We start from the raw sequence: 57,671 nt of genomic DNA, 5'->3' as shown, positions 1-57,671 counted from the left end.
CACGCACGCGCTATCGATCTTTGGTGACCACAGCGACGTGATGAGTGTTCGAAGCACAGGTTTCGCGCTGCTGTCCTCCGCTTCGGTTCAAGAAGCACACGATTTTGCGATGATTTCGCAATCCGCCACCCTGCGGGCTCGCGTGCCTTTTTTGCACTTTTTCGATGGTTTTCGAACCTCGCACGAAGTCAACAAAATCGAGCCGCTTTCGGATGACGACATCCGCAGCTTGCTCGACATGGAATCCGTTTGGGCTCATCGAAACCGTAGCCTTGATCCCGATCGCCCGGTGCTTCGCGGAACCGCTCAAAACCCGGACGTCTTTTTCCAAGCACGCGAAGCCGCCAATCCGTTCTACGATGCCGCCTGCGATATCGTCCAACAAGAAATGGATCGCTTCGCGGAGCGAACCGGTCGGCAGTACAAATTGTTCGAGTATGTCGGTGCTCCGGATGCGGATCGTGTCATCGTGATGATGGGATCGGGCATTGGTGCGGCCGAAGAAGCCGTTGAGGCAATGAACCAAGCAGGCGAAAAAGTAGGGCTGTTAAAAGTCCGCTTGTTCCGCCCGTTTGATGTTACTCGCTTTCTCGCTGAATTTCCAAAGACGACCCGCCGTGTCGTCGTGCTTGACCGCACCAAAGAACCCGGTGCGATCGGCGAGCCGTTGTATCAAGATGTGATTACGGCTATCGCCGAAGGTTGGGATCCACAAGCCGAACGGACCCCGTTGGTTACCGGTGGTCGTTATGGATTGGGGTCCAAGGAGTTCACGCCCGCAATGGTGATCGCGGTGCTCGATCATTTGGCTACCGACAATCCCAAACGTCACTTTACGATTGGGATTCACGACGACGTCTCGCTGACAAGTTTGCCGTGGGACGAAGAACGGTTTAACGAACCGGACGATGTCACGCGAGCGGTCTTTTACGGGCTTGGCAGTGATGGCACGGTCGGTGCCAATAAGAACTCCGTCAAAATCGTAGGTGAGAACACTCCGCTTTATGCTCAAGGCTACTTCGTTTACGACTCTCGAAAAGCAGGTTCGACCACCGTTTCCCATCTGCGATTCAGCCCTCGTCCGATCAATTCGACCTATTTGATCCGCAAGGCCAGTTTCGTGGCGTGCCATCAATTCGAACTGCTGCGGCGAATGGATGTGCTCGAAACCGCCGAACCGAATGGGACGTTCTTGCTCAACAGCCCGTTCAGTGCCGATGAGGTTTGGGATCATTTGCCAGTGGAAATGCAAAAGCAAATCCTCGACAAGAATCTCGATTTCTATGTCATTGACGCTGCTAAAATCGCTCGTGACGTGAACATGGCGGGTCGCATCAATGTCGTCATGCAAACATGCTTCTTTGCATTAGCGAAAGTGTTGCCGATCGATGAAGCGATTGAGCAAATCAAAACCGCGATCGAGAAAACCTATGGTAAACGAGGACCTGCGGTCGTTGAAAAGAATCTTAATGCGGTTTCCGCTTCGGTCGCTGCACTGCAACAGGTCACCGTCCCGGCATCGACCGAGGGTGACCAACACATGCTACAGCCCGTTCCCGATTTTGCGCCGGACTTTGTCAAACGGGTAACCGGAATGATCATCTCCGGGAAAGGCGATTTGTTGCCCGTCAGTGCATTTCCGGTTGATGGGACTTTCCCGACCGGAACAGCGACCTATGAGAAACGCAATATCGCCGACATGATCCCCGTTTGGGACCCCGATATTTGCATTGAATGCGGGCTTTGCGCGCTTGTTTGCCCCCATGCTGCGATTCGAACGAAACGATTTGATGCCGCGGAGCTAGCCAACGCACCCGAGAACTTCTTGGCGCGGTTGTCGAAACCAAATAGTGAACCACAAACCGCTTTGACCGTCCAAGTGACTCCCGAAGATTGTACCGGTTGTGGTGTTTGTGTGAATGTTTGCCCGGCCAAGAGCAAAGAAGTGGTCAAGCACAAGTCGATCGACATGATGCCCAAAGCGGATCACTTCGATGTCGAAAAAGAACGCTACGAATTCTTCGCCACAATCCCCGATGTTGATCGCTCAACGGTCAAGTCGAATACGGTCAAGGGTTCACAGTTGATGTTACCGCTGTTCGAATTCTCGGGTGCGTGTGCGGGTTGCGGTGAGACACCTTACTTGAAATTGTTGTCGCAATTGTTCGGCGACCGAATGGTGGTTGCCAACGCGACGGGATGCTCTTCGATTTACGGAGGCAATTTGCCGACCACCCCATGGTCGACCAACGCGGAAGGACGCGGTCCGGCGTGGTCGAATTCGTTGTTCGAAGACAACGCCGAATTCGGCTTGGGTATCCGCTTGGCGATCGATGGAAAGCGAGATCGCGCGAATCATTTGTTGAGCGAACTGTCCGAAGAAATCGGATTGGAGCTGGCAACCGAATTCCTGTATGCGACACAGAACAATGAACAAGATATTCTCAGCCAACGGGGCCGAATCGCTCGATTGAAGGAAGTGCTTCGCTCGGTCGATGATCCCGATGCACGCGAATTGGAACGGATCGCCGATTCGCTGGTTGATCGAAGCATGTGGATCATTGGCGGTGACGGATGGGCCTACGATATCGACTTCGGAGGCGTCGACCATGTTTTGTCGACCGGGCGGAACGTGAATTTGCTTGTGCTCGACACTGGCGTTTACTCGAACACCGGCGGACAAGCATCGAAAGCGACTCCGCGAGCAGCGACAGCCAAGTTTGCGGCGTTTGGCCGCGAAGCTCACCGGAAAGATATGGGCCAAATGGCGATCGCTTACGGTAGTGTCTATGTGGCGCAAATTGCGATGGGAGCCAATCCGGCGCAAGCGATCAAGGCGTTCCACGAAGCCGAATCGTTCCCCGGTCCATCGTTGATCTTGGCGTACAGCCACTGTATCGCACACGGGATCGACATGACATCGGCGATGAGCCACCAAAAGGATTTGGTCAAGAGCGGGTTCTGGCCTCTGTATCGATACGACCCCAGAAATGCTCGCAAGGGCGAACATCCGTTCCGGTTGGACAGCAAGAAGCCGTCGATTCCGTTTAAAGAAGTTGCGATGAAGGAAGCGCGATTCGCAATGTTGGCCCGATCGAAACCCGATCGTGCTCGCGAACTGATGAAGCTCGCCCAACGTGACATTGACGAAACATATAGTTATTATTCGCAACTTGCGGATGTTGACCGCGAGTTCACCGATTTGACGCCCTAAAATGATGCTATCGACGATGGTTGGTGTCCTGACTGTTTCCGTTAAGCGGAGCAGCCATCGAGACGCCATAACATTTGGTCGATGGACACCATCACGAAGCCAGAAACCCAGACGTATTAATCCGATTTCTAGGTATAGGAAACACAATGAGCATTGACCTGTCGACTACTTACTTAGGCTTGAAGCTCGATAGTCCGCTAATCGCATCGGCGAGTCCGTTAACGGGCGACGTCGACTCGGTGCGTAAATTAGAACAAGCCGGTGCTTCCGCAGTCGTGTTGCCATCCCTATTTGAAGAACAGATCGATCATGAGCGCCGCGAAGTCGAACGGTTGCACGAATTTCAAGCTGACTCGATGGCCGAATCGCTCAGCTTCTTTCCTGAAATGGAGTACAACCTCGGCCCCGATGAATATTTGAAAACACTTGCCGAGGCGATCAGTTCCGTGAAGATTCCTGTGATCGCCAGCCTGAATGGGGCGACCAGAGGTGGCTGGGTTCACCATGCACAATTGATGGAACAAGCCGGTGCGAGCGCAGTGGAATTGAACATCTACTTTATTCCAACCGAACGGAATGCCAACGGTAACGATGTCGAGAACCAGTACTGCGAATTGATCGCCGCCGTCAGCGAAACGGTTCATATTCCCGTCGGTGTGAAAGTCGGTCCCTACTTCACATCGCTACCGGACGTTGTTCGCCGTTTCGTCCAAGCGGGGGCCGATGGCTTGGTTCTGTTCAATCGCTATTTGGCTCCGGATATTGATTTGGATTCATTGACCTTCGAACCGGCATTGAAACTAAGTACACCCGACGAGTTGCGAGTGGCACTTCGTTGGATCGCGATCCTGCGGGATCAAATTGATGCATCGATCGCGGCAACGGGTGGCGTTCACAATGTCGAAGATGTTGTTAAATCGTTGTTGGTTGGCGCTGATGCGGTGATGATGGCGACGATTCTGCTGCAAAAAGGACGCGATTACCTTGGCGAACTGCGTACTGGCTTGACTCGTTGGCTCGAAGAACACGAGTACGAATCGGTTGAGCAGATCAAAGGAAGTATGAGTATTAACCGCTGTGCGAACCCCGAAGGTTTGAACCGAGCCAACTACATGAAGGCGTTAACGTCTTACACGACTCCCGAGTAACGTGCTCGGTTTGTCACGTTTTCTCTCTCGCCATTGGGATTTCATCCGTGGCGTAACGCATTTGGTGTGCGTTTTAGGGCTAAGCCGGTATGTTCGGGCTGGCCAAATTGCTCTCAATCGCCCGGCAAAGCGTCTGGCAAAACGCCCGTCAAAACGCCCGTCAAAACGTCTGGCAAAGCGTCTGGCAAAACGTCTGGCAATGCGCCCGGTCGGTTGAAACTGCCCGCCGAGAGTAAAAGCTTGACTTTGCGTTGCCTATCTTGTATCAATGTGTTGATACAAGGGTTCAAGATGCAGATACACATTTCTAACGATGGGCCGCCGATCTACCAGCAGATCGTCGATCAGGTTCGGTTCCGAATCGTTTCGGGCGTTCTTCACTGTGGTGACGAGTTGCCGACGATCCGTGGACTGGCCGAGCATTTGAGGGTGAATCCCAATACGATTGCCCGGGCCTATCGTGAATTGGAGCATGAGGGGCTCGTCGAAAAACGAAGGACGACAGGGACGTTTGTCGCCGAATCGGTCCAGCAGCGTACCGCCGCGCAGCGTCGTCAGATGATGGGCCCGCATTTGGACAAGCTTCTGATTCTATCGCGGCAACTTGGCTTCGACACCGAAGAGCTCATCGCACTGCTTCGCAAACACGATCAACGTTTTCCTCCTTTGGATGGTCCTTCATGAATGAGCATACCGATGGTTTGGCCGTCAATGTTAACGGCTTGAGTCGTTCGTTTCGTGGCAAAGTCGCTTTGGATCATGTCGACTTGCACATTCCCCGTGGATCGATCTTTGGACTTGTTGGGCTCAACGGTGCGGGCAAGACGACATTGATTCGCCATTTGATTGGTTCCTTCCGATCCCAAACCGGAACGGTGCGAGTGTTAGGGATGGACCCGGTGGTGGATTGCGTGAACGTGTTGAAACGAGTTGGCTATTTGACCGAAGAAGATTCGCTACCAACGTGGATGCGAGTGGGCGAGCTGATCGATTTTGCTCGTGGTGTCTACCAAGATTGGGATGATGTCTATGCCACAAAACTTCTCGATCTATTTGGTCTATCGCGGACTGATCGGTTACGGTCGCTGTCGAAGGGGTTACGTGCGCGCGCTGGGTTGTTGGTGGCCATCGCGCATCGGCCCGAGCTATTGATCTTGGATGAACCGAGCAGCGGGCTCGATCCATTGGCTCGCCATGATATTCTTGAGGCGATCATTCGGGCCGTCAGTGACGAAGGGAGGACGGTTTTGTTTTCGAGTCACTTGCTTGACGAAGTGGACCGCGTTTGCGATACGCTTGCACTGATGCGTGTCGGTCGCATCATTGAAACGATTTCTGTCGACGCGATGCACGAGCAATATCACGAGATCACGTGTCGCAGCGATTCAACAGCGGCGCCCGAAGTTTCGGGTGTGTTCGGTTGGCGAGGCGAGGGGCACGAATGGACAGGAGTGGTCGATAGCGCGCAAACAGATAGTAACAAGTTGGAATTACCGTCGAGCGTGACGTTAATTTCGCAGCATTCAATCACTCTGGAGCGATGGTTTGCAGCGAAAGCGGGACACGAACGTGACAATCAAAATATCGAACGTTCCAACGTGCCTACGGAGGTGGCTGATGTCAGATAACTTGGCGCTGCTGCGTTTTGCTTGGACCCGACATCGACTGCCGATTGTCGTCTTTGCAGTCATGTTGGCGATCACAGAGTGTTTTGTTCTTTCACTGCCAATTCGCTCTCGCGAACCAAGCACTTTTGCGAGCTTTCTGCTGCTCATCACGTTTCTCCCTGCGTTTTTATGGGGAGTGATTGCATTTGATTTTGTTCATATGAACGATCTTGCTTCGTCCGAAACGGGCTACAGTCACTTCTTATTGCGGATGCCGATTGCGGAATGGAAATTGGCAGCGATTCCGATTGTGATGAAGACGCTCTGGGTAGGGTTGCTTTGGTGGTTGGTTTGCTTGATCGCTTGGAAGCATGATGGTTTGATCATGCCGATGTCGATTCTTTTCGTCAGTATTGTCGCCACGGGGGTTTGGGTTTCAGCGATTGCGTGGCGTCCGTTTCGTGCCGGGTGGCATCGTTTCGTTGCTTTCGCCGTTCTCGCTCCAATTGCCAGTTTGGCGGTCGCGGGCACTGGGATTCACTCGGCGACTTCACCGCTTACGACTTTCCTTATTCTATTGATCATCGTTGGTGAGATTCTTTTTCTCGTTATCGGAATTGTCTTTGCCGTTCGGGCGATTCATGTCGCGCGATCGAATGTGGTTGGCAAAATACCTTCCACCTCGTTTCCGATCGGAAAGCGGTTTTGGCAATGGCTTGATCAAGATTTCGATGACCAGTGCTCTCGTCATGAACATAGGACGGCGACCAACGCATTGCGTTGGCACGACTTGAAACGTTCTCGCGGGAATCGTGTGCGAGTTTTGTTTTTTCTCGTGGTGCCTACGATTCTACTGTTTTCGATGCTCGATTCACCTCCTGGGGTTTCGCTGTTCCTCGGGTGCTTCATGTTGTTTGTTTTTGCCAACAGCGGTATTTATATGTTGATTGAACCGACCTCGCACACCGAAACGACAACGTTGCCGCCCTATTTGGCTGCCAGTCCGTTGTCGTCCGAAGAAATCGCATCGACACGGCTGGGTGAGACGCTTTCGATCTCGCTGCGTTTCATGCTGATGTCGTTCCTGTATTTTGTGATTTGGCTCGGTTTCGAGACGCACCGCGAGGCATGGCATCGCTGGGCGACGGACTTGTCGACGATGCCGACGGTGGATGGACTACCACTGGCTTCGGGAATTCGAGTTACCGTGGTGGCGATGGTAGCGCTCGTGACGTTTTTTCTCGGCCGCAATTTGGCCCATTTGTGGGTGACACTTGCGGGGCGGACTTGGATCGCGATCGGTGTCATCGGGACCCTGTTGGCATGCATGTTTGCAGCCACGTTCGCCGTTTCGACGTGGTTCTTCAAGCAACGTGAGTGGGAAGAAACTTTGGAAGCCTTCTACTTCGGGGTCTCTTACATTCCGTCCATCATTGGATTGCTAATGGGAGTGAAAGCGATTGGATTAACGACATCGTTGGGGCTGGCGTACCGCAGTAACACCACTTCGATTCAATGGATCCAACGCACGTTGCTTACATGGCTGGTTGGTTGCGTCGTCATTGGGGTTGTGTTGTTTGCGTTGATTCCTGACTCACGAGCGACGTTGCCGATGTGTTTGGCTTTCCCCGTCTTGGTATTGCCCGTCGCGCGGTTACTAGTGCTCCCGATCGCGGTGGATCAAAACCGTCACCGATAAATGCTGCATAACTAAAGTTTGAAATCGAAGTCGCAGTTCGATCGATGCGACTAGGGGAGGTCACTAAGCGGTTGACGGTTTATCCGACGTCGGTTGGTCGCGATCACAACCATCCCCATTGCCAAGCAGAAAAAGGTCGCTGGTTCCGGTACAGCGGTGACGAAGATGCCTTCGGCACCTAGCACGTACCCGTCGGCGTTCATAATAGACTCGATCTCGCTCATGTAGGCACCTGCGAAGGTGTTGAAGCTGTAGACTTTGCCTGTGTCCGTATCGGTGCCTACTCCCATATTAGCGCCGACGACTTCGTAACGCCCACCGAAATCGATCAGAGACGATCCGCCGGAGTCGCCGCCGACGAGTCGAAGTTCATCGGATGGTAGGATTGTTCCTTCTTCATCAAAGCCATAAATGACTGAAGCGGTGATCGCACCGGTATTGAGTTCAACGATCTCCGCAATGTCGATCGTATCCTTGCCGGCTCGAACGTTTTTATCAAACACAAATAACTCCTCTCCCACCATCGAAGATAGAGTCCCTGTGTAGATCGGTAACGTGTCGATTCCGTCTGCGGTCGGAATTGGCGCGGCGAGTCGGACAATCGCAATGTCGCTGGCGTGTGTCGTTCCGGCCAACAATACGGTGCCGTTTGATTTCGTAAAATCGGCTGTCAAGGTTGTACCCAAAACGGTTCGCGAGCCTGGCGTCAAATCGCGAGCGAAATTATGAAGTGCCCCATCGGAGCCAAGGAATGTTGGATTGAATGCCGAGATGTGCGCCGCAGTTAAATAGTGCTGAGGCGAAATCAATGCGGCACGTTGACCAACCGCGTCGACTCCCGAAATCAATGAATGATCCATCAGAAACGTTGGATTCGTAATCACTCCCGATGAGAAACGATCATGCCGCGCCGGCAGGTAATTGGCAAAAGTGGCTGCATTAGCCAGCGAGGATCCCAATAGGCCGGCATTAGCCAGCATGAAAAGGAAACGCATTGATGTTTCACGCAAGTGGTATCTGGTAATGAAACGGAGAAACATATACGGGGCCAATAGAGAAACGAGAAAAGTTTGCCACGGAGCCGCGGCGCTTAGGCACATTGTAGAGGCAGCCTTGGCGAAAAACCACTAATTTTGCAATGTCTCGAAGGATTGCAGCGGTTTGCCGGGGGGCCTCAACCCAATGTATTGTTGGGGGAATTGGGATGAAAAGGCTCTATCACCAACTCATATTCCGTCAAAGTGCAATTTTCTTGGCTGCGGAGTAAAGATATGCGGGTTGTTTGGCCGATGAGGGTTGTGAGGACAGTTGCTGCACTGGTTTTGCAGCGATGTTCTGACCGTTTCGACACCTCCAATGACAAACGCTGGCATTAACAAACGCCGGAAATTCACGAAGGCATCAACGATGAGCCAAAAGTCGACGAAACAACGCATGACTCGCCTAGCTGTTGCTACGGTTCTAACGGGAATTTGTGTGATTTCCAGCACGGGATGCCAAGTTTCTCTCAATGGACAAACCCTGCCGAGCCCGTACTACTTGCAGGACGACATTCAATACTTCCCAGCCGGGCCCGAATTCAAGTTGCCGCGTGAAGCGGCTGCATTGAAAGCGGCCAAGGCTGAAGAAAAAATGAATCGCCGCTAAACGCGGTTTGACGACGATTCATCTCATCTGTCTTTTCGAGCGAGTGTGCTGTTCAGGGCGAGTGTGGTATCCAATCGCCCAACCTATGGCGACGGGAACTACTCGTCCGATGCTCGCATGAATGACGTCATAGGCGAATTGAAATCGCAAAATTCCGAGTCGCCGAAGTAGAGTTTCAACTCTCGCGCGGCCGCTTCTTCGCCATCGCTGGCGTGAACCAGATTCATTTGACGGCTACTGCTAAAATCGCCGCGAATCGTTCCAGCGGCAGCCTTTAGACCGCTAGTTGCTCCCAACATCTCGCGGACCACGCGGATCACTTCCAATCCGTCGATCGCCATTGCGATCACGGGGGCCGACGTAATGAAGGCCTCAAGCCCTCCGTAGAACGGCTTCTCGACGTGCTCGGCATAGTGCTGCTTCGCAAGTTCAGGGGTAATTTGGATCATCTTCATCGCGACAATCTCGAGCCCTTTGGCTTCGAACCGCGAGATCACTTCGCCCATCAAACGTCGTTGGACACAATCAGGCTTCAAAAGAACAAGAGTACGTTGCATCAAAAACAATTCTCCACGCCATTGCGACGCGTTAGCTAAACGTCACAAAGCGAATCAAGTAGCAGAAACAGGTGAAAACGGTAGGAGCGTTAGTATCGACATGTTTTCGGCCTGCGCGAAGCGGTTGCGATCACAATCGTCGATTGCGTCGCGAATTTAGGGCAAACACCCCAAAAACTGATTTTCGGGGCAATGCCGAGTCCAGCGTGGCAATCTAAGGTTGAGGGTGGCTATGCCTAAGAATGCCAATGCCTTAGAAGTTAAGAAGTTAAGTTTGAACAAAGGCATGCGGCGTGTCGTGTCGCCATTTGAATAGGCGAACCAAGTCCTTCAAGTGATCGTTCGCATTGCCTCAATGAAGTCTCGCATGAACTGGTAGCGGTTGGCAGGTCGCTTTTGAATCGCTTTCATCACCACATCATCAGCCGCTTGGGAAATTTTCCGGTCTGGCGATCGTTCGCTTGGCGGAGGGATTTCCTTGTTTTGAATATTGTCAAAGGTCTCGTTGATATCGGCGCCCCGAAAGGGCTCGCGAAGCGCTAGTGCTTCGTACAACGTCACACCTGCGCTGAAAATATCGGACCGTTCGTCGATGCCTCGGTTTCCGTTGACTTGTTCAGGTGACATGTACAGTGGAGTACCAGGTCGTTGGCCGCCACCGGTGAGCGTTTTTAGTTGTTGAGTTTCCGTTTCTTCGGTCGTTAGCACGCTTCGGTTGAGTGGTTCGTTGTCGTCTGCTTGCCCCCATACCTTTGCGACGCCCCAATCCAACAGGATGACTTCCCCGAAGTTGCCCACCCAAATGTTCTCGGGTTTAACGTCGCGGTGGATTACCCCTCGAGCGTGGGAATAGGCGAGTGCTTGGCAAGCATTGATGAGGATCTCAACTCGCCGTTGGGCTGGGAACACGTCGATAGTGTCCTGTTCCCCGCGCGCGATTCGTTTAAGGATCTCAAAAAAATTCTCGCCCGAAATCCGCTTCATCACAAAGTAGATCCCTTCAACCTTGTCGTTACCGATGTCATAGACCGGAACGGTATTGGGATGTTGCAATTGGGCGGTTACGCGTGCTTCGCGGAGGATTCGGCGTTGCTCGCGGCGGTCGTGTCTGGTTTCGGGAAGCAAGCATTTGATCGCTACGGTCCGACCGGTGATGCAATCGAAGCCTGCTCTCAATATTGCGCTACCGCCACGAGCCATTTCACGCAAATTGCTATAGCGGGCCAATCCAGGTGGCACGTTCTGCGGCAAATCGGGGTCGGTTCCCGAAAGAATGATGGTCGGTTCGTTGATCATGGCAATTATTCTAAGCCATCTCCGATTCGACCGCGAACCCGTTTGGTAGCGTTTGGGTCCATATTTTTATCTGAAAAACACTTTCAGAAACTTGTCAGGCTCTTGCCGGGTGAGGATAATGAAAGTACCGGGCCGTGATAACGCGTCACGGCAAAGACCTTTCCGTACGATTTGCCACTCGAATCTGGTTGGCACCTGAGTGGGAATCGTCAAACCAATTACGTAAAGGAGGTGATCAAGTGGAATATTGCTGTACTAGCCAACGGGGTGGTAACCCGTAGTTTAAGTCGGCGGGCTGATGCTTCGGCGCAGCCACCCCACTCGCGATCATCTATTGGTTAGAGATTCTGCGAGAACATGCCCGTTTGTCGAGATTCACCTGAGTCTTGGCAAGCGGGTTTTTTTGTTACGGTTTGCTGTCTGCGCCGGCCTGATGCGGCGTTCTTTCAAGATGGGAAAGCGGTGATGCGAAAGCAAACGATGGGAGCCACTAGTCGAACGCACGCTCCGCAGGCATCGCTTGGGAATCGAGATCTTCGAAGCTGACGCGACCGATTGGTTCGCCATCACCGAATTCCAACGCATCCACTTCGCCCGTTGAAGGTATGGTTTCGGCCTTGGCGGGCTTTGGCATTTCCTCTCTTGCCACGATGGAATCCTTTTCAGGTGCGGGTAGTGTCTTGGTTGTCGTCGCTTCCCCATTTATTTTTGTGGAATTACCGCCAAACAGGCCACCAATTGCTGAACCAATTCCACTGAAAACCGAGCTGCCAGAGCTCTTGCCCTGGGCCGTTTTGTTGTCCCGCTTCGCTTCGCTATTACCCGATGTTTGAGCAATTTTTGCATCCTTTGCGGCTTTCGCTTTGGCCATCGCAAGTGCTTGCGGATCGACCGTCAATGTATACAAACGATTGTTGCGGACCAGTTGCAGCTTCAGCGGCTGGTCACGATACCAACTGTCGATCTGATTTTGGAATGCATCACCACCCACGGTAAAGGTATCGCCGACCGAAATCACTCGGTCACCTACTTTCAGTCCTAATAATTCGGCTGTTGACTGCGATTTGATTTGCGTTACTACTGCGCCTCGTTCGTTTGGCGAGTCGGTCACTGCGACACCGAAATCGGCGATACCCGAGTCGGTTGCGATTTGGGAACGCATCTGTTTTTGCGAAGAGGGAAAATCAGGCTTGGCGTAGGCGATCTGTCGTTCGGCTGCCTCATCAATGAGTGGCAAGGTCAAATTGGCAACGCGTCTGCCTCGGTAGACTCTCGCGACGATCGAGTCACCGACTTTCTTCGATGACAAAATCTCTCGAACCGACTCGACATTTGGTGTCGCTTGGCCGTCTAGCATCACAATCACATCGCCTTCCTCTAGTCCTGATTGGCGGACTTTCGATACGTCGCGAACCCGCCGAACTTCGATCCCCGGTATTCTGGGCAATCCGGGAGTGGTCGACTTATCGGTTGGTTGGACATCGATGCCTAGAGTTGCCGGAGAGGTCGCATTGTTCTTATTCGCTTTCTTTTCATCGTTAGGCACTAATATCGAAGGGCCTGAATCGTCAGGTTTTGCCGCAGCCCTGTTCTTGTCAGAATTAGTGGTACCTGACTTGTCGTTGGGGGAAACAGGTCGAGCTCGTTGAAGTTCGGGACCGTCGGGCGAATTCATTTGTTGCGGCCTAGCCGAACGATAACTCGATGTAGGTGGCCGGTAGTTTTGCTGAGGTGGGCGTTGATACTGCGGTTGGCTTTGACCACGCAACCGCGCACGCAACCGAGGAAACAACTGTGCTTCCGCCGAATCGATGGTAACCAATTGGGAAAAGCATACCGCTGAGGCGATCGCAAATAAGCTAAAAAGAAGTTGGTTGGGCTTTCGGCGAGACATTATCGTTATCATCCTCAGTTCATTTTTTCTTGGTCAGACCAACTCGCATGGTAGGTCCTCCGTGCGTTTTGATCAAGCGAATGGGGGGTGCTTGCCGGATGGACTAAACTGTTCTGCGGAACTGTTCCGCAGAAAAAAACCGGCAGCTACCATTAGAAAGCGAAAATTGCCAAAAATTGCGTCATGCGAATTACAGATTGGCAAATTCATAGGAATCCGTTGATGAAAGCATATTACGACTGTATCGTGATCGGTGGCGGCCCAGCGGGCGGGGCGGCGGCGGCGATTCTCGCCCAATCCGAACTTGACACGCTATTGATTGAACGTGAACCGATGCCTCGATTTCACGTTGGCGAGTCACTAATGCCCGAAACCTACTGGGCACTCGATCGACTCGGGGTGAACGAGAGGGTTCGCCAAGCTGGGTTTCAATCGAAAAAGAGCGTTCAGTTCGTCACGCACAAAGGAACCGAATCGGAACCATTTTTCTTTCGCGATCACGACTCGCGCCAATGCAGTAGCACGTGGCAAGTCGAACGCAGTGAATTCGACAAAATGTTGTTCGACCGTGCAGGCGAACTGGGAGCCGAGTGTTGCGATTCGACACGGCTTGTCGACGTTCATTTTGACTCCGATGGCCGCGCAACAGGAGTGGTGCTGCGCGATGCCGACGGCAAACAGCACGAGATTGGATGCCGCGTCGTGATCGATGCAACGGGCCAACAATCGTTTATTGCGAACAAACTTGGGCTCAAGCAAATCGATCCGCGATTGAAGAAGGTTGCGATTTGGACCTACTATCGTGACGCGGTTCGCGGCGAAGGAGACAACGAGGGCGCGACGATCATTCTTAATACGGAAACCAAGGACGCTTGGTTTTGGTTCATCCCGCTGTCGCGCGGCATGACCAGCATCGGATGCGTTGGCGATACCGACTATTTGTTGAAAAGTGGTAAGAAACCTGAAGACGTATTCATTGAACAACTGCGTATGTGTCCCGGTTTGCAACGTCGTTTGGAACCAGCCACGCGATTAGGCGAGATTCGTACGGCGAAAGAGTTTTCGTACTCGACGAAACAACATGCCGGCGATGGATGGGTGTTGATTGGTGATGCTTTTGGATTTATCGATCCGGTTTATTCGTCAGGTGTCTACTTCGCGCTCGAAATGGGCATCCGGGCTGCCGACGCAGTCGTCGAAGGGTTTGCCAACAACGATCTCAGTGCCGCACAACTCAATACATGGACCGAGGAGTTCAAAGAGGGGGCCCAGTGGGTACGCAAGCTGGTCGACGCGTTCTACTCGAAAGAGTTCAGCATCGGCCGTTTCATGAAAATGCATCCCGAGCATCGGGGCCGTGTTACGGATCTTCTGATTGGGCGAATCTTTGAAGATAGCGCCGAACAATTGTTTGCGGACATGGAATCGTCAATGCAAATGCCGGGGACGTGATGGCGTCGAGGCGTAGGCTGATTCGGGCCTTGCATTGTTGGGCTTCGGATTGCCTAGCTGCTCGAAAGGACCTCGATCACACGGCGAATGTCGTCCGGCAGCGGTGCTTCGAATGTCATCGACTTGCCACTTTGGGGATGGGTCAGCGTCAAACGTTTGGCGTGCAGGGCTTGGCGTTCCAGTACCACACGTTTGCCCGTTTCGTCGCGAACTCCCGTCAACATCGCAACGGTCACTTCGGCATGCCCAGCGTACAGACGGTCGCACAGGACTGGGGCCCCGGCGTGGCTTAGATGGACTCGGATTTGATGCGTTCGACCGGTCTTGGGCAATACCCGCACTTGCGTGAATCGACCATGCCGCGAGATGACTTCATAGAAAGTCGATGCGGTTTTGCTCGTCGTGTGGTTTTCACGAATCGCCATTTTGTCCCGCTGGTACGGATGTCGTCCGATCGGGGCATCAATGATATCTCGGTCTCGATCGAGTTTGCCTGCCGCGATCGCGAAGTATTCTTTTTCGACTGTTCGGTTGGCGAACTGATCCGCCAAATTCATGTGGACGGCGTTCGTTTTGGCAACCACAATCACGCCACTCGTGTCGCGGTCGAGTCGGTGGACGATGCCCGGACGTGTGGGGCCGCCGACATCCGATAGAGCTTGAAAACGAAATGCGAGGGCACTGGTGAGCGTCCCGGTCCAATTGCCGCGAGCCGGATGGACGACCATGCCCGGTGGTTTGTTTACCACCACAAATCCGTCGTCTTCATAAAGAATATCGAGCGGGATATTTTCGCCGATCGTGTCATCACTGACCGGTTCGGGAACGCGAAACCGGATCTTTTGTCCCGCTTTCAATTTCACGCTCGGGCGAACGGTTCGTCCGTCAAGAGTCGCACCGTCGGCTTGGATCGCTTGCGTAATTTGGCTACGGCTGAATCCATCCGATGCTTGGGTAAGGAACAGATCGATGCGCTGACCGACCGCCGATTCTGGGACGACGAAATCGCGACATACCGGTTCACCGGCGATTGGATCTGTGGCCGATCCGTCGATATCGCTGTCGTCTTCGATCGAGTTATCGTTTACGGATTCATCCTTCACGAAGCATCCGGCGTTTCAGTTTTAACGTCCGTGTTTTCGGGGGGCGCTTCGGTTGCTGGCTCAGCCGGTGGATCGTTGGCCGGAGTCAACTCGGTTGGCATCTCCATCGACTCTTGTTCGTTGGTTGGCTGTTCGGTCTCAGGCTCATCTGATTCAGCTGCAGCCGTTTCATCGGTTGTGGCTTCAGGCAATTCCACACCGGTATCAGAAACTTCGCCGTCGCCACCTTCGAGTGCTGGCAAATTCAAATCAGGCAAGTCGGGAAGCGTGTTGCCGCTTGGCAACGAAGGTGGTAGCGATGGATCGGCAGGCGTAAAATCTTGGTCGGCAAACCAGGCCAAGAAGTCTTTTGTGTCATCGCGTCCTAGCGATGTGATGCGATCCTGGCATGCTTTTGCGATTTCTTCGGACTCGCCAACTTTGATGCAATCCTTGTACCCCTCGACTGCTTCATCAATTTGACCGAGTGACTCCGCTGCTCGCGCGATACCATAGTTGGCTCGCGATCGAAGCATCTTGTCTTTTCCTTTGGAGAGGGCCGACTTGAAGGCCGACTTCGCGTCTTCGAGTTGGACTTCGGCATCTTGGCGATTAACGAATAACCCTTGGCTGCCTTGAGCCAATAATTGGCTACCACGTTGAAGTTCCGCCCAAGCGGCTGCGGGAGTGCCCGGGAACCTTGTCGAAATGGCTTCAAGTGCTTCGGGGTCTTGCGACTCCGATTCCTGCAACAAACCGAGTGTCGCATCGCTGCGCTCACCAACCGCCTTGCTGCTGTACAGCGAGTAGCCGACCACGGCAACCAGTAATGCGATGACCCCCGCCAAGATGATCTTCGAATAAGGCTCGATTGCTTGGTTGATTTGGCCAAGATAGTTGGCGAGAACGTTTTCTTGTAACTCGTGTCGGCGTTCGCTTTTCATCGATTCGTCTTCAAGGGACAGGCTGGGTGGTTTTGGTGCAGGATTTTTAGGCTTCAAGCTTTTTGCAGCATTTAAGAGCTCGAAGTGCGGAAGTATAGAAATTACAACCACTTAGCGTCAATAGAGCCACAAAAAAACCTCGCCGATCCAAGGGCCGGCGAGGTTTCAGTTCTTTGTTCATTGACATCGATCATCAATGCCAATGGGCTCAGACTATCTTTTGAGCAAACAAGACAAGACTAGATGTCGGTGTTTGCGTCTGCTTCTGGTGCTGGTGGTGCATCGCTGCTGCTTTCCACTGCATCGGCAGCGGCATCGGCTTCAGGAGCAGGAGCAGGAGCTGCAGCTTCGTCAACAGCAGGTGCTGCAGCTTCGTCAACAGCAGGTGCTGCTTCGGTTGCTTCTACTGCTGCACCAGTCACAACGCTGCCAGGAACGAGCGTTTCGCCTGGAGCCAAGTCGAAGCCATCAGCGCTCTCGCCAACAACCGCTTCGCTTGCAACCGCTTCGGTAACAACCGCGGTGCCCATTGCAGGACTCGCCATCATCACTTCGCCACCGCCACAGCTTGAGCATGCTTCCACGACGGGAGCCGCTTCGACGACCGCTTCGCAGCAATCGCATGCTGGAGCAGGTGCTTCGCAGCATACTGGCTCGGGTTCGCAGCATACTGGCTCGGGTTCGCAGCATACTGGCTCGGGTTCGCAGCAAGACTTCTTAGCTGCACAACGAGCACGCAAACGAGCGAATAAGCCGCAACCACGCTTTGGAGCACATGCTGGTTCTGGGCAGCATACTGGTTCGGGAGCTGGCTCGCAGCAAACCGGTTCTGGAGCGCAGCAATCCGAGTTGCTGCTGTGAAGACGCGACAAAAGTCCGCCGCCACAACCTTTTTGGAACAGTCCGCCACCGCATTGGTTAGCGTGACATTTTGAGAAGAGTCCACCTGCATTCGCAGTATCACTCATCACGATTGACGCACCGATCATCAGTGCGAATGCGGCGATGCCGCTCACCACAGTCCGATTCATAGAAATCTCCCAAGTATTCGGAGGATAGGTGCGATCCAAATTCGCACATTTTGTGTTCAGGGCGGACATCCAGTCGCCTGTTACTCCTGATGATCAATCCGCCAGATAACATCACTGGCTACCGAATGACCATCTGAGCCGTAGCTACCAACAAGACTAACTGGTACTTACCAGTAAACTAGGGTATTTGCGTGGTTTTTGCGGCTCACGTAATTTTGACGCTACAGTAACCCTGGGCGAAATCGTGTCAATCCACCCAGTCCGCAAAAAGTGAACTAAATTGCAACTCAAAATCCACGGGCGCTGATTGTTTGCCGGGAACCACACTAAACGGATCACTACCAGTAGTGAACAACAAGGGCGTACAGCAGGCTGAGCATGACGCGTTAACTATTGGGGTTTACCGCAACATGCTGTAGGGAAAGGTGGAAACCTCTACTCCGTGTACACATCCTCGCCCGCTTACGCAAACACCCCTCTTTAACGGGGTGGGAGGCGGTTGGCAGTGTCTAGAAGATTTTCGCTGAAAGTCGCTAGCAAAAACTTAGGGCGACCGAAATGGCTAAAAACGTGAAGCTTTGCAGCGTAACGAATCAGATGGCATTCAGAATTTGCCCTGGCATTTCGGCGCCCGGAAAGAATCTGGCAGAATCTGGCCAACAATCGTCCATCGACAATCCATCGACGATGAAATGATCTAGCAGCGACCCATTGGGCTTTTGGGCTGGGCGACGATTGGCTGGGCGACGATTATCGCGACAGCGGTTGCTCGACCGCGGCGGATGCTTGAGCAGGATTTGTCGCGGGAGTCTTCGCTTCGGGAGCGGCCGGTTCGTCGGTAGACGCAAGCAATTTAGCCATTTCGTCACCGTTTTCAAAGTCGATGACAACGGCGGGTTGTGCGGGATCCATTTGCATCGCTAACCCCGAAATGCGCCAACCGCCTGCTTCGCGCTGAACGGCCCAGACGACTTCAAAGTCGCTTTTGGATCCATCTCCGGCCGGTTCGGTCCAAATGCTTTGGACCAACATGGCGTCGGGGTCGCTTGGCACTTGGCGAGCTTGTGTGACTTCAAAGTGAGCGTCGGGCGAGCCAATCGGTTGGACCGATCGGCCGATTCGCGTCAGCTCGGATTTCGCTCGTTCAGTGAGCAATTGATCCGCACCCGACGATTGGCCGCCGCGCCGGACTCGGTCCAAAAATTGTGAAACAACCTCGGTTGCGGAAGGGCCTTTCGCTGCGACGGTTGTAGTGTTAATCGCCGTTGCGTCGGTGACATCCGCCGAAGAACCACAGCCGACGGTGATACTGAACAACCCGGCCACACCGTACAAAACGACCGCCGAGGAGATGGATACAAGACGTGACATAGCCAAGACACACTGAAAAGGGGTGGAAATCCAAAAACCGAGCTATGGGAATAGGAAATCGGTTGAGGGCTCGTCAAGATGGATCTGGGCCAATTTGTGCGGGCCAATTAGGGGGGCAATTAATCTGTGCATTTGTCCGGTCCTATTCGGTGGCGGAAGAATTGCGGCACAATTGGCTCCAATTAGTTCGATTCACCTACCACAAAAGCTCCATTTCACGCACAATGCTGCAAAATGCTACTGAAATGAATGTCCTTTGCGACTAAGCGTTACTTCCCTCCCTATAGAAAACGAATATGCCTGCAGACTCCGAATCGGTGATTGAAGTAGACGGAAAAGAAGTCGACTTGCATAACCGCTATCTGGCGGCCTTTCTGGCTTGGCTGGTCCCCGGATTGGGCCATTACTACCAAGGCCGAAGAACCAAGGCTGGATTGTTCTTTATTTGTATTTTGACCACGTGGATCCTTGGCTTTGCATTAGGCGGTGGCCACGTCGTTTACGCATCTTGGGTACCTGGTGACAAGCGTTGGCATTATTTCCTGCAAGCTGGCGTCGGTGCGGCAGCCTTGCCTGCATTGGTGCAAGGCAAATACATGAATTCGCAGACCGATCCGCTCTCTGGTCAAACCTACGAAAGCTACGTGCCCTATTGGTTAGGCCTGATGGCGCCACCACGACGACCGGTTCGCGAAGATCAAGCGGACGACGTTTCGGCTTGGTACGCTCGCCATGGTGCAGGCTACGAAATGGGAACGTGGTACACCGTGATCGCAGGTCTATTAAACATATTGGTCATCTACGATGCCTTTGGTGGCCCCTTAGCCGTGCCGTTTAGCGGAAAACGAATCGAAGAAAAAGGCGATGGGAGTGAAGACGATGGGGATGACCAGCAGGAACGCGGTGCTAAATAGCTGCGCTCGCCATCGCGTGACGCAGGCTGAACGCGTGACACAGCTGAACGCGTGACGCAGGCTGAACGCGTGACGGTAGTCCATCCAATATCGGCGAATTCTGCTGCTTAACCCCAAACACACCTGGCCCGAACCGCCTAACCCAAACACCTTGCCCGAAACACACTGCCCGAAACACACTGAGACAATCTTTTGATTCCAAACTCTCTATTTGACTTGGCCGCTCCGATCGCCACATTGTCGATCTCGCCCAGCTACTTGTTGTATTTCGTCCCGTTGGTGGTTTCGATCTCGCTTGTGTTTGGTGGGACTCGGCACGAGGATCACGCATTGATCATCCAACATGCGATTGGTACCGCACGCTGGATCACCGGTTTTATGGCGATCATATTTGTTGTGCTTTTGTTTATTGAATGGCTGGTCTAGCAAAGGCAATAAATAATCATGCGAATTCTCGTCTTAGGTGCTGGAACGGTTGGTCGTTGGATTGCCGATATGCTTTGTCGGCGACGTCACAGTGTGATCGTGGTCGACCATGATCCGCATAACGTGCGCCGGATCAACAGTGAGCTTGACGTTCGGGCAATCGAGGGCAATGCATCGCAAAGTACCGTGTTGTTCCAGGCCGACGTGTGTGGTGCGGACATTTGTTTGGCTGTGACCGGTGACGATGAAGTCAACATTGTTGCGGCCAGTATGGCAAAAGCTCTGGGGACGCGCCGCAGCATCGCACGAGTCTACGCGCCTGCGTTTCGCGATCTCAGTACGTTCGACTACCAGCGCCACTTCAATATCGACAGCATTCTCAGTTTGGAGCAATTGACCGCCTATGAGCTGACTCGTGCAATTCGGAATCCCGATGCGATTCCGCTTGAGCATTTTGCTCGTGGTCAATTGGAAGTCTACGAAATGGAAGTCGCCGGCAAGTCGAGTGCCGCAGGTGAGAAGCTTCGTGACTTGAAAATCCCAGGCGGCGTCCGCATTGGTTCGCTCGCTCGCGAAGGCCGGATGTGGATTGCCAGTGGTGAAGATGAACTGCATTCAGGTGACCGAGTTAGCTTGGTCGGAATGCCGGACGCGGTCGCCAAGGCCCGCGTTTTATTCGGCGGTAGTAGTGAACGAACCAGTAAGAAGCGTGTCATGATCGCCGGGGGCGGGGAAACCGGTTATCACTTAGCCGGTTCGCTCAGCCCGCATGATTACCGGATCGTCATGTTGGAACAAGACGTTGATCGCTGTGAACACTTATCGAAGCTTCTGCCCAACGTCACGGTGATCAAAGCCAACGCGAATCGCCGCAGTATCTTGGAAGACGAAGGTGCGGGGACGGTGGACCATTTTGTCGCCTGTACTGGGAACGATGAGAGCAACATCATGTCGGGTGTCGAAGCGAGAGAACTTGGGGCGGCGCGAGTGATGTGCGTCGTCGGCAGACCTGATTATGCGAACGTGGTAGGCAAGTTGGGGATCGATCGCGCAGTGAGTGAACGTGATGTTTTAGCTCGTCAAGTTCTCGGTTTTCTTAACGAGGGTTCTGTGATTAGCCAACGCCGATTGCCGAACGGGGAAATCGCAGTCTACGAATTGGAAATTGTCGAAGGCTCGCAAGTGACCGATGCAACGTTGGCTGAGTTGCCCTTTGCGGGACGTTGTTTGATCGCGGCGATCCAACGAGATGGATTCGTGCGAGTTCCGCGTGCGGACGACCAACTAAAGCCCGGCGACATTGTCGTTGCGTTGGTTGACCAAGCTTCCACCGAAGAGTGTTTGTCAATGTTCAACGTGGCCTAGTTCTGCTGTCGTTAGCCGTGCGTTAGCGTGCTGGTGGTTCCCGCTCGATTGGGGACCCGGAAAAGTCACCCTATCGGTTTCCAACCTGTGGCGGCGCGGCGATGTTCAATCGCTCAAGCTGTAAGTTTTCGACTTCCATCGTCTTGAGTCTTAACGTCATCGTTCGTACTGCGCCTTCGGGACCCGGTTGGCCATCGGGTAATTGTTGCCGAAACAGTGCGGGGCGATTTGGCACGCCGTGAAGCGTGAAGAGGTCCTTGCCCGACGCATACGCAGCTCGCGTCGCGGTACATTCGAGCAATCCACGATCGCCGCGCGTTCGGAAAACCACTCCACCGGACGCTTCGGTTTCCCAAGGTGTCGCTAGTCCTTGGATTGATGGTCGGTTCAAGCTTTCCGGTGCAACCGAAAACCTCAACTGGTCACAATCGAGTGTCGATTGCCCGTTGGAGATCGCGTCCATTGTTTGTGCGTCGAACACTTCGTCCCACGATGCCACGTCACGTACACCCAATCGGATGCCTCGCGAAAATTCCAGCTTTTGGTTCGCCATGTCGCCAACCATTGCATCGTGAAAGATCAAGTGGATGCCCGTCATCATGGTGTCAGCATTGGATGGTTGTGCTGTCTTGCGATTGCCGCCGGGCATCGCCGAGGCCAATTCGCCTCGCGTCCAACAGCGATACCAGCCTGGGCCTGATCCGAACAATTTGCCACCGTCGGATGGAACCAATGTCAGTTTTTCAGCATGCAACACATGCTTTGCTTCGGTAATTCCATCGCCCGCTTTCTGAACCGCCTCGATTATCAAGGGGCGTGTTTCATTTTGAAGCAGCTCGATCCGTTGGACCGTCGCGGAACGCATCGTTGCCAAATCGCTTACTTGGACACCATCATTCAAGAAGATCTCCATTCGGTCACCTGCGACATGCACATCCCAAGGATCGCGACCATTAACGAGTGCTGCGTGGATTTCGACGCCATCGGTAAGCACCGCCGTCTTTCCGTCGAAGACCATTTCGCCTTGCCATCGGCATAGCGGCGGCCGAGTCCATGTCAAGTTCGACGTGCTCGGGTCCGACGGTGATAGGCCTTTCGGTAAAGCTTGGGATGGGATTTGGAACTCGCCTGCTTCGTTGATCCAGACAATATTGTCGCTCGGTCGTATTTGGATCACGGGGCCGACGAAATAGCCATCGCCCAGTTCAAACCGCGCCGGATTTTCGACTCCGCTACCGAGATGCAGCACATCCTCGCCATTGCTATCGATCAGCCGCAGTTCTTCACCGGTTAACTTTGCCAGCATCGGCTGGCCACCAAGTTCGACCGTATGGGTGAGTTCAACGCTGCCGCGAACACTCAAATCTTGGGCGCTCACGCCTGAGTCGTCGATCGCAAGCTTTGCTGAAATGACGTCTCCACGCACGGTGGGTCTCGGTCGTGCAACTGGTTCGGATGCGGGGTCATTCGCATCGGGTTGGACCACCAAATGTCGAATGGAGCTCGCGGGTTTCGGCTGACTGTCGTCGATCATGGTGGAGTCATTTGGCTCCGGCTCAACAAAGAACAGCTGTAATTGACTCGCATCGGCCGCGATCGCAGCGGTGTCCAAGTGAACGTTCCCATTGGCCGCCACCCAATCGGGGGCGAGAGTTCGTCGGGCTGGTTTTCGATCGGAATCCGGTTTTCCATTGGCGGCCAATCCGGCATTGGCGGCCAGTGCGGCATTGGGGGCCAGTGCGTTTTCCGGGGGAGACGGTTTCAACACTCCTTCGATCGATCCGGCGTTGAATTGGCCTCCGTCGGCCAACCAGGTTTGGACTTCACCATCGATCCAAAAACCAAAGTCACTGTTAAGAGCATCAGCGGTTGTCGCGGATAACGATTGAAGCTTGAATCCTTCTTTCCACTGTGCTCGTCGCAGTGGCATGGAGGGATCATCCAGAGTGACGACGCCGATGCCGCGAGCGTCGATGGCGCCGAGCGTTGTGGGCGATTGGGGGTCAAACTGATAGACGATGCTTTCAAGCCGTGCATGAATGCCGCCGCGGTGTACTTCGATCCCTTGGTTTCCGTCGGCCATCATTAGTCCCCTGGACGCCTGCAGGTCGAGTTGACCGGCAGCGATCTTCAGATCTAAATTCGGCAGTGTGGCGACAAGCGGCGCGCCGGTCGCTTTGATTCGGTTGATCCAATCAAGTGGCCCTTCGCGATTGAGTGTCTTGTTGCTCGGGTCTCGGAGCGTCAATTCAAGTGTGTCACAGTCGAATCGGTCGGTTTCGGCGCCAGCGATTTTGTGAATCAACGCGACGCGATCTCGAAGCATTAATTGGTTGATTGCGAAATCGTATTCAAGCCGTCCGCCGCACTGGACGCTGAGCACGGCTGGCGACTTCGCGACGGCCTGCTTCATGGGATCGGTGTGGAATTTATCCGTGGAATCCACCGCGACCGTTGTTGCGGGCCAAAGGCCTCCCTCGTCCAGAGGCATGATCAACTCATCGAGATAGATTAACTCCATGCGGTCCAGTACCGCTCCATTGCCCCTGGCGTTCATCGGCGTCGACGCTGCGGTAGCGAGATGGATCGTCAAGTCGCGACCGATCAAACGGGTCTTCCCCATATTCATTTGGATCGCTTCGGTCGTCCAAACTTTTTGATTATCAATCCCGACGTTCGCGGTGCGAATGGAGAGTGAATCGGTTGGCGAATCCGGATCGGTACGACTGATTTGCACCACTCCGATCATTCGTCCGCGTTGAATCGGAGGGGCGCCGCCACTCATCACATCGAGCGACCCAGTGAATTTGATTTCCGCACCATTGCGCGATTCGATCACCACCGGCGCCGTGCTCGATTCCCCATCGGACCCACGTCCGATCACGACCGTGATGGGCCATAGTTTCCATTGATCCGGAGTCGATTGTTCCCAATTTTCAAACAACAACATGCCATCGGAAGTTTGCAATCGTTTGCATTTGCCCCGTTGCCAAGCACCTTCGGGGAACAAGTCACCAAGCGTATCACTGAGTTTCAACTCGGCGCGGGGTGCGTAGGCCATCCGCTGAATGTGCGGTGGACGCAGGTACGAAACAACCACTACCTGATAGACAACCGCTATCACGCTTAGGAAGACTAGCGCGGTGATGTAATGAGTGAGCTTTCGAACCATAGTTATTTAGTGTGTTCTTTCCAGCGACCTTGCGCTCGGAGCAATCGTTCGATCACTTCTCGCATTGCTCCGTGACCGCCTTTGCAGCGTGTGACCCATTGTGCCGCTTCGCGTGCGTCGGTTGCTGCGTCAGCTGGCGCGACTGCCAACGCGACTCGTCGCATGACGGCAATGTCCGGCAGGTCATCGCCGACATAGCAAGCTTGCTCAAAGCTGCAGCCCATTTCAGCTAGCATTTTTTCGGCGGCCGGAAGCTTTTCCTCGAATCCTTGTGCGAGGTGCTGAATCCCGAGGTCCGACGCACGCTGGATGACCGCGTTCCCGGTTCGTGCAGTGATGATTCCAAACTGAAGGCCACGCTGCAGCCACGTTTTGATCCCTTGGCCATCCCTTGCGTGAAAGTGTTTGATCTCGACCCCTTCGCCCGTGTAGATGATTCTGCCATCGGTCAACACGCCGTCGACATCCGATAGAATGCAAGTGATGTTGGCTGCTATATCAGCGTCATTTTTGAGGTGTTCAAGCATGAATTGGTTTTCGAAGAGTTAAGATGCGAATGGCAGAATCGAAGGTTCGTCGCGATCCCCCAACATCGCCGCGACATCGGTGATGTCAATCAGGCCGAGCGGCCGGCTGTTGGCATCGACGACTGGCAGTTCGCTGATGTGCCGACGCGACATCACCGCGATTGCTTCTTGAAGCAGAGTGGCCGAGTGTACGGTGGTTGGTTGGCAGGTCATTCGCTCGGAAATCGGCTCGTCAAGTGCCGTATCATTTCGTGTTTCAAGAAGCCTCGCAAGGTCGCTATCGGTGAAGATACCAACCAAGATGCCCTGTTGGTCCACAAGCATGACCGCTCCAGTGCGACGCCCGTTTTTGCTGGTTCGCACCATCGCTTCGCGGACTGTAATGTGGGGTGGGGCAATGCGACAAGCGTCAAGGTTTCGCATCATTTGATCCACCGTCGCTAGTTTCTGGCCAAGGGCACCACCGGGATGAAAGCGAGCGAAATCTTGTGGTGAGAATGATCGCAATTGACTTGCCAACATCGCAATCGCGTCACCGACCGCCATCATTACGGCGGTACTCGATGTCGGTGCCAAGCCATTTGGACATGCTTCGGAGTGTTTGCCAATCGCAACGATACAGTTCGCTGCATCGGCCAGCGGGTTTTCGGCGGTCGCCGTGATCGCGATCAAGCCAGCGGAATTTTCTCTTAAATGGGGGGCGATGCGAACCACTTCTTCGCTGCGGCCCGAATTAGAGATGGCCCACACCAAATCGTTCTCGCGAACGCGGCCCAAATCGCCATGAACGGCTTCCGCTGGATGCAGAAAATGGGCGGGTGTACCGGTACTGGCAAGAGTAGCCACAAGTTTTTTACCGACAATGCCGGCTTTGCCAACTCCGGTGACAACGACGCAGCCTTCGCAGTTTGCCGTCATCTCAGCCGCTTGGACTGCTTCCGAGTCAAGTTGCGAGGCAGCCAAAAGGAGCGCATTGCCCTCGGTCGAGACGATGCCGCGAAGGATTCGCAGTCGTTCAAGCAGGGTCGCAGGAGGGACAATCGAGTCGGTATTTTCGAGTGTTTCGTAATGGGCGGACAATTTTTCAGCAGCGGACACGTCGAAACCTTCCATGGTATTTCGATGCCGATCGATGAGCTAACGGGACGAATCGGTCGGATAGTGAGATAGCATGCGGCGATCTTAATCAGAATCCGCGACTCATAACAAGACGAGCGATACGAAGCGCGAAGCCGGGAGAGCATAGGACGCGAAGTCGGGGGGGGCGGGGGACACGCCATTCAGCAATGGTCGTGATGACGGCCTCGCTTGAAATGTGCATATAAAAATATAGATTTTGTTCCACTTCTTCCCTACAAACCCAGCACAATCCGAAGGGATGATTATCTATGATGAAGGATGCGTCCGGTGGGATGTCGTGGAGCTGAAATGGTTGCTCAGAGAATGTCCGCTCGCAGGTGATGGGTTTGAGCATTCCTGCGTTTGGATCAATTGGTCAATCGAAGGCGGAAGACGATGCTTGTTTCATTCGTGTGAGCTGCGGCATGTGCACGGAAATCCGGAACGATACCTATCAGCTATACCTATCAGCTATGGACAAAAGTTTTGAACACGAGACGATCGGAAATCGATCAAGAACGAGTCCCCTGCGAATCGTATGGTGGTTTCCTTGGAGACCAAACCGAGTCGTCATTGCAGGCCGCGCGAGCCGAAATAGCTGGCATGGATGTTGATACCGTTAAGTCGCTGATCCAAGAATTGCGGGCACGCCAATGCGAATTGGAGATGCGGAGCGGGGATCCTAGCTCCGCCCAGTCGGATCTTACGGAGTCGCAAAACCGATTCTCAGACTTGTATGAATTCGCGCCGGTAGGCTACTTCACACTCGATCGACAGGGCTCCATCGTTGAGTGCAATCTAACGGCTTCCCGCCTTTTCGGTTCGGCCCGTTCAGCACTAATCGGAACGCAGTTCTCTAAATTCGTCGCTCCCGAATCCCAAGACCATTGGTGTGCCCATTTTCATAGCGTCTTTTCGAGAGAAAGTCGGCAAGCGTGCGAAATTGAGTTACATGCTCAGAGCAATCCACCGTCGATCGTCAAGATTCAAAGCGTTCTACGAGCTTATCAAAAATCCGATGTCTGCTTTGTTGCGATGATGGATGTGACCGACCTTCGCATGGCGCAACGAAATCTCTGCGATCTCAATGAGCAGCTTGAGCAGCGGGTTGTCGAGCGAACGAAAGAGATTCAACGCGAACGAGAGTTTGTTTCGAATCTAATTGAAACGGCCCAGAGTATCGTTCTTGTGCTCAATTGTGACGGTAAAATCGTGAGTTTCAATCGCTATTTCGAATCGATGACGGGTTGGGGGCTTGATGAATTGAAAGGATGCGATTGGTTTGAGACTTGTTTGCCCGAATTCGAAAGAAAGTCGATTGAAAATCGCTTTGCCAAATCAATCATTGGCGACCGTGTTCGTGGCCACATCAACTTCATTCTATGCAAAGATGGCTCGCGTCGCGAAGTCGAATGGTACGACGCGATGTTGTCGGATTCTAGTGGCAATCCGATTGGCCTTTTGTGTAGTGGGCAAGACATTACCGAGCGTCGCGAGCTTGAGCGGGCCGTGATGCGTATTGCATCGGAAGAGCAGCGTCGTATGGGAATCGACTTGCATGATGGTGTGGGGCAAGAATTAACAGGTTTGGCTTTGATGGCCGATTCCTTGGCGATGTCACTACGCAAAAAAGACCTGCCCGAAAGTGAGATTGCCGGTCGGATTGCGACGCAAATCGATTATTCGCTCGAGCAAATTCGGCAACTCGCTCGAGGCCTTTACCCGGTTAAAGCTGAAGGTAGCGGGCTCAATTCCGCGTTCGTTGAACTTGCCGCTCATGTATCCGAGTTGTACGGAATTCAATGTTATTACACTGGTGACAAATCGTCGCACCGACTCGACCCAGAAAAAGCAAGCCATCTGTATCGGATTTCGCAAGAAGCAATCACCAATGCGGTAAAACATGGGAATGCAACAGAGATTCAAATCGAGACCGAACAAATGGACGACACATTGGTTCTAAGGGTTGCCGATAATGGCCTCGGCATTGACGACGAAAATAATCGGAAAGCGGGGGGCGGAATGCGGTCGATGGGATACCGAGCGAGTATTATTGGCGGTAAGCTAAGTATATCGGCGGGTGTCAAACAGGGAACCAAACAGGGAACCCTGGTGACTTGCATCGTCCCAAATCCCATTTCACAGCGGTAGCGGGTTCTTAATGTCAGGGGCGGCATCCATTCGATAGTGTTGGACCGAGGATCGTCCTTGGAATGGGGATCTTCCTCGGAACGGCGCAATTCGATTGTGTGGCGATACAATTCATGTATCCTAAAGTGTCAGAGATGTCAGAGAATCGATCCTTAGAATGTTCCGGGGCATGCGGCATGGCAAAAGTATTGATAGTCGACGACCATCCAATCACTCGTGATGGCTTGGCGATGCGCATTCAAATGGAATCGGACCTCGAAGTCTGTGGCGAAGCAGAAGACGTTGTCGATGCAATGAAGGCGATTGAGGCTTCCCAGCCCGACGTGGCGATCATTGACATCTCGCTCAAATCCGGTAGTGGAATCGAGTTGGTCAAAGAGGTCCATGCTCGGTTTCCTGACGTTCGCTTGTTGGTATGGTCGATGTATGACGAATCGTTGTATGCCGAACGAGCCCTGCATGCGGGGGCCAAAGGTTACGTCAACAAACGTCATGTGCGTGAGACGATGATTACCGCTCTGCGAACGGTTCTGAAAGGTGACGTATACCTGAGTCCCGAATATTCGGCCAAAATGTTTCAGCGACTTTCGCGAGGTGAGCGCATCGATGATCGTGCGCCGGAGCGAGCTTTGTCGGATCGGGAATTGGAGGTATTCACGCATATCGGCGAAGGTCAAAAGACAAGCGATATTGCGGAATCCATGCAATTGAGCCCAAACACGATCGAAACCTATCGATCGCGTATAAAGGACAAGCTCGGGCTCAACCACACCGCCGAGCTAGCGAGAGTGGCGGCCCAATGGGTTCTAGAGAACTGAAGTTGCCGATTGGGAATTCGTCCCCTTCTCATCCCCGGGCCGGGCTCTCTACAGTGAGCGTGTCATATAAACTTCGCTTCACGTTCCCGCGCCGCCATCCTTGACCCACATTGAACTGGCCGAAGACCGCTCGACGCCGAATTCATGTTCGGCAAGTGCTGTGTCCGAACCGACGCTCGCCCCGCCCCAATCCGATTCCCCTCAATCCATGTCGCCGTGGGAACCGCTGCGTTTGCCATTATTCCGGGCCTTCTGGATCGCCTCATTGGCATCCAACTTTGGTACCTGGATTCATGAGATTGGTGCCGGTTGGTTGATGGCCCACTTGGACCCTTCGCCACAAATGGTTGCGGCGGTTCGAACGGCGATGGCGATTCCGATCGTGTTGCTGGCGATTCCCGTCGGAGTGATTGGCGATCGGTTTGATCGACGACGAATGCTGATTGTCACTCAATTACTACTGTGCTGTACCGCCGCGACACTCGCAACAATGACGTTTTCGGGCGTGATCACGTCATGGATGCTGTTGGCGCTGACAGCAGTGATGGGGATTGGGATGGTGATCCATGTTCCCGTTTGGCAAGCAGCGGTACCGGAATTGGTTCCCAAGGTTCAATTAACGCGTGCGGTTGCTCTTGGCAGCATCAGTTTCAATCTCGCTCGCGCGGTCGGCCCAGCGGTCGGCGGAATCTTGATTGCCGCCGTCGGGACATGGATTGCGTTTGCATTAAACGCATTCTCGTTCGCCGGAATTGTTGTGGTGTTGGTATCGTGGAAACGCCAACGCCGTGAATCGACACGCGGCCTCTCGTTTCGGATGTCGCTTTATCAGGGGCTTCGTTTCGTCGTCAATAACGCAGTGATGCGCAACGTGCTGGTTGGCGTGGTGTTATTTATCCTTCCGGCCAACGCCTTATGGTCTCTTTTGCCATTGGTCGCCAAGGCACAACTCGGTTGGCAAGCCGGCGGTTTTGGGTTCCTGGTCGGATGCGTTGGTTTTGGTGCGTTGGCCGCAGCTTGGGTGTTGCCACGTTTTCATTCACAATTTGGCGCCGATAGAACAATCGCAGGCGCAATGGCGGCTTTCGCGTTCGGTCTTGCCGTGCTGAGTGTCACCACACATGCCGTTTGGGTTGGCTTGGCAACGATATTGATGGGGTCGGCATGGATGATCACGTTAACGACGCTTAATGCCACGGCGCAAATGACGTTGCCCGGCCGCATGAGAGCGCGCGGAATGGGGTGTTTTTTGACGTCGATGGCTTTTTCAATGTCCGCCGGATCGTTACTCTGGGGGCGAGTGGCCGAGGTGACTTCGTTGCATGTCACGCAAATGTGTGCTGCCGTAGTGCTGCTTTTCACCGCCGCGATCAGTTTGAAGTTCAAAATCGGCGATCAACTTCATTGACCGAATCCTGCTCTCCTATCCACTGATGTCGCGAGACCAAATCTACTCACTGCCTCAGACTCGCATCGGCGATTTTACGTTCGATGATGCGGTCGCAGATGTCTTTCCCGATATGATCGCTCGGTCGGTCCCCGGGTATTCGTCGATTTTGTCAATGATTGAACAATTGGCGTCGCGATTTATTCGCCCCGGGACGAATGTCTACGATTTGGGATGTTCTCTCGGAGCGGCGACGATGTTGATGCGCGGCCGAGCACCAGCGACGAGTCGGATTTATGCCATCGATAATTCACCCGCGATGGTAGCTCGGCTTAAAGAGCAGATTGGTTCGGAGCCAAACAGGTGCGACGTGGTTGTCCAAGAGGCCGACATTTGCGATACGCCGATGTCGAACGCGTCTTTTGTGGTGATGAACTTAACGCTTCAATTCGTATCAATTGAAAAGCGTACCGAACTCATTCAAACAATTTATGATTCGCTGATTCCCGGCGGCGCGATGTTGTTGTCCGAGAAGATTCGCTTTGACGAGCACGATCAAAATCTATTGATGGTGGATTTGCATCACGACTTTAAACTCGCTCACGGCTATAGTGAGCTCGAAATCGCGCAAAAGCGAACGGCACTCGAAAACCGGCTGCTGCCGGAGTCAATCGATGAACACACGGTGCGACTTCGCGATGCCGGATTTCGGTGCGTTGCCCCCTGGTTCCAATGCTTCAACTTCGCCTCGATCTTGGCAGTGAAAATGGAACCCGCTGGCCCCGGCACGGAGTTGTCAAAGTGACGCTTTTTGATCGACAATCTTTCTACGATTGGCTGTCAGAACAAGGCCAAACGGAATGGGCGAGCCAGTTGCGGGCGATTTGTAACGCGCGTTTCTTTCCGCCCAAACATGGAAACCTTGACAAGTGGAAACGTGCCTATGGGCGACTGCCTGAGATGGACGGCGCTTCGGTCGATGGGCACGATGATGCGGTTGCGGTGAAGGGGGAACTTGCCCCGGCCACCATCGATTCGCTGCGCGAAACGTTGATGCAATTTCACCCCTGGCGTAAGGGGCCGTTTAGCGTTTGCGGGATCGAAATCGATACCGAGTGGCGATCCAATTTGAAATGGCAACGAGTATTGTCGGCAATCGATTTGCGGAACAAAGCGGTTTTGGATGTCGGTTGTGGCAACGGCTATTATGGATGGAAAATGTTAGCCGCCGGCGCAGACTGCGTCGTTGGTTGCGATCCCTATTTGCTATACGTGATGCAATTCGAAGCGATTCGACGCTACGCCGAGGCGTCGGAGCGGCACTGGATCGTCCCGCTCGCAGACACCGAATTACCGGCTAAGTTGAACTTGTTTGATGTGGCTTTTTCGATGGGCGTGTTGTATCACCGGACCAGCCCGATTGATCATTTGCAAACGATTGCCGAAACGCTTCGTCCCGGAGGCCAGGTGGTGCTTGAAACATTGATCGTCGAAACGGACGATTTCGCGACGCTTGTTCCGGTCGACCGATATGCCAAGATGCGCAACGTGTGGTTTATTCCGTCGACCGCGATGCTAAGTCGATGGATGTCGCGAACGGGATTCAAAAACATCCGAGTCGTCGACATCACGACCACCACGTCCAACGAACAGCGCAAAACCGATTGGATGACATTCGAGTCGCTCTCGGACTTTCTCGATCCGTCCGATCCGACAAAGACGATCGAAGGTTATCCCTGTCCGGTGCGAGCGATCGTTGTGGCGGATCGAAAGTAGCCAGCAAAGGACGGTCGTTAGCGCAGATTGGCCATTAGCCCAGATGTAATGCCGCGCGTGCTAGTTGTAGCCAACTTGTTCCCGCCGCATCGACTTCCATATCGTAATCCTTCGTTGGGATATATGCTCGGTGTTTATCGACTACTCGGATAGGGATCGACGTGTGGCGGACTAATTGGTCGATCCGATGTCGAGCGGTGTAATGCAATACGATGAACCTAGCGTCATTGGTGATTGAGGCAATTTGCCACGCCGCGGCGTCAAGTCGCAATTCGGCAAGCTCTAGAATTCGTTTTGCTGGTTTCGGTAGCTTCCCAAACCGATCACGAAGTTCCGCTCGGATCGCTTTGATTTCCGCTGCATTGTTGATTTTTGCGATGCGACGGTAGACATCAATTTTGTGTCGCAAATTGGGGACATAGTCGTCTGGCAAATGGGCTTCCACAGGCAAGTCAATGTCGACATCCGCTGACAATTTAGGCGGCAATTTTTGGATTTGGCGAACGGCGTCCTCTAGCAATTGGCAATACATCTCGTAACCGACGGCCGCGATATGACCGCTCTGTTGGCTGCCGAGCAAATTACCGGCACCTCGGATTTCCAAGTCCCGCATCGAAATGGCAAAACCGGCTCCCATTTGGCTGAACTCTTCGATCGCGCGAAGTCGTTTTGTTGCTTCGGGTGACAAGTGTTTGTGCTGGGCTACCATCAAGTAACAATAGGCTTGATGCTTGTAGCGGCCGACACGGCCACGAAGTTGATGCAGGTCACTTAGTCCGTATCGATCGGCGTCGTCAATGAAGATGGTGTTCGCGTTGGGGATGTCGAGGCCACTTTCGATAATCGTGGTCGCTAACAGCAAGTCGAATTTATGTTCGATAAAATCGACCATCACTTGTTCGAGTTCCCCTTCGCCCATTTGTCCGTGACCGATCCCGATACGAACTTCCGGAACAATGCGGCGGATTTTGTCGGCGATCATGTGCATATCGCCGATGCGATTATGAACAAAAAAGATCTGGCCACCGCGATTGAGTTCACGCACGATTGCGCTGCGGATCATTTGGTCGTCCCAGCGGCTGACATTCGTTTCGACCGCCATCCGTTCGGCGGGCGGCGTTTCGAGGTTGCTAATATCGCGAACGCCGACCAACGCCATGTGCAAGGTTCGAGGGATTGGCGTCGCGGATAATGTCATCACGTCGACGTTACTGTGAAGCGTCTTGAGTCGCTCTTTGACCGCGACACCGAACCGTTGTTCTTCGTCGACGACGACTAAACCGAGGTTCGAGAACTTCACATCGTCGCTGGCCAGCCGATGGGTACCGATCACGATGTCGACTTTGCCACGAGCGAGTTGGCGGACCGTTTCACGCTGTTGGGATGCAGTACAAAACCGGCTAAGCTTTGCGATTTCGACCGGAAATTCCGCCATTCGGTTGCAAAAGTTGTGGTAGTGCTGTTCGGCTAACACCGTGGTCGGAACCAAAACGGCGACCTGATGGCCACTGATGACCGCTTTGAAGGCTGCTCGCATCGAAACTTCGGTTTTACCGAAACCGACGTCGCCGCAGATTAAGCGATCCATCGGTTTTGGCAATTCCATATCGATCTTACTCGCCTCGATCGCTGTCAGTTGATCGGCCGTTTCCATATACGGAAAGCTGGCGTCGAACTGTCGTTGCCAAGCATTGTCGGGATCGAAAGCGATGCCGCGGCGCGAGGTGCGTTCGGCCTGCATTTCCAGTAGCTCGCTTGCCATATCGGTGACGGCCGATTCCGCTGCTTTGCGCTGTCGCTGCCACGCTTGACCACCAATTTTTGCCAATCGCGGCTGAGTCTTCGTACCGCCAACGTACCGTTGAATCAAACCAATGCGAGACGCCGGGACGTAGATTTTTGTGCCGCCATCAAACTCGATCGTTAGGTGTTCGAGGTGTTGGCCGTTCTTTTCGATATTCTGCAAGCCGCGGTACAAACCGATGCCGTGCGATAAATGGACAACAAGGTCGCCGGTTTCGAGCTGTAGAAAGCTGTCGATCGGCTTGCCGCGCGCCCGCGTGCGACCACGACGTACCGGACTGCGGTGGAAAAGTTCCGCCCCGGTCAGTACCAAGACTTTGGCACCGGATAAGCGAAAACCGCCACTGAGTTCGGCGACGGTTAAATGTAAGCGTCCTTGTTTGTTCGCGGTGGTATCACGCAGCAATTCCGACAACCGTTCAACATCGGCGGGTGTGTCGCCAACCAAGATGATCTCGTGGTTCTTTGCGACCGTGTCGATTTGGGTGACGGTTTCATCAAGATGAACGGCAAAGTTGTCGGCCGTAACCGCTTTGAGGTCGATCACCTTTGCGTCTGTCGATTCGCTGAGTGAGCTGGCCGTGATGACACGGTACCCGGACAACGATTCCATTAAGTCCGCGTAGGATAAGAACCGAGGATCGTCGCCACTTCGTCGTTGGATCGCGGCAGAGGAGGCTTCACAGTCCTGTGGATCGACAATCACCACCAACGTGTCTTCGGGCAAGTAATCGGTCAGTGATCCGAAGGTATCGGTTTTCGATTCCGAATCTTCGCCACTGATCGCGGTGATTTCAATTTTCGGAACCGATTCAATGCTTCGTTGACTTGCCAAATCAAATCGTCGGATCGATTCGATTTCGTCGCCAAACCATTCCAACCGAAGTGGGTTAGGTTGGTCAGCGGAATAGACGTCTAAAATGCCGCCGCGAGATGCGAATTCCCCAGGGAATTGGACTGCCGTGGTTGCGGCGAACCCTGCGTCAGCAAGCCATTGCCGGATCGCTTCGGGTTCAACTTGTTCGCCGACGTTAAAGGTCCGTGTTGCGCTGTCAAGTCGATTCCGCGACGGGACCCGCTGCATCGCTCCGCCAACGAATGCAGTCACCAATAGCGGGGTGGGATCGCCGCCGGTTCGATCGCCTAATTGCTGTAAGACCTGCAACCGCTCCGCAAACTCGGCATCGCGGTGATGATGGTGGCCAGTGGATTTTCCAACCGAGGACTTGCCGCCAGACGAAAGCGGTAGCGGAACTGAATTGCTAAGTCCGAACGCAATCGCATCTCCTGCTAACGTATCGGCGTCGGCTGCTTGAGGAACAATGAATAGCAGGTTGGACGCGTGCCGAGCGAGTGTGGCGGCGAGTAGTCCACGAATCGACCCCCAAACATTGTCAAACGCAACCGGTTTGCGACGTCTTGTCTTGCCTTTTGCAGGCTTTAAAAGCGCACCAATCCCCGTTGCCGCGTCCAGCTGGATGGGCAAATCGGCTAGGTCTTTTGCGGTCGTAGCAGTGGCGTGAGCCAAATGCGTCACTTTCCTAGCGGGGAGTGGACATTGTTGTTCTCAGGCAGAGCCATAGTGGTTCTCAGGCGGAGTCTGGGAACGCGATGCAAAATTCGCTATGATGCTAGCGATTGATTCACCTTGAGATACTCAAAAAGTATCCGGATGGGGCGAATCTGAAAACACCACTTCTTTGAGGAACGAGATAATGACGGTTGGGATTGGCATCGTTGGGTGCGGGATGATCGCAGGTTTCCATAGCAAAGCGATCGCGGACGCCAAGGGTGCCAAATTGGTGGGCTGTGTCGATCGTCTCCACGATTTCGCTACTTCCTTTGCAGAAAAAAACAACTGCAAAGCGTATGAGACCATCGAAGAGATGTTGGCGGATCCCGAGATTGATGCCGTATCGATATGCACCCCTAGTGGTGCTCATCTGGATCCCGCTGTCGAAGCGGCCAAGGCTGGCAAGCACGTGTTTGTCGAAAAACCGCTCGAGATTACTACTGAACGATGTGACAAAATCATTAGTGCGTGCGAGGAATCCGATGTGCGGTTGGCTGTGACGTTTCAAAGTCGGTTTCATGAATCTAGCAAGTTGGTCAAAAAAGCGATGGATGCCGGCCGGTTTGGCACGATCACGATGGGCGACGCCTATGTGAAGTGGTTTCGAACGCAAGAGTATTACGACAGTGGTGCATGGCGCGGAACTTGGGCACTCGACGGCGGCGGAGCACTGATGAACCAAGCGATCCATAGTGTCGACTTGTTGCTTTGGTTGATGGGCGATGTTTCGGAAATTAGTGCGATGACATCGACACTGACTCACGAGCGGATCGAAGTCGAGGACATTGCCGTTGCCACATTGCGATTCGCCAACGGAGCATTGGGGGTGATCGAAGCCACAACGACCGCTTATCCCGGTTCGCTCAAGCGGATCGAGATCAGCGGCAGTCACGGGACTGCGATCATCGAAGAAGAAGACATCTTGACGTGGAAGTTTGCTCAAGAAGATGCATCCGATGAAGAAATTCGAAGTTCCATGATCGGAAAAACGAGTTCGGGCGGCGGAGCGGCTGATCCATCAGCGATAGGCCATCATGGTCACACTATGTTGTTCGATGAATTTGTCGCCGCAATCAACGAACACCGAGCCCCGTTGATCGACGGTCACGAAGGTCGACGCAGTGTGGCGGTGATTGAAGCGATCTACGAAAGTGCCAAAGGTGGGCAAATTATCGAGATGAATAAGTAATGGTCCGCGAATTGGTTGTGGTGCCCCGTTGCTTTGAACGAGGCCCCGTTGCTTTGGACTGGGCCCCGTTGCTTTGAACTGGGCCCCGTTGCTTTGAACTAGGCCCCGTTGCTTTGAACTAGGCCCCGTTGCTTTGAACTAGGCCCCGTTGCTTTGAACTAGGCCCCGTTGCTTTGAACGAGGCATGGCACTTTCTTGGTGAGCTCGTCTTTTCTCGGTGACAGCAGCGATTGGGGGACACACCGCTATGCTCAACGTAGTTTCTCCGTTCTAATAATAATGGCGTGCAAATGGCGTACAAATCGTCACCGACGAGTGCTGCTCCAACCATTCGCAATGTTTCACTTCAGCCTTAGGATATTCCGATGTCGATGAATTCTGACAATCCCTTCCAATCGTCCCGTAACAATACGACTGAGCCACAACCCAAGAAGCGAAATGTGTGGGTATGGGTGCTTGGGACTTTAGGCGTCTTAGGTGTCGTTGGAGCGCTAGTGTGCTGTGGCGGCAGCTATTTCATGTTCCAATTTGGCCAAAACATGATGGGTGACCAAATTAAGAAACAAGTTGGCGACGATCCCATCATCGTCGAGCACATTGGCGAGATTGAATCGGCGAAAATGAGTTTTACTGAAACCGCCAGTGCAGCGGACGGTCAGAAACCCGACCCGATTGCGTTTGACGTTGTGGGTGACAAAGGATCGGCGGTTTTAGTGATCCGTCCTGATAATAACGCCCCCGGTCAACCGTTCAGTTTCCGTTCGGCCGAGTTGATTCTGCCGGATGGGTCCCGACATCAATTGGTCTCCGGAGATGACGCGGGCGATCTGCCATCGAGTGTTGACGCGACGGCGCCCGAGCCAGCCGACGAATTCCAAACCATCGACATTGAACAACTGCAGCCGTTGAACAACTAGTTTTAGCGAAGCGGGGAAGTCGCAGAGCCTTCCAGAAAACGCAGCACAAATTTATCTTTCGGGAAGTCTCTGCGACTTCCTCCCGATTTCCTCTTTACTGAATTAATCTCATGAAAGTAGCAATTTTCGATACCACTAAAGGCACCATTCGCGTCGAATTGTTCGATGATAAGACTCCCAAAACGGTCGAGAATTTCGAATCGCTTTGTGAAAAGAAGTATTACGACGGATTGGCGTTTCACCGCGTGATCCCCGATTTCATGATCCAAGGCGGTTGCCCGCAAGGAACCGGAACGGGCGGACCAGGATACCAATTCGAAGACGAATTTCATCCTGACCTGAAGCATGATGGCCCCGGCGTTTTGTCGATGGCCAACGCAGGTCCGAACACAAATGGCTCGCAATTTTTTATCACCCATCTCGCCACGCCTCACCTCGACGGCCGTCACTCGGTCTTCGGGAAAGTGATCGAAGGACAAGATGTTGTCGACTCGATCGTCAAAGGGGACAAGATGACGACGGTGCGTGTTAGCGAAGAATAGAACGCTGGCTTGCGTCCCAAAGCGTCGCTGCCGTCGATTGACGGTAGCCGGTTGGGGGCGCGCTCATCGCAGAGTAATCGCAAGGTAGCTGCATTTTTCGCGACGATAATCCTTTTGTGTCGGTCTCTCTATGACCAAGCTTCTTGTTGCAAAATGGTTCATCGGTGCAGTCGTCGGTACCGCCCTTGTGGCTGTGAGTTCGCCGCTATTTGTACGTAGCTACGTACCGAGCCGTATTGATTCTCTTCGCCAAGTCGTCGTCCCTGCGAACGGGCACCAATACCGATGGCGAAGCGAAGGCTATGCGACCACGAGGATCGGCCCGCACGGTATGCCGGGGCTTGAACAGTTGCCCGCTCAAAAGAAACCGTCTGAAATTCGACTTGCGATTTGGGGGGATTCACAGGCCGAAGGAGTGTCGGTCGAAGATCGCTTCAAGCTGCATTCTCAAATCGAACCACTCGCTCGCACCGAGCAACTCAATGTCGTGGCGTTGCCATTGGCTCGCAGCGGAGATGATCTAGGGGATTGGCTAGCCCAAATCCCGCGCGTCGAAGAACCGCTCGGCGTTGATGCGCATGTTCTGTTCATTGCCGAATTGTCGGACCTAACCGACTTCGTCCCAGTCGCGATCAATAAATCAACGCTTGTCACTCAGAACCAACTCGCATCGACCGTACCCTCTTTTGTGATTCAAGCGGCAAGAAACGCATTGCAACATCCCGATGGCACGCAAAAGCGATTCCGTTTTTCATTAGGACCCGTGCGGCGTTCCGAGCCCAGGCTTGTACCGGCATTGGTGAAGGAAGTCGATGGCGATTTATGGCATCAGGTTGCCGAACGGATTCGGTTGGCAACTGGCAAAGACGTCTACATTGTTTACGCACCCGTTTTGCCTGCGATCGTAACTTCGGGCGCTCACGTTCCAAAGTCACGGATTGAACGAGCCGATTTGAACGATCAATCGTTTCGAAAACTCCGTCAGTCGGCAATGGAATTTGCGATCAACGTGATCGACGTCCGTCCGGACTTGATCGCTTCAGCCGACGCGAACCGTTGGCCGCATGGGTTTCACAATGGCCGGATCGGGGAAGGTCATTTGAACGCGACCGGTTACCGTGTCGTCGCGAAAAAAATTGTGAACGAACTCGCTAACCCACCCGCTCGATAGGTTTTCGTTCGACGTCATGCTGTTTACCCAAATCGAATTTCTGATCTTTTTTGTCGCGATCTTCGTGGCCGTTTGGGTGACGCGCGGTCGAGCGACTCGAAACGCGATTCTGTTAATTGCCAGCTACTATTTTTATGCATACTGGGACGTTCGTTTTTGTGGACTGTTGGTTTTGTCCACATTTGTTGATTACTTTGTCGCCATTGAAATTGATCGCTCCGATGACCCGATTGTACGTCGTCGTTGGTTGTGGTTTAGCTTAGCCGTCAACCTTGGCGTACTGGGGACGTTCAAATATTTTGACTTTTTCATTGAATCGGCGGCAATGCTTTTCGCGTCTGCAGGTTTACATTCCCACACGTTGAAACTCATTTTGCCGGTTGGTATTTCGTTCTACACTTTCCAAACGCTCAGCTACACGATTGATGTCTATCGTCGTCAATTGAAACCGACCAAATCGTTACTCGAGTTTGCGGTGTACGTTGCGTTCTTTCCACAGTTGGTCGCTGGGCCGATCGTGCGGGCTCGGGAATTATTGCCGCAATTGGCGGTGGTTCCCGATTGGTCGTCGCGGCGTTGTTACGGCGGTTTTCAACAAATGCTCCGAGGTGCTGTTAAGAAAATTCTGATCGCCGATCGATTGGCGGAAATGGTCGACGTTGTTTTTGCGGGGCCGGAACTCTACAACAGCCTGACCGTGTGGATAGCCGTGATCGCTTATGCGGGCCAGATCTACTATGACTTTTCCGGTTATACCGACATTGCGATCGGTGCCGCAAAGATGCTGGGGTACCAGTTTCCCCCTAATTTCCGGCATCCGTATTTGGCAACCTCCATCGCTGAGTTTTGGCGACGCTGGCATATGACTCTTTCGCGGTGGCTGCGCGACTATTTGTACATACCGCTTGGCGGCAGTGGCGGATCGGCAGCATCCACGTATCGCAATTTGATGTTAACGATGACGCTTGGCGGGCTTTGGCACGGTGCGGCATGGACGTTCGTATTGTGGGGCGTCGTGCATGGTGTTGTCCTTTGTTTGGAACGAGCGCTGCGGGATTTTTCACGTTTTCGATTGCCCATGCTGGCTCATTGGGCAATTACGATAGTGATTGTATTGTTCGCTTGGGTATTTTTCCGGTCGCCTGATATGCAAGTTGCCAAAGCTTGTTTTTCGCATATGTTGATTCCGTCATCCGGGATTGCTTGGTATCCGCCGCTGGTTCTCGGCGCGATCGCTTGTATGGTTTTGGAGCATTTGGCATGGCGAACCAAGCTGCGTTTTGCGATGCGATTGCGAGCCGACCAGTGGTATTCGCCGGTTGTGACCACCGTGATGATTTGGGCGCTACTCGTCTATGCGCCGCAAGGTTTCCTGCCGTTCGTCTATTTTCAGTTCTAGCATAGCCGAGGGATTCCATATCTTGTCTGAGCATTCAACACGATCGCCATGGCTAATGCTGGTTGGTTTTGTCGTCGCCGGTGTCGTGGTTGCGGCATTCACGGGGCGATTGGAAATGCATCTGGTTGCTGACTCGGCCAGCTACCTGGACTATTCGTTTGCGTCGCTTGATGCGATGTCGCGATCGATTCGCACACCGGGCTATCCACTTTGGTTGGCGTTTTGGCAAACCACCATCGGCGTGGAGTGGGTTCCCACTGGTCAAGTGATCGTTCATGCCATTGCATGCGGTTGGTTCGCCATCGAACTGCGACGCTTAGGAATGAACACGACCTCGGCTGTGATCGCGGGGGTTGCCGTGGGGATCGGCTGTACGGCGATGGACAATATCAACTGCATTTCGACGGATGCCTTGGCGGCGTCGGCGGGAGTCATGGTTGCGTGTTCGTTACTTCGATGCTGTGGCAGCACGCCCTCGGTTCGATGGACGTTTGTCACTGTAACGCTGGCGACGGTGGCAATCATGCTACGACCGGCCTATTTGTTTTTGATTCCGTGGCTGTTTGTCGCTGGGACGCTGCTTCGTATGATCCGACTTGGGGATTTTCGGACATCGGCACTCAAGAGTCTTACGCTATCGGTTATGACCGTTGTGCCGCTGGTGGCGTGGATGTTGATCCGGCTTTGGGTGGTTAGCGATTTTGCCGTTTTGCCGTTCGGGCACCAGAATCTTGCGGGGGTGTTAGTGCAATTGTTGAGCGACGAAGAATTAAACCAATTATCCGGCGAAGCGGGCGAAATGGGGCGCGCAACCGTGGAGGCGAAGCAAAGTTTTCTTGACGGCGGAGGGCGGTTTGCCGAACCGTCTTATGGGGGCGAGCGTGGAGAGACGATGAGGATCGATCAGTCGTGGGACAAGATGACTTACTTTGTCGTCGTCCCAGCGTCAAAGTCGTTTGGTGACAACGATCGCGTCGCAGCGCACCAGCGGGTAGCGACGATGAACAAAGCGATCGTTCGTGCTTACCCTGTTCGCTATGCCATTTGGATTGCGAAGAACATCCGTCGCGGAGCCTGGGCGATTTCCGCCGACATCGTGATGCATCCGGTGTTCCTGGTGGCCATCGTGTTGGCAATGGGATGGGCAGTCTATCATGCGACCGTTTCAGGGACAGCATGCGATTCGTTAGACCCGACGATCGCGATGCGGTCGTTGGCCGTCATTGCAGTCACCTATGTTGTCATGAACCTAGGGTTCGTCTCGCTAACCAGTCCTGCGATTGGCAGGTTTAGTGACGCCGCAGCGATTTTTCTACCCGCGTGGTTGGCCGTGATGGCAAAGCGTCGCTAATCGCTAGATTTGAAAGTTCATTTCGTCGATCGATTCATCGTCTTTACCGGATCGAACTCGCAATTGCGGTTTTTCGAGCGTCACCGTGGTCGCTGGGGGAACAGTTTTGGTGATCCACACGCTGGATCCAATTACACTTTCCTTGCCCACCACGGTTCGTCCGCCGAGGATCGTTGCATTGGCGTAGACGACCACGCTATTTTCGATCGTTGGATGACGCTTCGTGCCACGGATTAGTTCGCCATCTTCATCGGTTTTGAAGCTCAAGGCACCAAGCGTTACCCCTTGGTACAGCTTCACATGATCGCCGATTTCGCATGTTTCACCGATCACGACACCTGTTCCATGGTCAATAAAGAAGTGTTCACCAATCGTTGCACCGGGGTGAATGTCGATGCCGGTTTTTTGGTGCGCCCATTCGGTCATCATTCGAGGAATGAAGGGGACCTGCAATTTGAGTAACTCGTGTGCAATCCGATAAACCGTGATCGCTGCGAATCCCGGGTAGCAAAAGACGACTTCGTCGGTTGTTCGGCAAGCCGGGTCGCCGTCATAAGCGGCTTGTGCGTCAGTCGCCAAAATACGCCGGAGTTCAGGGATGCGAACGAGTAGTTCGATCGCCATCGCTTGGCCTTTGGCTTCAAAGTCAACGTCGCTTTCGCAGTCTTGGTGCTTCTGAGTAACGCGATGTTCATGCCGCAGCGCGCATGCAATTTGTGTCGTCAGCTGATCGTGCAGCGAATCGATGAGGCTGCCAACGTGGTAGCGAATGTTGCCTGCGTGCAAACCGACTTTGCGACGATACCCTGGGTAAAGAATGTCTTTTAAGTCCAGTAGTATGTCGACGACGGCAGTGTAACTCGGCAACGCGCAATGCCCGAGATGGTTCATTGCGTCGTCTTTGGTGTACGTCGCAACAATCTGTTCCGTCAGATTCGGAAGCTGCTCTTTGAGGCGAAAGTCAGACGCCACGATAATGCTCTCGGGTTGAAATGAATCAAGAATGGAAGCTAAATGAAGAATCAGCCGAACCCGCGATCGCGAATACGGCTGATTGCTATGAATACTATCAAGTTGGAGATCGCGAGGTTTAACGGCCGATCGTTGGCGGGTTTGCCATTAAGAAGTCGCGAGGCCCATGATGAGTATAGTAGGGATAGCCAACTTGCCCAGTTGGAGGTCCCGCATTGAACGGCTGCGACTGCAAACGCGCTCCTGCACCGTGGCCGAGCAGGCCTGGGTTCAAGTGTGAGCTATAGTCGTGACCACCTTGCTGCCATCCAAGTGCGCCAGCGACACAGCCGCTGCGGCCACATCCGCCTTGGCAACCGGCGATTCCGCAGCCGCCACCGTTACCACAGCCGCCTTGGCAACCTGCGATCCCGCAGCCGCCACCGTTACCACAGCCACCACAGCTTTGGTCGCCACAGGGCCCGCAACTTTGGCAGTCGCCACAGTCGTTACTGGAACACAATTTGCCCAGTATTCCTTTTCCGCCACAGCTACCGCTGTCGCATTGGTTACTGCTACATCCGCCCCCGCCTCGTAGATTGTGGTGGAGACAACCTGTGCTGGTGAGCATCAAGCCTACCAACGAACCAATCATTAACCAACGATTCATTGCCGAATCCTTCTTCGCGTGCTCAGCCACAAAGCGTAGCCAAAGTGAGGTTGTGTATATTGTTTGGTGCGATCGACCTGTGATGACTCACTTCTAGTGGCCTTTCGCGACTTCTCTATCACTGTCCTGTTTCGGCCGTTGTGACCGCTTCGATACACACAATCACCACCACCAATGCAAACCGGACGATCAGCCAGGGTTAAATTTGCCGTAGGCTACCTAGACTGTTGCTAGCGGATTCGGGTTCGGTCGTTTTGCGATGAATTCGGCTTGCAATTCTTCGCTTCGTCATGGTAGTCGATTGATAGCGCGGTGCCATTGTGCGCCAACAATCGACGACTCGCGAAGGAGCAGTAACACCAATGAAACGCCAACTCATCATTCATGCGACCATTTTGTTAGGCGTGACCGCGGCCATTTTATGTGATTCGCTCACGGCGACGGCGCAAATTCCCACGCGAACCACGGCGATCGCAGGCCCAAATCGATACGCCACGCTCGAAGATCAGCTCGTCAACCGATTGCATGCCACCACTGACCAGCAGCGGGCATACCTGCATTACATTGTGAAGCAAGTCAAACTGGGAAAACTTGACATCAAGTTAGTGGTAGCAATGGAGCGATACGCTCTTCGACGACGTCCCGATTTCCCAATGCCATTTTTCGAGCGAGCAATGAAGGCTCAGGCTGACAAGATCGGTCTCGCGTTGCCGCCGATTCAGTCCTTCTTGACCACACGAACGCTGCGTTCGTAGAGGTGGGGTAGGTTCGCGAGGGCTTCGTCAAATAGAAATTTAAGGTTGGCTTTCTTAGCGGAAGTCGCCAAGGCATTGGGCCATTCACTGGATGCCAAAATTCAAACATTAGACGCCTCTGAGTTACGAACGCCTACTCTTCGTCGACCGCTTGTTTTTTCGATTCGATGATCGATTCGATTCGGATCGCTTTCTTGCCTTTGTAGGCACCCGCTTTGGCTTGGAACTTTGGTACATCTTGGATTGCCAGTTCGAGCGGCGAATTGCTCTCTTTTTCGGTCGCTATCACATCGCCGACCGCTAATTCCAATAGGTCGGCAGTGCGAATCTTTGACCGGGCAAGCGTTACAACTACATCCACCGGTGCCGTATCGATGTTGGTCGAGATCTTTTGGCGAGTTTGGTCGCTTGGCTTACCTTTGCCGTATCCGACCCAACCGTTGCGGCTTAACTGCGAATTGAAACCCTCAATGGTGTTGAAGGGGATGCACAAGTTCATCATGCCGCGATTTTTTCCCAGTAACACTTCAAAACCGATGAGGATTACCACTTCATTGGGCGGAACAATTTGGACCAATTGCGGATTGCTTTCCATTCGATCCACTGTCAGGTCCAATTCGACGATATTCTCCCATGAATGCGTCAATTGAGTCAAAAACAAGTCAACTGATCGGCGGATCAATCGTGTTTCAATTTCGGTTAGTGGGCGCCGAATCGTTTCCCCTGGCTTCGGGTCACCGCCGAGCATTCGGTCGATTACGGCATACGAAAGGGTTGGTGCAACGTCGAGGATCCAATGGCCTTCGAGCGGTTCGGGCTTCAACACGCTGAAACAACTGGGGTTATCCAAGCTGAAGACGAACTCGCTATAGGTTAATTGGTCAACGCTAAGCAGTTTCACTTCAATCATCGTCCGAAGTAATCCGGACATCGCAGCACCAAAGTTGCGTGCCAATGTTTCATGCAGCGAGTGCATTGCACGCATTTGGTCCTTGCCGACGCGTTCGGGACGTTTGAAGTCATAGGCGGTCACGCGGACCCCTTGTGGCAACAGCCCCGACATTTTGGACGAGCCTGATTTTCCGCGTCCTGGAGCCTTGCTCTTGGGGGAATTGACCGTCCGGCTATCGGTGCTTGGGGCGGAGCTGGGTTCATCGACCGACTCCATCGCCTTAAGCAAGCTCTCGACTTGATTTTGGCTCAGCGATTCGTCTGACATATCCGTTGTCCTTCGAAGTTCTAAGTTCGAACGTGGCCGTCACCACGAACGATATATTTGTAGGTTGTCAACTCACGCAGTCCACAGGGGCCACGAGCGTGAAATTTATCCGTTGAGATACCGATTTCAGCGCCAAGTCCAAACACGCCGCCATCGTTAAACCGAGTGCTTGCATTGACCATCACTGCAGAACTATCGACGAGCGTCGTGAAAATTTCAGCCGCTTTTAGGTTGCCTGTCACGATTGCGTCGGTGTGGTGCGATCCATAGCGGTTGATATGCTCGGCCGCTTGTTCGATGGTATCCACGACTGCGACGCTAATCGTTGGGCCTAGATACTCCGTCGACCAATCTTCCTCGGTCGCTGCGGTCGCCGATGGCACGATGCTCTTGGCTCGTTCATCCGCACGCATCTCAACACCCCGCTCGGTCAATCGCTTGGCGATTTCTGGCAGTGCCTTGGATGCAATCGCCTCGTGAATTAGCAGCGATTCGCAAGCGTTACAGACGCCCATTCGTTGACATTTCGCATTTTCGATGATCTCCACTGCCATTTCGATGTCGGCGTCTTTGTCAACATAGACGTGGCAATTGCCATCGAAATGCTTGATCACAGGCATTGTCGCTTCGGCGGCGACTCGTCGGATCAACCCTTCGCCACCGCGAGGGATCGTAACATCGATCAGTTCGCCCAGTTTCAAAAATTCGCCGACCGCGGCTCGGTCCGTTGTCGAAACCAGTTGCACGGCATTCTCGGGTAACCCGCAATGGGAAGCCGTTTTGGCCAGCACATCGACAATCGCTTGGCTGCTATGGATTGCCTCTTTTCCCCCACGCAAAATCACGGCATTGCCACTTTTGACGCAAATTCCTGCGGCGTCGGCTGTCACATTCGGTCGGCTTTCGTAAATAAAGAAGACGACACCAAGCGGCACTCGCCGTTTCAAAATTTGCAGGCCACCGGGCCGAGTGAAACCATCGATCACTTCGCCGATCGGATCCGGTAGCATTGCGATTTCTTCGAGTGCCGTCGCAATCGACGCAATCCGCCCCGAATCGAGTCGAAGCCGGTCAATTGCAGCGTCGGAGAGGCCGTATCCGGCAGCCGCGTCGAGGTCGATTTGGTTTGCTGCAACAATTTTTTTTTCAGATTTGATCAGCGCTGCAGCGGATTCGCCGAGCCATCGGTTTTTGACCTCGGCGTCAAGCGAGGCTAGTTGGTACGAAGCTTTTCGAGCCGCCTGGGCGGTTTTGAGGCAATATTCAGTGATTTCAGCGGTCGAAGCGGACATAGAATGGGCGGTTTTCGTTGGGTTTTAGACAAAGGGTGCGGTTTCACGCGTGTGCCAATTGTCCGAAAACCATCCCGAGGGGTCAACGGCAGAATAAAATCACACTCCCTTCAAAGGATGTGAACTTCTCGATGACGAAGTTCGCTCTCGAAAGTTCGTTCCGGGGCGAATGGTTGCAGAGCAAGAGGCGACCCAAGAATGCCGCTACACAGGATTGAATCGATACTGGCTGCGATCAATATTGGCTCGGGTCAAGTCGCCAGGATGACCTTTGCTGCCGACCAAATTTCTTACTGGCCATTCAATACGACGTGGGTGCGATCGCACTCCTGATGCACATTCACGCCGACATCTTTCAATAAGGTTCCCGAGTCGTTACTGAGCGAGATCAATGACACTGCGTAGCGTGACAAGTCGGCTGCGTAACTCAGTTCCGCTTGCAGCAATTCCTCTTGGGCGTCGAGCAAGAATTCGATTTGAATCTTGTCACTTTCGAACAGAACTTCGGAACTCTCCAAACGGTCCTCCGCTGCTTCGGCCTGCAACCGTGAAAAGTCCATCGCATCGTAGGCTGATTCGACTTCGGTTATCGCATTGGTCACTTCGAATCGCAGTGCGCTCTGCTGTTCCGCTAAAATGCTGCGTTCTTTATTGACCTGCAACATTGCGTTGCGTACAGCCGCGTGTGCTTGGCGACGACCGGCCACGACGCCCATCTCGACGCCAAATTCGATTTCTTGGTGATCGAGCGAAAAGAAATCCTTGTACGCGCTGCTGAATCGCGTTCCATCGCCAGTCAAATCGTCACCGAATCCTCTCAGCCGATAACGGCCGATCAGGTCCAGCTGTGGCAACAGGAAATTTTTGGCTGCAATCAACTTCATCTCTTGTTGCTGAACTTTGATCGATTGGCGTTTCAATTCCGCACGGTGCATCATCGCTCGAGACAGGGTCGTGTCGAGGTCAAACGTGAACTCGGCTGAGACGTCATCGTCGATGGGTTTGAGTAGGACTTGCTCGTCTGTTGCCAGTCCGGTCATTTCACGCAGGCGGCGCTCGGTCGTTAACAAGCCTGTTTGTCCGTTGCCGCCACCAAGTGCCATCTCCGTTTCGCGGCAATACCGGTAATATTTTGCTCTGGCTTGGGCTTCCTTGTTCGCCTCACCGCCGCTTATCTTTGCTTCACTTTTGGCTAACACGCTCTGCCACGTTTGATACGACATATCACGTGCCGCTACCACGCTTTGGTAATTGCGATGTTGTCGTTTTAGATCCCAATAGACGGCATACAAATCACGAATAAAGCTGCGAACCGCGACTTCGAAATCGACGTCACTGATTCGATTATTCAATCGTGCAATCAAAATTCCATTTGAAAAATTGAAACCAGGTTGAGCATTCGGGCCTGCGATGAGGTTGAACTCGCGTCCCGCACCCCGAAGCAACGGTTGACGTACGCCAGCAACCATTTGTGTTTCCCAGTAGCTTGGGAAAATGTTGCCATCACGATTGTTGGCGTCGTAGAGTTTTTCGGTGGTTAAATCCCAAACAGCACCATTTTGCGAACGTTTCTGGATTCGCGCGTTCATGTTCGCGTAATCTTGCGTCAATTCTTGGACGTTACCACCCAACGTCGCGTTGTTGTAAACACGATCATTGTTCTGAGTTGTAAGCCCAGCCGATAGGACGCTGTCGAATTCTGACAACGCCGCTTGCGGACCGAAGAACGGGTCGGACGCTGCAATCGCTTGGTCGTAAACGGTCGTGGCGGAACCTGGGGTTTCCAGGATCCGCAGCCCCAAGGGGCGAAGGACAGGACTATTTTGCAGTGCCAATTGCAGCATTTCAGTCTGAGAAATCGGCCGCGATGGCAGTACCGATGGATTCACTGGGTGCGCTGACTCGGTTGGCTGCGTTGATTCCGCAGGCACGGTTGAAACATCAGATTGCCCCTTAGCAAATGCTTGTTCCAGATCTCGCTCGGTGGGTAAAGAGAACGTATTGGGTAATCCCAACTCTTCCGGCGGTCGGTCCAAATCGGGCGATGGTTGCGACGGTGGAAGCGACGGACGGAGGTTTAACGCTTTCGCTGCAGTTTTTTCCTCTCGGTCCGAATCAGCCATGTTGGGCAGTTCGAGCAGATTGTCCGATGCGACGAGTGCTAAATCGGATTGTCCAGTAGAAGAGGCTTCCGAATTGCGATAACCTGCAAGCTGCAGCAGAGCGGTTGAGGGCTCGCTGGCAACGCGTCCTTCTGCCTGTGACATTTGGACTTCTTCGAGCGTCGGTGGCTCTGGCGGTCCCCCGCTATTGCGGAATCGGTCGAGCGTCGAGCAACCGAGAGTCGCACCGGTCGTGAGGACCATCGCAGCGAGGGTGAGACGCAGTTGATTGCGTTGTCGTCGCCGTCGGTCATGATGTTTGTGCTTTGCCACTGCGAGGCCAGTCCTTTTTGCCGCTGGTGGGCGACTTGGGCAACAACGACGCTAAATCCGTTTAACGTACTCCTGTGTTGCATCGGATGTGCTAGCTCATGGTCTACACTGTACACGCATTGTACGTCCCATCGGTTATGCTTGCTAAAAGCCCCACAACCGGCAGGTCCGTCGTAAGCGGAGCGTCATGGTTTGGGCACCTAAGTTTTGCATCGGATATCAACTTTTTGAATCAACCTAAACGCTGAGTTTCAACCATTACGCTTTAGGGTCTTATAGAACAACATCATGAACATCCGCTCTTTTAGTCTCGGTTCGATGATCGTTTCGACCGTTCGGCATCGACTGCGTCTCTCCGTTTCGGTTGCCCTTGGCGTTGCAACCGCTACGGCTGTCATTGTCGGTGCATTGTTGGTTGGCGATTCGATGCGAGGTTCACTACGGTCGCTGACAATCGAACGGCTTGGTAAAACGGATTCGATCCTTGCACCGGGATCATTCTTCGCCGTTGACCAGATTACTAACGACCATCCCGATGCCGCGCCCTTAATGTTTTTCCCAGCGGGAATTGCGGAATTCTCACCGGATGGCAAAACCACACGGCGAGCCGGTTCGGTTCAACTCGTCGGTTGTGATGAGCGATTCTGGCAACTTGATGTGACTGGTCTTCGACCCGATCGCTTACCAAATGATACGGGGGTCGTGCTGAATCAATCGGCTGCGTCAGAGCTTGGTGTCGCCATCGGAGACTCCATCACCGTTCGGTTGCCCGTTGACGGCGCAGTCCCCGCCGACAGCCCACTTGGTCGACGCGATGTTCAAAGCGAAGGCATTCCACGGATGGAAGTGGTGGCCATTTTGCCGGACCAAGGTCTCGGTCGGTTCGCAATTGTCCCCAGCCAAGCTGCGCCGATGAATATTTTCCTTAGTCGAAAAACGGTCGCCGCTGTATTGGACCGTCCGTCGGAGGCGAACGTGGTGCTTTTTCCCGCTCCGGTCAAAATCGATGAACTGGACCTGGACCTCCGCTCGCTTGGTCTGCAATTGACACATGTGAAGCAAGTATTTCCTGACGATTCAACGGGTGAATCCGTTTTCGATTATTGCTCTGTCACCAGTGACCGATTGTTGATCCCCGAAGTGGCTGTCGACAAAATTGTTGAGCGACTTGGCCCGGTTCGATCTCAGTTGGTGATGACTTATTTGGCCAATGCCATCGAGCGGATTGACGAATCGGGTGAAGTGATCGCCAGTGTTCCCTATAGTACGATCAGCGCGATTGATTCGAGTGAATCGTTGCCACTGAACTATGCGTTTCCTGAATCTGCTGCGAAACCCCGCGCCGTCCCGGTGGTCTTGAATGATTGGACCGCTCGGCAACTTGGTGATGCGACTGTGGGGACCGCTTTGCGAATTGCGTACTATGAACCCGAAGTTGAAATGGGCCGCGAAATTGAAAAGTACTTTGAGGCTGTGGTAACGGATGTCGTGCCTATCACGGAACCTTCTCGGCCGTTCCGACGAAACCGCCCTGCGGTTTTTGACAAACTTCCAACGGTATACAACGATCCCAATTTAACTCCGATCGTTCCAGGTGTCACAGATCAAGACTCGATCAACGATTGGGACTTGCCTTTCAAGTTGGAACGAAAAATATCGGCTGCGGACGATACGTATTGGAATGACTATCGGCTAACTCCCAAGGCGTTCATGCCGCTGGGCGAAGGACACCGGTTATTCCGTAGCCGGTTTGGCGATACGACGAGCATCCGCATTCAACCCGATCCCGGCCAATCGGATGCTGAATTAAGTGCAACGATTGATGACGCTTTAGCTCCGTCACTTTCGGATCTAGGGTGGACGGTGCGCCCGATTCGCCAGCAACAGCTGGAAGCGTCGAGAGGGACGACCCCGTTTGATGCGTTGTTTTTGTCGCTCAGTTTCTTTGTCATCTTGTCGGCTGTCATGTTGATTGCGATGTTATTCCGTTTGGGGTTAGCTCAGCGACTTCGGGAACTCGGCACTTTGATGGCGATCGGATGGACGCCGCGTCGAGTGGGGCGGTTGGTGCTCGGCGAAGGAGCGGTCGTGGCGGCGATTGGCGTTGTGATTGGGATTGTCGCTGGGGTGGCCTACGCAATGTTTGTCTTGTGGGCACTACGATCATGGTGGGTTGGCGCCGTGACAGTGCCGTTTTTGACATTCCATTGGACATGGAAAAGTTTGTTTGTCGGCGGGATCGCCAGTTGGTTGGTGGCGGTGGTGACTTTGTGGGGTACCGTTCGAGGCATCGTTCGCGTTGAGGCCCAGGATTTGTTAAGCGGACGAGATTCCGACACCGCCATGACACGGACGAATTTACGACCTCGTTCAAACCGCCGTTGGAACATCGCCACCGCCGTGATCGTGGTTACCGCCATCGTCCTTGCCGCTGTGGGGGCGGTTTCGGGCGGCCAAGCTGCAGCGGGTGGGTTCGTGGGAGGTGGAATGTTGCTATTAATCGCAGCGATGATGGTTGTGTTTACTCAACTACGTCGTCCGCGAGGCATCGTCGATGAATTTGATGCCTCCAGTTACACGCTCGGTCGGCTTTCGCTTCGTAATGCATCACGTCGGCCGCTGCGCAGCACGTTGACGATTGGTTTGATGGCCGTCGCCGCCTTTTTGATTATTGCCATCACCGCATTTCAACTTCGCCCAACCGAAAAAGGGACGGGGGGATTTAGTTGGATCGCCCAGTCCGCACAGCCTCTTTACCGCAATTTGGCCGATCCAAACATTCAACAAGACTTGCTCGGCGACGACGCGAAACAGCTTGAATCGGCGATCATCAGTCCGCTCCGATTGCGAGAGGGGCAAGATGCTAGTTGTAACAATTTGTATCAAGCGACCGCACCGACGGTGTTGGGAATTCCCGATTCATTCAGTGGGTTGTTTGCCCAGCATGCTGACCATTTAGCGGGGTTTGATTGGGCCAGTAACGCGGAACTTGACAATCGCAATTCGCCATGGTCGTTGTTGTCGACACGCGCCGATGGAAGCGAGCTCGATCCGATTCCGGTCGTGATTGACCAGGGGACTGCGATGTGGAGTTTACAAATGCAAGGAGGCATCGGGCAGGTCAAAGCGTTTGAGTTTGATGAAGGGGAAATGGTGTATTTCAAAGTGGTCGGGTTTTTGTCCAATTCCCTTCTTCAAGGAAAGTTGATGATTGGCGAGCCAAACTTTGAGACTTTGTTTCCGAACATCAGTGGTTATCGAGTGTTTCTAATCGAATCGAAAAGCGAGGGCGATTCGAGTATCGGATCGGTTCTCGAAAACGGACTCGGCGATTACGGAATGGATGTCTCGAAAACGGACGATGTGTTGGCGGGAATGATGGCCGTCCAAAACACCTACTTGCGAACCTTCCAAAGTCTCGGCGCGTTGGGGTTGTTGCTCGGAACGATCGGTTTAGCGGTCTCGCAATTGCGCAGTGTGTTAGAGCGTCGTGGTGAATTGGCCGTCATGCGAGCGGTCGGATTCACTCGGGGCCGATTGGCCGCAATGGTGATGCGAGAAACGGCGGTGCTCTTGCTAGTCGGAATCGGCTGTGGAGCGATTTGTGCCGTATTTGCCGTGTTGCCGTACGGCATGGTTAGCGGAATCCGTCCACCCTGGATCGAGCCGCTATGGATTGTCGCAGGGATTGTCGCATTCGGATTGATCGCAGGGCTTTTGGCGATCCGCCAAGTCGTCCAAATGCCGTTGCTCGAATCCTTGCGAAGCGAGTGAAAAGGCAACGGTGTTTTGGACTGTTTTGCATAGCAATTCGGTTATTTCTTCTTCAAAGAAATCGACATGCCACCGCGAACCACGGTTTCTAAATTGGGGTCCGCAGTGATCGCTTCCATGAACGGCGGGTGAGCCATTCGTGGGTTGATATTGTGTGCCAGGATAAGTGCGCCGGGGCGAAGCAATGGCATCAGTTTCGTTAGGTAGTCGACATACCCTTCTTTGTCAGCATCTAAAAACACCATGTCAACGGTTCCATCGATTTTTTTGATTTCTTCGTGTGCGTCGCCCAGTACCACGGTGATCACGTCTTCTAACCCGGCGCGTTGGAAGTTTTCCTTGGCCGTTGCGGCACGCCCCGGATCAATTTCATACGTAGTCAGCTTTCCGCCCGTCTCTTTGACAGCGAGTCCTATCCAAATCCCCGAGATGCCTGTCGAAGTTCCCAGCTCGACCACATGTTTCGCACCAATCGATTGGGCCATGATTCGTAGTAGACGTCCATCGTGCTGTGGCACGTTGCGGTACTGCTGATTGGCGACGATGTCATCTAAGACTTTCAGTGCGTTTTTTTCAAAGTCGTCTACCGCTAGAGGGCCTTTTTCAAGTTCCACGTCGCCAGCGGATCGGTCGCCGGATGGGCCACCGCGTCGTTGTGCGTGACAGGTCGCTGTTGCGAGCGAGAAAATACCTGCAGCGAATGCGATCGTTAGGGTTTGTTTGGTTAACTGCATCGAATGTTCCATTGGTCGTGAAGGTGAAGTGAAAATGCGGGTACGGGGATCTACCCATCAATATCGGGCGAATGGTCGTTGTCTCATCGTTTTGCAACGATTCGCCCGCCGAGCGGCAGCTAGCCAATTGCGACTAGCCGTTTTCGTTCTATCGCACAGTGACCGACTGCGACGCCTACTTGGCATTAATCGTTACACCAGGCCAATCGTCGGTGCGGAACGGCGTTAGGGGCAAGTCTTCCTGGTTGTACATATTACAGACCGGGTTGTCGGCCCAACCGTAGCGAACCGATGCCGGTTTCTTGACGGAGTCAGCGGACACTTCGATACGGCCGTCTTTCAATAGCGTTGCTTTCGCATTGACAAACACTTTGTCCTCACCGGCAATCGTGAAGCCAAGTGGTTCTCGGACATCGAACGGACGCCATCCTTTGCCGACAAAGTCAAATGTCAGCACCGCTTTATTACCATCGATAGCCATCGACTTGTATTCGGGACTGTGGAACGCAATCGGAAGCTCGTATTCGTTGGCAAGTGCCCATCGCGCCAATCTCATTCCGACATCCACTTTGTTGCGTGGATGAATGTCTTTGCCTTCACCTAGGTCGATGATCACTGCTTGGCCGGTGTGAGCTAGTTTCGACATGGTCATGGTTTGAGCTTCGCGAAGTTCAGCCCATCCGCTGTCAGCCGGTTCTGGCTTTTCGGCCCTAAAGTCGGCAAGTTGAACCCAATAGAATGGGAAATCGCCTTGTCCCCATTCCTTTCGCCACGAAGAAATCATCAATGGGAATAATTCGCGGTACTGATAGGCTCGTCCGGCATTGCTTTCACCTTGATACCAGATCGCTCCGCGGATTCCATAGCCAAGGTGTGATTTCAATACGCCATTGTAAATGTTCGCTGGTCGATGATTGCCCGTCATCTGTCTACGGAGATTTGCCAGTTGTTTGTTTTGTGCATCGTTTCGATCGGACTTTGCCGACAGTTCGGCAAATTGCGTTTCCATCGCTTCCCAACGCTCCATGAGGGGGGCGAACTGTGCATCGCTGGCAAGAGTTTCCCGAGGGATCCATGCTTCGCATGCCGATCCGCCCCACGCGTTGTTGACCATTCCAATGGGGACACCCAGAATTTGGTAAAGTTGACGTGCAAAGAAGTAACCTACCGCAGAAAATCCGCCTACAGTGTCAGGACCGCAGACCATCCATTTGCGGTCCTCGTGCGACCATACCGGATCTTGTTTTCCCACTTGAGGAAAGTTGACCATTCGGATTTCTGGATAGTTTGCACTCGCCGCGACAAGTGCATAATCGGTTGATCCGCGAACCGCGAACTGCATATTCGATTGGCCCGAGCAAACCCATACCTCCCCAACTAGAATATCAGTCAAGCGAATTTCGTTATTCCCCTTGATCACAAGTTCTTTGGGTTCTCCGACGGACATTGGGTCGAGCGAAATCTTCCATTGTCCGTCCGCGGCTGCTGCTGTCGAATGCTTTTGGGAACCGATCGTGACGGTAACCGTCTCGCCAGGATCCGCTTTACCCCAGACGGGATTCGTTTGGTCACGCTGAAGCACCATCGAATTGCTAAAGATGTTTGGCAGCGTCACATCAGCCAACGCAATCTGGCTTGCTAAAGCGAGCGAAATGAACAAGCTAGTTCGAGACAACAATTGAAGCATTAGAGGTGACCTCGGTGGGATGTGTGTGGGGGGAAGAAACCGAATCAAAAACCGGTTTATTGGGGGACCGCGATTCTAACAGAATTGAACTAGAAATGTCGTGAGAGCGTTGATGACTTTCAAGGAGGGGCCTGACGCGGTGAAAAAAAATTATTGGCATTGACAATTTTGGGGGCGGTTTCGTGACGCGAAGGCAACAAGCAAGGTAGCGGTCGTTTCGTGTCGCTCTCGATCTTACTTACAACGGTGGCTAACAGCCCCGCCTATGAAAAGGCAAACTATGTGCACTTTTGCTCGATCCACTGCGGTGGTGATCTGTGTTTTGGTAGCCCAAATTTCCTTGGCACAACCACCGCGTGGTGGGCGTCGCGGGGGGATTGGTGGTGGGCCGGGGGGACCCGGCGGTCAAGAGCGTCAGTTGCTCAAGCAATTTGACGCCGACGGCAACGGTTGGCTCAACATCGATGAACGCAAATTAGCTGCCGAATTTCTGGCCGCCAATCCTGCTCAACAGCGTGGTCCCGGCGGGTTCGGTGGCCCTGGCTTCGGTCCTCCTTCCGGGTTTGGACCTCCTCCTCCTCCTGGTATTGACCCATCCGGTTTTGACCGTGCCCAAGGTGCAGAAGATAGACGCGGTGCAGAAGATAGACGCGGTGCAGAAGATAGACGCGGTGCAGAGGATAATCATGGTGGGTTTGGCCGCCGTGGTGGTCCGGGTGGAGGACCTCCGGGCATGGGACGCGGCCGACCGGAGGCGACCAAGGGCGACCCGATTGCCAAGTCGTCGGTTCAACCGCTGCAGGGGGAACTTTACGATGCGAGTGTCCTTCGAACCATTTTTATCGATTTCGAGAATGAGGACTGGGAGCGGGAACTCGAACAGTTTCATGGGACGGATGTCGATGTTGCGGCGACTGTGACCGTCGACGGTAAGAGCTATCCAACGTGCGGTATTCGTTTTCGCGGAAAGTCATCCTACGGAATGGTTCCCGCCGGATACAAACGGTCGCTAAATGTCTCTGTCGATATGGCGGACGATACCCAAAGACTTCTTGGATACAAGACTTTGAACCTGCTTAATTGCGCGAGCGATGATTCGATGATGAGTACGGTGTTGTATTCGCATGTTTCACGGCAATACATCCCCGCGCCCAAAGCAAACTTTGTTCGCGTTGTCATAAACGGAGAAAATTGGGGCGTGTATACGAACGTCCAACAGTTCAACAAGGATTTTCTGAAAGAGAACTATCCGAGTTCTAGAGGTGCACGTTGGAAAGTGAGTGGATCGCCCGCCGGTGGCGGTGGATTGGACTATCGTGGTGAAGATCCTGCCGCGTATGAATATCCTTATGAACCGAAGTCAGGTGGCAAAGAGGCAACTGCAAAGCTGATCAAGTTGTGTCAGGTGCTAGATCAGACGCCCGTGGAGGAATTGCCAGATTCACTGGAACAGATCGTTGACGTTGATGGATTATTGTGGTTTTTAGCGCTCGACACGGCGCTGATAAACTCAGACGGCTACTGGATTCGCGCGAGTGACTACAGTATCTTTTTGGATCAAGAGGACAAGTTTCACTTCATTCCGCATGACATGAACGAAGCGTTCCGTGGT

43 protein-coding genes (2 of these 43 only partly in view) are annotated in these 57,671 nt (G+C 53.4%); 24 read left to right on the top strand and 19 right to left on the bottom strand.

Annotated features, from left to right (window positions below; genetic code table 11):
- From nifJ to CA13_RS03595, 5 genes are all read left to right on the top strand, one after another.
- Positions 1-3,214, top strand: partial view of a pyruvate:ferredoxin (flavodoxin) oxidoreductase gene (nifJ, locus tag CA13_RS03615; RefSeq protein ID WP_146394636.1) — the 3' portion only. The gene continues 350 nt to the left of window position 1, outside the view; 3,214 of the gene's 3,564 nt are visible here — the last part of the coding sequence; its start codon lies off the left edge, out of view; it ends in the stop codon at positions 3,212-3,214.
- 146 nt (positions 3,215-3,360) lie between these two features.
- Positions 3,361-4,362: a dihydroorotate dehydrogenase-like protein gene (locus CA13_RS03610; protein WP_146394635.1), complete on the top strand. Its 1,002-nt coding sequence runs from the start codon at positions 3,361-3,363 to the stop codon at positions 4,360-4,362.
- A gap of 291 nt (positions 4,363-4,653) precedes the next feature.
- Positions 4,654-5,046 carry a GntR family transcriptional regulator gene (locus CA13_RS03605; protein ID WP_146394634.1) on the top strand — a complete coding sequence of 131 codons (393 nt, stop codon included), beginning with the start codon at positions 4,654-4,656 and terminating at the stop codon, positions 5,044-5,046.
- On the top strand, positions 5,043-5,990 hold the full coding sequence (locus CA13_RS03600; RefSeq protein WP_146394633.1) for an ABC transporter ATP-binding protein: 948 nt from the start codon (positions 5,043-5,045) through the stop codon (positions 5,988-5,990). Before CA13_RS03605 ends, CA13_RS03600 begins: the two co-directional genes overlap by 4 nt.
- On the top strand, positions 5,980-7,668 hold the full coding sequence (locus tag CA13_RS03595; protein ID WP_146394632.1) for a hypothetical protein: 1,689 nt from the start codon (positions 5,980-5,982) through the stop codon (positions 7,666-7,668). Before CA13_RS03600 ends, CA13_RS03595 begins: the two co-directional genes overlap by 11 nt.
- A gap of 50 nt (positions 7,669-7,718) precedes the next feature.
- Here the strand turns inward: CA13_RS03595 and CA13_RS03590 are convergent, their stop codons facing one another.
- Positions 7,719-8,663, bottom strand: coding sequence for a PEP-CTERM sorting domain-containing protein (locus tag CA13_RS03590; RefSeq protein WP_146394631.1), 945 nt, complete (start codon positions 8,661-8,663; stop codon positions 7,719-7,721).
- Between the two features lie 412 nt (positions 8,664-9,075).
- On the opposite strand from CA13_RS03590, the gene CA13_RS03585 reads away from it, so the two are divergent.
- Positions 9,076-9,315, top strand: coding sequence for a hypothetical protein (locus CA13_RS03585; RefSeq protein ID WP_146394630.1), 240 nt, complete (start codon positions 9,076-9,078; stop codon positions 9,313-9,315).
- Positions 9,316-9,413: 98 nt separating this feature from the next.
- Here the strand turns inward: CA13_RS03585 and ndk are convergent, their stop codons facing one another.
- From ndk to CA13_RS03570, 3 genes are all read right to left on the bottom strand, one after another.
- Positions 9,414-9,872: a nucleoside-diphosphate kinase gene (gene ndk / locus CA13_RS03580; RefSeq protein WP_146394629.1), complete on the bottom strand. Its 459-nt coding sequence runs from the start codon at positions 9,870-9,872 to the stop codon at positions 9,414-9,416.
- A gap of 330 nt (positions 9,873-10,202) precedes the next feature.
- Positions 10,203-11,168 (bottom strand): serine/threonine-protein kinase, encoded by a 966-nt coding sequence (locus CA13_RS03575; RefSeq protein WP_146394628.1) that lies wholly within the window; start codon positions 11,166-11,168, stop codon positions 10,203-10,205.
- 490 nt (positions 11,169-11,658) lie between these two features.
- Complete coding sequence (locus tag CA13_RS03570) at positions 11,659-13,062, bottom strand: PDZ domain-containing protein (RefSeq protein ID WP_419193894.1); 1,404 nt, start codon at positions 13,060-13,062, stop codon at positions 11,659-11,661.
- A gap of 222 nt (positions 13,063-13,284) precedes the next feature.
- Between CA13_RS03570 and CA13_RS03565 the strand changes: the two genes are divergently transcribed.
- Entirely contained in the window at positions 13,285-14,514 is a 1,230-nt protein-coding gene (locus CA13_RS03565; RefSeq protein ID WP_146394626.1) for an NAD(P)/FAD-dependent oxidoreductase, read from the top strand.
- Between the two features lie 53 nt (positions 14,515-14,567).
- Here CA13_RS03565 and CA13_RS03560 read toward each other — a convergent pair whose 3' ends face one another.
- The 4 genes from CA13_RS03560 to CA13_RS03545 form a co-directional block, all read right to left on the bottom strand.
- Positions 14,568-15,545, bottom strand: coding sequence for an RluA family pseudouridine synthase (locus tag CA13_RS03560; RefSeq protein ID WP_146403384.1), 978 nt, complete (start codon positions 15,543-15,545; stop codon positions 14,568-14,570).
- A 68-nt stretch (positions 15,546-15,613) separates the two neighbouring features.
- Entirely contained in the window at positions 15,614-16,540 is a 927-nt protein-coding gene (locus tag CA13_RS03555) for a YfgM family protein (protein ID WP_146394625.1), read from the bottom strand.
- Between the two features lie 239 nt (positions 16,541-16,779).
- The gene (locus tag CA13_RS34590) at positions 16,780-17,571 is read right to left on the bottom strand and encodes a hypothetical protein (RefSeq protein WP_419193893.1); all 792 of its coding nucleotides are present in this window, start codon (positions 17,569-17,571) and stop codon (positions 16,780-16,782) included.
- A gap of 750 nt (positions 17,572-18,321) precedes the next feature.
- Positions 18,322-18,942: a hypothetical protein gene (locus CA13_RS03545; protein WP_146394624.1), complete on the bottom strand. Its 621-nt coding sequence runs from the start codon at positions 18,940-18,942 to the stop codon at positions 18,322-18,324.
- Positions 18,943-19,238: 296 nt separating this feature from the next.
- Between CA13_RS03545 and CA13_RS03540 the strand changes: the two genes are divergently transcribed.
- The 3 genes from CA13_RS03540 to trkA all read left to right on the top strand — a co-directional run bounded on the left by CA13_RS03540 (position 19,239) and on the right by trkA (position 21,647).
- Entirely contained in the window at positions 19,239-19,856 is a 618-nt protein-coding gene (locus CA13_RS03540; protein ID WP_419193892.1) for a DUF6677 family protein, read from the top strand.
- A 192-nt stretch (positions 19,857-20,048) separates the two neighbouring features.
- A complete protein-coding gene (locus CA13_RS03535; RefSeq protein ID WP_419193891.1) occupies positions 20,049-20,282 on the top strand; it encodes a hypothetical protein in 234 nt (77 codons plus the stop codon).
- Positions 20,283-20,300: 18 nt separating this feature from the next.
- Positions 20,301-21,647 (top strand): Trk system potassium transporter TrkA, encoded by a 1,347-nt coding sequence (gene trkA / locus CA13_RS03530; RefSeq protein ID WP_146394623.1) that lies wholly within the window; start codon positions 20,301-20,303, stop codon positions 21,645-21,647.
- 70 nt (positions 21,648-21,717) lie between these two features.
- On the opposite strand, the gene CA13_RS03525 is transcribed toward trkA, so the two are convergent.
- The 3 genes from CA13_RS03525 to CA13_RS03515 are packed head-to-tail and all read right to left on the bottom strand — an operon-like array spanning position 21,718 to position 26,444.
- Entirely contained in the window at positions 21,718-24,819 is a 3,102-nt protein-coding gene (locus CA13_RS03525) for a hypothetical protein (protein ID WP_146394622.1), read from the bottom strand.
- A gap of 2 nt (positions 24,820-24,821) precedes the next feature.
- Positions 24,822-25,346, bottom strand: coding sequence for a KdsC family phosphatase (locus CA13_RS03520; protein ID WP_146394621.1), 525 nt, complete (start codon positions 25,344-25,346; stop codon positions 24,822-24,824).
- 18 nt (positions 25,347-25,364) lie between these two features.
- Entirely contained in the window at positions 25,365-26,444 is a 1,080-nt protein-coding gene (locus tag CA13_RS03515; protein WP_419193890.1) for a KpsF/GutQ family sugar-phosphate isomerase, read from the bottom strand.
- Positions 26,445-26,951: 507 nt separating this feature from the next.
- On the opposite strand from CA13_RS03515, the gene CA13_RS03510 reads away from it, so the two are divergent.
- From CA13_RS03510 to cmoB, 5 genes are all read left to right on the top strand, one after another.
- The gene (locus CA13_RS03510; RefSeq protein ID WP_146394619.1) at positions 26,952-28,616 is read left to right on the top strand and encodes a PAS domain-containing sensor histidine kinase; all 1,665 of its coding nucleotides are present in this window, start codon (positions 26,952-26,954) and stop codon (positions 28,614-28,616) included.
- Positions 28,617-28,792: 176 nt separating this feature from the next.
- Positions 28,793-29,434: a response regulator gene (locus CA13_RS03505; protein WP_419193889.1), complete on the top strand. Its 642-nt coding sequence runs from the start codon at positions 28,793-28,795 to the stop codon at positions 29,432-29,434.
- 160 nt (positions 29,435-29,594) lie between these two features.
- Positions 29,595-30,842, top strand: coding sequence for an MFS transporter (locus CA13_RS03500; RefSeq protein ID WP_419193888.1), 1,248 nt, complete (start codon positions 29,595-29,597; stop codon positions 30,840-30,842).
- Positions 30,843-30,867: 25 nt separating this feature from the next.
- Positions 30,868-31,626 carry a carboxy-S-adenosyl-L-methionine synthase CmoA gene (gene cmoA, locus CA13_RS03495; protein WP_419193887.1) on the top strand — a complete coding sequence of 253 codons (759 nt, stop codon included), beginning with the start codon at positions 30,868-30,870 and terminating at the stop codon, positions 31,624-31,626.
- Positions 31,623-32,597 (top strand): tRNA 5-methoxyuridine(34)/uridine 5-oxyacetic acid(34) synthase CmoB, encoded by a 975-nt coding sequence (gene cmoB / locus CA13_RS03490; protein ID WP_146394616.1) that lies wholly within the window; start codon positions 31,623-31,625, stop codon positions 32,595-32,597. The genes cmoA and cmoB overlap by 4 nt, the downstream gene beginning before the upstream one ends.
- Before the next feature lie 34 nt (positions 32,598-32,631).
- On the opposite strand, the gene mfd is transcribed toward cmoB, so the two are convergent.
- Positions 32,632-35,937: a transcription-repair coupling factor gene (mfd, locus tag CA13_RS03485; RefSeq protein ID WP_146394615.1), complete on the bottom strand. Its 3,306-nt coding sequence runs from the start codon at positions 35,935-35,937 to the stop codon at positions 32,632-32,634.
- A 178-nt stretch (positions 35,938-36,115) separates the two neighbouring features.
- Between mfd and CA13_RS03480 the strand changes: the two genes are divergently transcribed.
- The 6 genes from CA13_RS03480 to CA13_RS03455 all read left to right on the top strand — a co-directional run bounded on the left by CA13_RS03480 (position 36,116) and on the right by CA13_RS03455 (position 42,542).
- Positions 36,116-37,162: a Gfo/Idh/MocA family protein gene (locus tag CA13_RS03480; RefSeq protein WP_146394614.1), complete on the top strand. Its 1,047-nt coding sequence runs from the start codon at positions 36,116-36,118 to the stop codon at positions 37,160-37,162.
- A gap of 365 nt (positions 37,163-37,527) precedes the next feature.
- Positions 37,528-38,079 (top strand): hypothetical protein, encoded by a 552-nt coding sequence (locus tag CA13_RS03475; RefSeq protein WP_146394613.1) that lies wholly within the window; start codon positions 37,528-37,530, stop codon positions 38,077-38,079.
- A 110-nt stretch (positions 38,080-38,189) separates the two neighbouring features.
- Positions 38,190-38,621: a peptidylprolyl isomerase gene (locus tag CA13_RS03470; RefSeq protein WP_146394612.1), complete on the top strand. Its 432-nt coding sequence runs from the start codon at positions 38,190-38,192 to the stop codon at positions 38,619-38,621.
- Between the two features lie 130 nt (positions 38,622-38,751).
- Positions 38,752-39,792 carry an SGNH/GDSL hydrolase family protein gene (locus tag CA13_RS03465; protein ID WP_146394611.1) on the top strand — a complete coding sequence of 347 codons (1,041 nt, stop codon included), beginning with the start codon at positions 38,752-38,754 and terminating at the stop codon, positions 39,790-39,792.
- Positions 39,793-39,808: 16 nt separating this feature from the next.
- Positions 39,809-41,191: an MBOAT family O-acyltransferase gene (locus tag CA13_RS03460; RefSeq protein ID WP_146394610.1), complete on the top strand. Its 1,383-nt coding sequence runs from the start codon at positions 39,809-39,811 to the stop codon at positions 41,189-41,191.
- Positions 41,192-41,213: 22 nt separating this feature from the next.
- Positions 41,214-42,542 carry a hypothetical protein gene (locus CA13_RS03455; RefSeq protein ID WP_146394609.1) on the top strand — a complete coding sequence of 443 codons (1,329 nt, stop codon included), beginning with the start codon at positions 41,214-41,216 and terminating at the stop codon, positions 42,540-42,542.
- Between the two features lie 3 nt (positions 42,543-42,545).
- On the opposite strand, the gene epsC is transcribed toward CA13_RS03455, so the two are convergent.
- On the bottom strand, positions 42,546-43,514 hold the full coding sequence (gene epsC, locus CA13_RS03450; RefSeq protein WP_146394608.1) for a serine O-acetyltransferase EpsC: 969 nt from the start codon (positions 43,512-43,514) through the stop codon (positions 42,546-42,548).
- Positions 43,515-43,632: 118 nt separating this feature from the next.
- Positions 43,633-44,163, bottom strand: coding sequence for a hypothetical protein (locus CA13_RS03445; protein WP_146394607.1), 531 nt, complete (start codon positions 44,161-44,163; stop codon positions 43,633-43,635).
- Between the two features lie 362 nt (positions 44,164-44,525).
- Here CA13_RS03445 and CA13_RS03440 point away from each other — a divergent pair, with 362 nt between their 5' ends.
- A complete protein-coding gene (locus CA13_RS03440; protein WP_146394606.1) occupies positions 44,526-44,918 on the top strand; it encodes a hypothetical protein in 393 nt (130 codons plus the stop codon).
- Positions 44,919-45,051: 133 nt separating this feature from the next.
- Here the strand turns inward: CA13_RS03440 and fliM are convergent, their stop codons facing one another.
- The 3 genes from fliM to CA13_RS03425 all read right to left on the bottom strand — a co-directional run bounded on the left by fliM (position 45,052) and on the right by CA13_RS03425 (position 49,864).
- Entirely contained in the window at positions 45,052-46,137 is a 1,086-nt protein-coding gene (gene fliM / locus CA13_RS03435; RefSeq protein ID WP_146394605.1) for a flagellar motor switch protein FliM, read from the bottom strand.
- Between the two features lie 20 nt (positions 46,138-46,157).
- The gene (locus CA13_RS03430; protein WP_146394604.1) at positions 46,158-47,429 is read right to left on the bottom strand and encodes a glutamate-5-semialdehyde dehydrogenase; all 1,272 of its coding nucleotides are present in this window, start codon (positions 47,427-47,429) and stop codon (positions 46,158-46,160) included.
- 290 nt (positions 47,430-47,719) lie between these two features.
- Positions 47,720-49,864 carry a TolC family protein gene (locus CA13_RS03425; protein WP_419193886.1) on the bottom strand — a complete coding sequence of 715 codons (2,145 nt, stop codon included), beginning with the start codon at positions 49,862-49,864 and terminating at the stop codon, positions 47,720-47,722.
- 288 nt (positions 49,865-50,152) lie between these two features.
- Between CA13_RS03425 and CA13_RS03420 the strand changes: the two genes are divergently transcribed.
- Entirely contained in the window at positions 50,153-53,638 is a 3,486-nt protein-coding gene (locus CA13_RS03420) for an ABC transporter permease (protein ID WP_146394603.1), read from the top strand.
- Positions 53,639-53,679: 41 nt separating this feature from the next.
- Here CA13_RS03420 and CA13_RS03415 read toward each other — a convergent pair whose 3' ends face one another.
- Positions 53,680-54,372: an O-methyltransferase gene (locus tag CA13_RS03415; protein WP_419193885.1), complete on the bottom strand. Its 693-nt coding sequence runs from the start codon at positions 54,370-54,372 to the stop codon at positions 53,680-53,682.
- Between the two features lie 175 nt (positions 54,373-54,547).
- On the bottom strand, positions 54,548-56,059 hold the full coding sequence (locus tag CA13_RS03410; protein ID WP_146394601.1) for a sialate O-acetylesterase: 1,512 nt from the start codon (positions 56,057-56,059) through the stop codon (positions 54,548-54,550).
- A 280-nt stretch (positions 56,060-56,339) separates the two neighbouring features.
- Here CA13_RS03410 and CA13_RS03405 point away from each other — a divergent pair, with 280 nt between their 5' ends.
- On the top strand, positions 56,340-57,671 hold the 5' portion of the coding sequence (locus CA13_RS03405; RefSeq protein ID WP_146394600.1) for a CotH kinase family protein. 588 nt of this gene lie beyond the right edge of the window; 1,332 of the gene's 1,920 nt are visible here — the first part of the coding sequence; its start codon is at positions 56,340-56,342; the stop codon falls past the right edge of the window.

It is taken from the genome of Novipirellula herctigrandis (genome assembly GCA_007859835.1).
Taxonomy (GTDB): Bacteria; Planctomycetota; Planctomycetia; order Pirellulales; family Pirellulaceae; genus Novipirellula_A; species Novipirellula_A herctigrandis.
Note: the sequence above shows the minus strand (reverse complement) of the source record. Positions and strands in the feature narration are given on the sequence as shown.

Excerpts from the sequence above, each read along its gene's own strand:
- CA13_RS34590 (WP_419193893.1), bottom strand. The coding sequence starts at position 17,571 with ATGAATCGGACTGTGGTGAGCGGCATCGCCGCATTCGCACTGATGATC.
- CA13_RS03540 (WP_419193892.1), top strand. The coding sequence starts at position 19,239 with ATGCCTGCAGACTCCGAATCGGTGATTGAAGTAGACGGAAAAGAAGTC.
- CA13_RS03475 (WP_146394613.1), top strand. The coding sequence starts at position 37,528 with ATGTCGATGAATTCTGACAATCCCTTCCAATCGTCCCGTAACAATACG.
- fliM (WP_146394605.1), bottom strand. The coding sequence starts at position 46,137 with ATGTCAGACGAATCGCTGAGCCAAAATCAAGTCGAGAGCTTGCTTAAG.
- CA13_RS03600 (WP_146394633.1), top strand. The coding sequence starts at position 5,043 with ATGAATGAGCATACCGATGGTTTGGCCGTCAATGTTAACGGCTTGAGT.
- CA13_RS03525 (WP_146394622.1), bottom strand. The coding sequence starts at position 24,819 with ATGGTTCGAAAGCTCACTCATTACATCACCGCGCTAGTCTTCCTAAGC.
- cmoA (WP_419193887.1), top strand. The coding sequence starts at position 30,868 with ATGTCGCGAGACCAAATCTACTCACTGCCTCAGACTCGCATCGGCGAT.
- CA13_RS03545 (WP_146394624.1), bottom strand. The coding sequence starts at position 18,942 with ATGTCACGTCTTGTATCCATCTCCTCGGCGGTCGTTTTGTACGGTGTG.
- CA13_RS03610 (WP_146394635.1), top strand. The coding sequence starts at position 3,361 with ATGAGCATTGACCTGTCGACTACTTACTTAGGCTTGAAGCTCGATAGT.
- CA13_RS03430 (WP_146394604.1), bottom strand. The coding sequence starts at position 47,429 with ATGTCCGCTTCGACCGCTGAAATCACTGAATATTGCCTCAAAACCGCC.
- CA13_RS03480 (WP_146394614.1), top strand. The coding sequence starts at position 36,116 with ATGACGGTTGGGATTGGCATCGTTGGGTGCGGGATGATCGCAGGTTTC.
- CA13_RS03460 (WP_146394610.1), top strand. The coding sequence starts at position 39,809 with ATGCTGTTTACCCAAATCGAATTTCTGATCTTTTTTGTCGCGATCTTC.
- CA13_RS03470 (WP_146394612.1), top strand. The coding sequence starts at position 38,190 with ATGAAAGTAGCAATTTTCGATACCACTAAAGGCACCATTCGCGTCGAA.
- ndk (WP_146394629.1), bottom strand. The coding sequence starts at position 9,872 with ATGCAACGTACTCTTGTTCTTTTGAAGCCTGATTGTGTCCAACGACGT.
- CA13_RS03575 (WP_146394628.1), bottom strand. The coding sequence starts at position 11,168 with ATGATCAACGAACCGACCATCATTCTTTCGGGAACCGACCCCGATTTG.
- CA13_RS03565 (WP_146394626.1), top strand. The coding sequence starts at position 13,285 with ATGAAAGCATATTACGACTGTATCGTGATCGGTGGCGGCCCAGCGGGC.
- CA13_RS03505 (WP_419193889.1), top strand. The coding sequence starts at position 28,793 with ATGGCAAAAGTATTGATAGTCGACGACCATCCAATCACTCGTGATGGC.
- CA13_RS03520 (WP_146394621.1), bottom strand. The coding sequence starts at position 25,346 with ATGCTTGAACACCTCAAAAATGACGCTGATATAGCAGCCAACATCACT.
- CA13_RS03555 (WP_146394625.1), bottom strand. The coding sequence starts at position 16,540 with ATGAAAAGCGAACGCCGACACGAGTTACAAGAAAACGTTCTCGCCAAC.
- CA13_RS03585 (WP_146394630.1), top strand. The coding sequence starts at position 9,076 with ATGAGCCAAAAGTCGACGAAACAACGCATGACTCGCCTAGCTGTTGCT.
- CA13_RS03420 (WP_146394603.1), top strand. The coding sequence starts at position 50,153 with ATGAACATCCGCTCTTTTAGTCTCGGTTCGATGATCGTTTCGACCGTT.
- trkA (WP_146394623.1), top strand. The coding sequence starts at position 20,301 with ATGCGAATTCTCGTCTTAGGTGCTGGAACGGTTGGTCGTTGGATTGCC.
- CA13_RS03590 (WP_146394631.1), bottom strand. The coding sequence starts at position 8,663 with ATGCGTTTCCTTTTCATGCTGGCTAATGCCGGCCTATTGGGATCCTCG.
- CA13_RS03605 (WP_146394634.1), top strand. The coding sequence starts at position 4,654 with ATGCAGATACACATTTCTAACGATGGGCCGCCGATCTACCAGCAGATC.
- CA13_RS03440 (WP_146394606.1), top strand. The coding sequence starts at position 44,526 with ATGAAACGCCAACTCATCATTCATGCGACCATTTTGTTAGGCGTGACC.
- CA13_RS03445 (WP_146394607.1), bottom strand. The coding sequence starts at position 44,163 with ATGAATCGTTGGTTAATGATTGGTTCGTTGGTAGGCTTGATGCTCACC.
- CA13_RS03595 (WP_146394632.1), top strand. The coding sequence starts at position 5,980 with ATGTCAGATAACTTGGCGCTGCTGCGTTTTGCTTGGACCCGACATCGA.
- CA13_RS03465 (WP_146394611.1), top strand. The coding sequence starts at position 38,752 with ATGACCAAGCTTCTTGTTGCAAAATGGTTCATCGGTGCAGTCGTCGGT.
- CA13_RS03570 (WP_419193894.1), bottom strand. The coding sequence starts at position 13,062 with ATGTCTCGCCGAAAGCCCAACCAACTTCTTTTTAGCTTATTTGCGATC.
- CA13_RS03415 (WP_419193885.1), bottom strand. The coding sequence starts at position 54,372 with ATGCAGTTAACCAAACAAACCCTAACGATCGCATTCGCTGCAGGTATT.
- CA13_RS03410 (WP_146394601.1), bottom strand. The coding sequence starts at position 56,059 with ATGCTTCAATTGTTGTCTCGAACTAGCTTGTTCATTTCGCTCGCTTTA.